This window comes from Pseudomonas sp. 43NM1 (assembly GCF_002836905.1).
GTDB classification, from domain to species: Bacteria; Pseudomonadota; Gammaproteobacteria; order Pseudomonadales; family Pseudomonadaceae; genus Aquipseudomonas; species Aquipseudomonas prosekii.
In genome coordinates, this window is the sequence record NZ_MKGS01000147.1 from 1 (window position 1) to 49,316 (window position 49,316).

The following is a 49,316-nucleotide window of genomic DNA, read 5'->3' on the forward strand; positions in this document are numbered from 1 at the left end:
GGTGACGCGGGAACACCGCTTGCGCCTGCGGCCAGATGAACGTCAGCAGCGTCAGCACGTCCATGCGGCGCATGCCCTGCCCCAGCGGCGAGGCGACGGTGACTTCGGTTTCGCCCAGGCGGGTGCGGCGGCTGCCGAGGTGGCCGGCGAGCATCCAGCCGGTGGGCCGGTCGAACAGGCGCGAGACGTTATTGACGCGGAATTTGTTTTTGCCGATGCGCGGCCAGGCGGTTTCGACACTTTTCCAGCCGTTGGGCAATTCGAATTCCAGGCGTGAGACCAACTCGACGCCGTCCTGTTGATCGAGTTTGGCTGGCGGCACCAGATCATCGCCGCGCATCAACGCCCACTTCGGCGTCATCCGCGTGTCGAAACTGCCGCTTTTGCGCCCATGACTGATGCGCACGCGATACGTCAGGCTGGCCTTGTCGGCGGACGGTTGCCAGACGCCACGCGCGGTTTTGCCCGGAGTCAGTTGCCATTGGCCGTCAGCCTTGAAATCGCTGTAATGGCTGCCGTCGCCGAGGTCGAAATCGAGGCTGCGCACCGCCGAGCCTTGCGCCAGGGTCAGGCGCACTTCGGCCTGATCGCTTTGCGGCAACAGACGCACGTGATAATCCAGATCGACCTTCTTCGCCGCCCACAGCGACGAACTCACGGCCAGTGCCGCAACGGCCAATGCCAGACGCAATCCCACAGCCATACGCACTCCTTGTGGCGAAATTTCGGTGATCAACAATGTTGGGGTGAGTGCCTGCGCACTCCAGGCATTCAGCCCGCGCGAAAGATCAGGTGATCTTCCCAATCGTCTTCCGGCACGCTGCCCTCGGCGAGCATGCGCCCGGATTGCGAGATCCGTTCGTGGTGCACCGCGTCGCGATCACCACTCACCAGGTGATGCCATTGCGGCAAGTCCTTGCCTTCGCTGACCAGCCGATAACCGCAGGTCGGCGGCAACCAGCGGAATTCTTCAGCCTTGCCCGGAGTGAGCTGGATGCAATCGGGGACGAACTCGCGGCGGTTCGGGTAATCGCTGCACTGGCAGGTTTTCAGGTCCAGCAGTTTGCAGGCGATGCGCGTGTAATAGACGCTGTTGTCTTCTTCGTCTTCAAGCTTTTGCAGGCAGCACAGGCCACAGCCGTCGCACAGCGATTCCCATTCCAGGGTATCGAGTTGCTCGAGGGTTTTGCGTTTCCAGAACGGTTCGATTGCGGCGGCCATGGTTCGAGCATCAACATCAGGTGGTGAAAAGGCCGCCAGTCTAGTGCCCCGCGCCTTGTGGGCCAAGTGCTGGCGACTGTCGGTATAACGTGCTTGTCAGTTGTGGCGCCGCGAAGTAGCTTTGCCAGTCGCCACGAGCCAAATCTGAAGGCCATTAACGCGCAACCGCGTTGCATTCCGGTGACCACCACGGCTCGGCAAAAACCTCATCGCTCAGCTAACTGCGGCCGCAGGTTTTTCACTCCGACTCTGACTCAACCGTAACAAGGAAGATTTGCATGAGTGCCACTCCACGCGTTGCCGATTACGCCATTCATCCCCAATTCACCGATCGCTGGTCGCCGCGTGCGTTTACCGGCGAGCCGATTGCCGAAGAAACCCTGCTGAGCTTTTTCGAAGCCGCGCGCTGGGCGCCATCGGCCTACAACTCGCAGCCGTGGCGCTTTCTTTATGCGCGCCGCGATACGCCGAACTGGGCGCGGTTTCTCGGTTTGCTCAACGAGTTCAATCGCGGCTGGGCGCAGCATGCGTCGGCGCTGGTGATTGTGATTTCGAAGACGACTTTTGCAGTGCCCGGTGCGACCGAAGAAACCCCGGCGCAGACTCACGAATTCGACACCGGTTCGGCGTGGGGACATCTGGCGCTGCAAGCGAGCCTCAGCGGTTGGCACACCCACGGCATGGCCGGTTTCGATCAGGAACTGACGCGCAAAGAACTGAACATCCCGCAGGGTTATGCGCTGCACGCAGCAGTGGCGGTCGGCAAACTCGGCGATAAAACGACACTGGCGCAATACCTGCAAGCGCGCGAGGCCCCGAGCCCACGCCGCCCGCTGAGCGAATTGGCGGCTGAAGGTGATTTCACCCTCTGAACGCTACCCGATCGTTCCCACGCTAAACGTAGGAACGATCATTGCGATCAATATCCGCGTTCGAAATCAACTTCGCCGCGCAGCGCTTCGCCCGCGTGATAGGCGCGCAGGTTGTCGACGAACAGCTTGACCATCATTGATGGCGAAGTCGGCGCCGAGCTGTGGCCGGTCAGGAGCAAACCCCAGGCGGTCCAGAACGGATGGCGCTGCGGCAGCGGTTCCTGACGGCAGACGTCGATCACCGCGCCCGCCAGATGCCCTTCTTTCAAGGCTTCCACCAGATCCGCATCGACCACCGCCACCCCGCGTCCGACGTTGATCAACACGCCAGTCGGCTTGAATTGCTTGAACAGCGCGGCGTCGTACAGATCATGGGTATTCGGCGTGTTCGGCAGCAGATTGACCACGTAATCGACTTCGCCGACCAGACGCGGCAAGTCCGCCAATGCAGCCACTTCAACAAACGGTGCCTGCTCGCGCGCCTCGCTGGCGATGCCGTACAGTTCGACGCCAAACGGCACGAGGAAATTGGCCACGGTTTGGCCAATGTCGCCAGTGCCGACGATCAACACCTTGCGCCCCGCCAGGCTCTGGCCCTGACGGCTGTCCCACTTGCGCTCGACCTGGCTGACCAACCGCGCCAGCACTTCGCGCTCGTGGCCGAGCATGTAAGTCAAAACGTATTCGGCCATGACCTGGCCGAAAATCCCCACCGCGCGGGTCAGGCGATAGTGGCGTGGCAGGCCGTCGGCGAGCAGCGGCGTGATGCCGGCCCAAGTCGATTGCAGCCACTGTGGCTGATGGCCCTGACGCAGCAGGTTCGCCAGCAGATCCGGCTGGCCGAGCCAGATCGGGCAATCGGCGGCCTGCCGTGCCAACTCGGCGGAATCACCGCTGGTCAGCACTTCCAGCTCAGGCGCGGCCTGACGCAACAATTGGGCATACACAGGGTGGTCGTGTTCAGCAATCAGAACGCGCATGGTTCAAACCTTTCGAAAAACAGAGCAAACGGCCGTTGAAGGAGATTCGCTCCCTGACCACGGCCATCGCCAAAATCATTCCAGTGTTTCATACAGGCTCTGAACAGAACCTGTCTGCCGATCACATCGGGTCGTTGCGACGCAGCAACTCTTCGGGCAAGTGCTCGATGTACTCGTCCTCGGCCGGCGGCATCTGCAAGTGGTAGCCCTGCTTCTCGAGGTTTTCCAGGACCACAGTGATGTCCTCGCGCGACAACTTGCGCTCAGGCGTCAGCACCAGGTCGAAGGCGTGATGCGGCTTGCCGAACGCCGCCATCAACGATTCCGGGACGCGCTCCAGTGCATCGCTTTTGAGCACATAGAGGTACATCTCGTTTTTCTTCAGGCTGCGATAAATGGAGCAAATACGTTTCAAGGCTGTTCTCCGGCGGTGGCCAGGCTGTCGAGCAGCGCCTGGCCCATCAATTCGCGGCGCCAGCCACGCAGCGAATCAGGCAATTGGTAAGGACCGTTGGGGTAGCCGCTCTTGAGCAGCGCTTCCAGGGTTTTCTTGCGCAGCATCAATTCTGGCGCGATGTTCAGGCGTTCGGCTTCAGCCTGGCCGATGGCGCGCAATTGCTTGATCAGCGTCGCGGCGTCCACCGGCAACGGCTCCGGCACGGCGGGCGGCCATTGGTCCGGCGACACAGTGGCAGAACGCTTGATCAGATCAAGCAGGAATTCGCCGTCCTGACGCACGGTACGCGGGTGCATGTCTTCGATTTTCGCCAGCGCGCCGAGGTTGTCCGGTTGCGTGCGCGCCAGTGGCCACAGCGAATGTTCACGGACGATACGGTTGCGCGGCAGGTCGCGGGCCCGCGCTTCGCGTTCGCGCCAGGCGCACAGTTCACGCAGCACCGCGAGTTGCGCGCGGGAGAGCTTCCAGGCCAGTTTGGCTTCGCGGTAGACCTCGTACGGGTCGACCTCGCGGCGCAGGTTGGCGACCAGTTCGGCGCCGTCCTCCAGCACCCATTGGTATTTGTCTTCGGACAACTTCGGTTGCAAGCGTACAAAAACTTCCGCGAGATGCAGCGCATCTTCGGCGGCGTAGCTGATTTGCGTGTCGGACAGCGGACGTTGCAGCCAGTCGGAACGGGTTTCGCCCTTCGGCAGATCGATGCCGAGCACTTCCTGCACCAGCCGCGAATAACCCATCGAGAAACCGAGGTTCAGGTAAGCGGCGGCCAACTGCGTGTCGAACAGCGGCGCCGGCAGGCTGCCGGTCAGGCGCAGCAACACTTCGAGGTCTTCGCTGCACGCGTGCACGACTTTGACCACGGCCGGGTTTTCCAGCAACGCGGCCAGCGGCTGCCAGTTATCGATGGTCAGCGGATCAATCAGGTAAGCGCGTACACCATCGCCAATCTGCAACAGGCCGGCAATCGGGTAAAAAGTGTCGACCCGCATGAATTCGGTGTCGAGGGCAACGAATGGCAGCTGCTGCCACTCGGCGCAAAACTGACCGAGGCTATCGTTGTCGCGAATCCAGTGAATATCGATGGCCACACGGCTCTCCCTTGAAGAATGGCGCGCAGTATATATCGCCCCCGGCGATTTCCGCGCATCCACTGAACAAGAGCTTTAGCGAAAAGACTCACGCGAAGGCAAGAAACGTCTGTCAAAAAGAGGTTAATTGGCCTTACGCAGGACGTAGACCCGCATACGCGCACAACCGGGGAAGAAATCCTGATGACTGAGCAGCCGGAAACCCGCCAGTTTGAACTCGGCTTCGACCAACGCCTTGCTCGCCAGCGGCGTGGACGCACTGCGCTTGATCGAAGATGAGCGACGCCCGAAACGGTTTTGCAGTCTGACCGCGACAATCACCGTGTCGCGGCTGACGCGATGAAACTCCGCCAACATCGCCAAGCGGTGCTCCGGGCTGGCGATGTGCTGAAACAATTGCATGCAAATCATGCAATCCACCGCGTTCGCCGACAGGTCGAGGGTGAACGCCGAGCTCTGGAAGGTCTTGATCCGCTCCAGCAACTGCTGCGAATGATGCACACGCGCATGATCGAGCATGTCCTGCGACGGATCGGACGCCAGAATCACCCGGTTACCGTGCTCGGCCAGCACCGGCCAGAATCGCCCGGCGCCACACGCCACATCCAGCAGCAACCCCGGCTCGCCGGCAACATTCAGCGCGTTGCGCACCAGTTGCTCGACGCGCCAGAACGCCAGACGCTCGACCCATCCACGCGATTGCGGCTGCTGGCAGACGCGGGCGTGTTGCAGATCGTAGCGCCGGGCGAACTCAAGTTCGACGGCGGATGGGGGCAGCGCGGACATGTGCAGGGGCTCTTGTTGGAATATCGACCGATCGCACATTAGCGCCAAGCCTGTGAAAAATAAGTCGAAACGATTATTTTTTTGCCAACTCGCCGTCGATCACCGCCCGCCGACATCCGGCGAACATGTCCAGGTCGGGGTTGTAGACTTTGCTGTCGACTTCCAGCAAACCCAGCATCGAATGGAACAAGTTGTCCTGGCTCAGGGGTTTTTCGCGGCTCAGTTGCAGGCAATGAGTGTCGACCGAGAACGCCTGTTGATAGCTGTCGGAGAACCACGCCAGCATTGCCACATGTTTTTGTTGTTCCGGCGCCATCATGTAAGGCGTGCCGTGCAGGAACAGGTTGTACTCGCCCAAAGACTCGCCGTGGTCGGACAGATAGAGCATCGCGGTATCAACTTTGTCCTGATTGCGCCGCAGCAAATCAATCAGCGTCGACAGCACGTGGTCGGTGTAGACCAGCGTGTTGTCGTAGCCGTTGACGATACTTTCGCGACTGCAATTGTTCAGCGCATTGCTTTCGCACACCGGGGTGAAGTGTTGATATTCCTTGGGGTAACGCTTGAAATATTCCGGGCCGTGGCTGCCCATCTGGTGCAGGACCAACACCGTGTCTTTATCCAGCGTGTCGATAAAGTGCTGCAAACCTTGCAGCAGAATTTCGTCACGACATTCGCTGTTGGCGCACAACGCCGGGTCTTTCAAGTTGCTGACATCGTCGAGTGTCACCCGATCACACGTGCCTTTGCAGCCTGACTGGTTATCGCGCCAGATCACTTCGAGGCCGGCGCGTTTGAGTACATCAAGCAAGCCTTCTTCATTTTTTGCCTGGCTGGCGTTGTAATCCTTGCGACCCATGTTGGAGAACATGCACGGAACCGACACGGCGGTTTCGGTGCCGCAGGAATGCACGTCGGTAAAGGCAATCAGGCCTGCTTCTTTGCTGAGTTGCGGGGTGGTGTCGCGGTCGTAGCCGAGGATGCCGAAGTTCTCGGCCCGGGCACTTTCGCCGACCACCAGCACTGTCAGGGATTTGCGCCCGTGGGTTTGCCAAGTCAGGTCTTTGCGGGCGTCCTCGCCGATTTTCACGAAGGGCTGCTGTGCCGACGCCACTTGCTCCCGTAAATACCCGATGGACGCACCCAGGTAGTTGCTTGGCACCACCATCAAATGCAATTCATGGTGATTGCGGAACAACGAGGACAAACCTTGATAGTTCACTAACGCCACGCCACCGATAACTGCGACCGACGCAATACTCACAAGCGCCTTACTTAACAAGTCGCGATGCCAGGCGCGGTAAACGATCGGGGTTTTCCACAACAACCAGGAAGGTAAAACCCCAAGCACAACAATAAACGCCAGTAACTTCAGCGAGAGTAAATCGCGAACTTCGGCAGGATTGGTTTCAGCCAGGTTGCGAAACATGCCGGCGTCGATCAATACGCCGTACTGGCTCATGAAATAAGCCACGCCAGCGCTGACCATAAACAGCAACGTCAACAGCGGCTTTAATATCGGCCGAAACGCCAGCAGGGTCAGCACGATATTGAACGCAGCCAACACCATGACCGCGAACGCCACGCGCATCAGGATGCCCTGTGCGTTGGAAGCCGTGATTTCAAACAAGTGTTGCCAGAGCACCCAATTAAAACCGGCTAATAAAAACGCGCTGGCAATCAGTGTCACCCACTCGGGGCGCACGGCTTTTAACTTGAACATGGGAATTGATAGTCCTGGAAAGAGTGCCGCCGATAAATGTGAAAAATTCATTTTCCGCAACAGCACAAACTTTAAGCAGGCAACCATCAATTTTTTGTGAAAAAGAAGCCAACGATTAGTTGGCTTCAGGTTTAACCAGCAAACTTTTAACGTATTTGGGAAACAGTCAGGTCTGGTTCAGGTACCAACGCCAATCTTGCTCACCGACTTCGCCCATGAACTGCCGATATTCGGCGCGTTTAACGGCCAGGTACACGCCGAGAAACGCTTGGCCAAATGCTTCTTTCGCCCAACTCGAACCTTCGAGTGCGCGCAAGGTGGTCAGCCAATCGGTCGGCAGCAGCTCGGTAGCTTGCGCGTAACCGTTGCCTTCCACCGGCGCGCCGGGGTCGAGTTGTTCGCGAATGCCACGGTGGATGCCGGCCAGAATCGCCGCAGCGGCCAGATACGGATTGGCGTCGGCGCCGCAGATGCGGTGTTCGATGTGCCGGGAAAACGCCGGCCCGCCGGGCACGCGCAGGCTCACGGTACGGTTGTCCACGCCCCACGTGGCGGCCAGCGGCGCGTAGCTGTTGGTCTGGAAGCGTCGATAGGAGTTGGCGTTCGGGCAGAACAGCAGCAGCGAGTCGAGCAAGGTGTTAAGCATGCCGCCCACCGCGTGCCGCAGCAGCGGCGTACCGTCCGGCGCTTCGCTGGCGAAAAGATTGTTGCCATCCTTGTCGGCGAGGCTGACGTGCATGTGCATGCCGGTGCCGGCCAGATCATCGAAAGGTTTGGCCATGAAACACGCCGCCATCCCGTGTTTGTGCGCCACGCCTTTGACCAAGCGTTTATAACGCACCGCTTCGTCCATCGCTTGCAGCGCGTCGGTGCGGTGTTCGAGGGTGATTTCGACCTGGCCCGGCGCGTATTCGGAAATCGCCGTGCGCGCCGGAATGCCCTGCAATTTGCAGGCGCTGTACAGGTCGGCGAGGAACGGCTCGATCTGCTCCAGTTCACGCAAACCGTACACCTGCGTGGCGCGCGGGCGCCCACCATCGACATCGCGCGCCGGTTGCGGCCGACCGTTGGCGTCGCGCTGCTGATCAAGCAAATAGAATTCCAGCTCCGCCGCCATCACCGGGTAATAGCCGTCGGCCTGCAGGCCTTCGATAACCTTTGCCAGCAAGTGCCGAGGGTCGGCAATCGTCGCTGGCATGCCTTCTGTTGGATGCATGCTGACCTGCACCGCCGCCGTCGGAATCAGCCGCCACGGCATGCGTTGCAAACTGCCGCTGACCGGGTAAGCGCGGCAATCGATATCGCCGACGTCCCACACCAGCCCGGAGTTTTCAACGTCGTCGCCATTAATCGTCAGGCCGAGAATGGTGCTCGGCAGTGGCCGGCCGCTTTCATACACCGCCAGCAGTTCATCGCGGTGCAGCAACTTGCCGCGCGGCACGCCGTTGTTGTCGACGATGAACAATTCGAACATCTCGATATCCGGATTCTGTTCCAGAAAATTCAGGGCTTCTTGCTGCGTGGCGAAGGGGGTCGTGGCACAACTCATGGGAATTCTCGTTTTCGCGCTAGGCAAACGCTCTGGCGTCGCCGATCTGATCCCGCCGCACAGCGCGGGACCTGTAGGAAAAATCAACGGGAAGCGCAGGAGTCCGGCGGGCGCGCGTGTCGGCAATGCCACAGCGCCCAGAAGGCCAATTCGGAGGGAAGTGCAGAAAGGGTCGGTGCGGTGGCGTTTAAAAAGCCACGGCCACGGTTAAACGCAGAAGCGCCGCTGGGTGCCGGATGCTGGAGTGCGACTGGCCGACCGTGCATAAAAAAACCGCAGAAAACCGAAGAGCCGCAGCGTCACACGGGTGATTGGGGGATTCAACCGGGAATTGAAGAACTTTGGGTGTGGACTGGCTAAACATTCCAGCCACGCCACCCCCTGCGCGGGGCAGGTATTTAATTTCTAAATACCACGGCGGACTTTCTGATTTGCCGCGACCGCGTCCCTCGCGCCTAATCGGCGCCTTGTTTTTGTAAGGCTCACCGATGGAAAACGTTCGTGCAACAACCCGCCCTGCCCTGTGGTTGATGATCAGCATCATCCTTGTCGCGTTGAATCTGCGCCCATCGATGGCCGCTGTCGGCCCGCTGCTCTCGGCGATTCGCGGCGATATCCCACTGAGTTTCAGCCTCGCCTCTTTGCTGACCATGCTGCCGGTGATGGCGATGGGGCTGGCGATGTTTTTCGGCATTGGCGTCAGTCAACGTTTGGGCGAGCAGCGCACCGTGGTGCTGTCGCTGCTGATTATCGGCGTGGCCACTGCTTCGCGATTGTGGCTGAATTCCGCCGCTGAACTGATCGTCAGCGCCATTGCCGCCGGAGTTGGCATCGCGCTGATCCAGGCGCTGATGCCTGCGCTGATCAAGTCGCGATTCGGCAATAACGTCGCGGTGTGCATGGGGCTTTACGTCACGTCGATCATGGGCGGCGCGGCGATCGCGGCGGCTTTTGCGCCACTGGTGATGAGCCAAACCGGCAGTTGGCGCATGGGCCTGGCGGTCTGGGCGGCGCTGGCCTTGCTTGCGCTGCTGTTCTGGATGGCCCAGCGCCAATCGATTCCGCCATTGCCCGCGCAAACACCGCGTCGCGAATCCTTTTTCGCCAATTCCCGCGCCTGGTTACTCGCTTTCTTCTTCGGTTTGGGCACCGCGTCCTACACCTGCGTGCTCGCTTGGCTGGCGCCGTACTACGTGGAAAAAGGCTGGAGTGAACAAAACGCCGGTTTATTGCTGGGTTTCCTCACCGCCATGGAAGTGATCTCCGGTCTTCTGACCCCGGCCATCGCCAACCGCAGCCGTGATCGGCGTCTGGTTTTACTGGTGTTGTTGGGGCTGATCATGGCGGGTTTCTGCGGCCTGATTCTCAGCCCGCAACATTTGAGCCTGTTGTGGCCGTGCCTGCTCGGTTTGGGGATTGGCGGGTTGTTTCCAATGAGCCTGATCGTGTCGCTTGATCACCTCGACGAGCCCCGGCGCGCGGGCGGGCTCACCGCTTTCGTTCAGGGCATCGGCTATTTGATCGCCGGCCTGTCGCCGCTGATCGCCGGGATGATCCGCGATCAACTCGGCAGTTTCGAATGGGCCTGGTGGTCACTGACCGCCATCGTCGCGCTGATGATGCTGATGGTGTTGCGATTTGACCCAAGGCATTACGCCAAACACATTCGCTGAACACATTTGCTGAACACAGTTGCTGAACATGCGCGCGCGTCGGTGCAAACCTCGCCAAACCGGCGCTCGAAAATCGCAGGTCGTGTTCTCTACATTTTCTGTCCCACACCCGACAGGGAAACTTCCTACGAGCCATTCTCCTGGCACCATCGTTCCGTTAGGATCGTTCGCACACGTTTGCGCACCGTCAGCGCAAGGAGTTACAGCGAGGCAGAACGGATGCTGAACAGTAATTTGCTTAGAAAGCTCGATATGCAGGACCTCATGGTGTTCATCGCCGTGTACGAGCAAAGCAGCGTCACCGGGGTCTCGGAGGCCCTTTTTGTCAGTCAGTCCACGGTGAGTTACTGCCTGAAAAAACTGCGCACCAGTTTCGAAGACGAGTTGTTTATCAACACCCGCAGCGGCATGCGTCCAACCTACAAAGCCAGCACCATGTACCCCCACGTGCTGAAAATCCTCGAAAGCATCAACTTGTGTCATGCCGGCGCTCACTCCTTCGACCCGACAGCGCAACCAGTCACCTTCAACATTTGCGCACCGGAATACTTCGAGCAGTTGATTCTGCCGCGTCTGCTGAAGAGTCTGGATTTCGCCGATTTGCCGGTGATGGTCAACATGCACAAATTCGAAACCGACATTCCGGCGGAGGAACTGCGCGATGGCAGCCTCGACCTGGTGATCTGTTTTGGTCCGAATTTTCACTGCAACCACAACGATCTGAAATCCCGACCGCTGCTGGAAGATGATCTGGTCTGCGTCTTCGACAAACGCGCCACGCCGCTGGAACCGCGTTTAAGCCTGCAAGCGTTTACCGAACGCCGACATGTGTTTCCGACGCCGTGGTCTTCGACTACCAATATGGTCGACGGCTGGCTGGCGCGGCAGGCGCAGAAACGCCAGATCGTGGCGCGATCGAACAGCTACAGCGCAGCGCTGAAGATGATTACTGGCACTGATTTCATTCTGACGTTGCCCCGGCGCATCCAGCGTTTGCTGGCCAACGAAGCGGTGTTCAACCATTGCGAAGCGCCGAACGGCTTGCCGGGTTTTTCCCTCGACATGCAGTGGAGCCAGAATGTCGATCAGGACAGTGCCAATGCCTGGCTGCGCGAGCAGGTGGTGAACGCCTGCGCCGAGCAGCAAGCGGCCTGAATCAGACGCCGATGGCGGTTTTCGCGTAGGACTCGCGATCAATGTCGAGGATTTCCACGCATAACTGAACCTCGACACCCGCCGGCCATTCACACAGATCCTTGACCACCGCCAACAGGCTCTCGGAAAGCTGCTTTTTGATCTGCGGCGAGCGACCACTGAGCAGCGCCAACTTCACATGCACAAACGCTCGCTCGCCCATCGCGGTGCCGACCTTGAACGTCTCGACTTTTACCGCGCGACCCTTGATATCGAATTCCGCCGCAAACTGACCGGAACCCACCAACGTATTGTTGAGCCGAATCAACGCCACGTCGGCGTTCAATCCGGGCAGGTTGGCGGTGTATTCCATGTGCAGGTGTGGCATGGCGATGCTCCTGAGGTTGGGCGGAAAAGTGGCTACATATATCACAGCGCGGTTTATCGAAGAGCCGCGCTAGGCTCCGGCGGCTTTTTCTGTGCCGGGCTGGTCGGCGAAACCGCGCTCACTCATGAACGCTTCGAGCCGTGAACGCAACCAGCGCTCGGCCGGATCGGTGTCGACATGGCTGAGCCAGACCATCGACAAGTCCAGCGTCGGGGTCTTGAACGGAAACGGTTCCTGAAACAATTGCCCGGACGCCGCCATGGCTGTGGCGGTGTAGTCCGGCAGGCTGGCGATCAGATCGGTGCCCGCCAGCAGCGCTGGCAACGAACTGTATTGCGGCACGGACAGCACGACCTGACGTGTCCGACCAATCTCCGCCAGCCATTCATCCGCATATCCACTGACATTCGCCGTGTGGGAAACCAGCACGTGTGGGCGTGAGCAATATTCGTCGAGGGTCAGCGGCGTGTCGGACGCGTCGGCGCGCAACAGGCTCGGCGTAATATGCCGCAGCAATTTGCGCTTGGCATTCGCTGGCAAACCGCGCGTCTGGCTGATGCCAACGGTGATATCGCCCGAGGCCAGCAGGTCGGGAATGCGCCAGTAATCGACGTGCTGAACCACGAACACGACTTTCGGCGCTTCTTGGCGTAGTGCCCGTAACAACGGTGGCAGCAGGCCGAATTCGACATCGTCCGACAGCCCGATGCGGAATGTCATGGTGCTGCTGGCGGGGTCGAAATCGTGGGTCAGGCTCAGCGCCACGGAGAGTGAATCCAATGCTGGCGACAAATACTGAATCAATTCTTCGGCGCGCGCCGTCGGCTCCATGCGGTGGCCGACGCGAATGAACAGCGGGTCATTGAACATCGTGCGCAAGCGGTTGAGCGCGGCACTGATGGTGGGCTGGCCGAGGAACAGCTTTTCCGCCACCCGCGTCACGTTGCGTTCGAGCATCAATGTCTCGAACACCACCATCAGGTTGATGTCGGCTTTGCGTAGTTCATTGCGATTCATTCACTGCACCCCGGTCCCCAATACTCGGGGCAGTTTAGAAAGGCCGGGGGGTGGCGTCTATCGGCATGATCAGCATTGTGCGCTGGCTCACTGCACGGTCAGCGCTTTCATCCCCAGGCCCAGAACGCGTTGATCCTCGCCGAGACCCAATTGTTTCGGGCTGATCGCGTCGGGTAGCTGGACATGAATTTGCACGATTGCGTCGCTGGCAACGGTTTCGCGGATAGCCGCGGTGATCGGGATTTCGATGCGATTGTCCTGGATCCGCGTCAGGCGCGTGGTCAATGCCGGTACGCCGTTGAGGGTGAACACGGCGGTTTGTTCAGCGTGTTTCGGGAACACAAACGCTAACGCCTCAATGACGATCGACTGCGCCTGCGGCGGAATTCGCAGCAAAATATCGGCCTGCGCGCCGTCCGACCACGTGCCCCAATCTTCCGGCGCGCCCCAACCTTGGCTGAGGTGTTGAGACGTGTGATTGAACACTTGGCGCTGCCCCACTTTGATCAGCGGAACCGACGGCATCTGGCGCCCTTCATCCTCGACCACCAAACACTCGGCGCAGCGTTTCCAGCCTGGGGCGAGCACCACCAGACCGTCGATGCGCGTCAGGAGATCGGTTTGACTGTTGATGGTTTTCACCGCATCGAGTCGGGCTTTTTCGTCGAGGATGTACAGCGAGTCCGCCTCGTACTGACCGCTGTCGAGCATGCGCCGGGTCTTCTGCTCAGCCTGTTCCAGCGCTGAGGTACTCATGCGCCCGAGGTAAGTCGCGTCGGTTTTCAGCCCATGCACTGCAGCGAAATTTGCCAGTGGCAGCCAGGAATCCGGCTGGTTCTGAGGCGGTAATCGGCGAATGTTGGCGTAATGCGCTGCGGCGCTGTTCCAGAACGGATCCTGCAAAGGCGTCGCCCATTCGCTGGCCGGCGTCATCATTCGGCTCTGACGCAAACCGGCCCAGCCATTGCGCGTATCCACGACCTGAACGCACAACGCGACCGCCATCAGACACATGGCGATACGCGGCCGATTACCGCGCACCACCAGGTAAATGATTACGAAAACGATGACGTAGAACGCCGGCCAGAACATGCGCCCGGACGCGCGGAAGATATTCGCCGATTTCACCAGTGCTTTCGGCAATGGGTAGTGCGCGTTCAGCGAGCCGAGACCGATGTCGTTGGTCAATGCAAACAACAGCAGGCCGATCAATGCCAGTAACAGAATGGGCAAACCGCGCACGGCATTGGCGAATGCGGTTTTGCCGCGCAGCAGCGCAATGCCAGCGAAGATCGCCAGCAACAGCGTCCCCGCGCCTAGGTAGTTGAAGCCTTCATAGTCGCCGGGGCCTTCAGGCAAATTCGGGACTATCGCCGACCAGCCGCTGGCATCGATCAGCGACAACAGGTTCATCCGGTACAAACCAAAGCCGCCCGCCACCGCGCCTTTGCCCACACTGAAATAGCCCGCCTGCCAACAACACAGGCTCACCAGCAAAAACAGCACGGCCCATTCGATCAGCGCGGTGCGGCGCGTCATCTGCCCTTTCCGGGTTCTGCCGACCAGATCGGCAATCCAGATCAGCGCGACCATCGCCAGCAAATATGCGTGGACTAGCGCCGTCGCCGCCAGCAATGTGCCCCACGCCCATCGGCGCTTCTGCACGCCGGGATGCAACGCCAGATACAGCGCTGCCAGAATCAGAAAATGCCCGGCCAATGACAGGTGCCCGCCCATGCGCAAAAACATCGGCGGCGAAAACAGAAACAGGCCGGTACCCAGTAATCGCAGGACAACATTGGGCGTCAGCAACCCCATCAGCTTCCAGGCGAACCACGCCTGCAACACAAAACACGCCAGCAACCAGAGACCAAAATACTGGAAGGTCTCGGGCAACCAGGCGCTAAAGGGTTTGAACAGCAAGGCCAGCAGCGGATTGGAGTCGGAAAAAATGATCGCGCTGCCGAGTTCGATCCCGTAGGACGGATTAAGTCCGAGCGGAAAGGTCCACGGCGAATGTCGGAAAAATACCCAGCCCAAGTAGTGCGTCGCCGGATCGCCGCTTTCCAGCCAGGCAATGTTCTGCGGGTCGAGGGCGCGCAGCCCGATCACCATGAAAAACGCGACAACACCCATCAACAGAGGCAGCAGTGCCTGCGCCCAATGCTTGCCCGAAGCCTTCATCGATACGTCCAGAAGTTATGCAATACAAACGTGAAGGCCGGGATGGTCAACGCCACCGCACCGATCCCCAGCAAATAATTGAGCCCGGCAATTTGCGCCGCCCACGCGACGAACATCGCCAACAGAAATCCGCCGGCCGACACCAGCATGAAGCGCAGCAACGTGCGGCCATGCAACCGGGCGGAAAAACTCCAGGTGGTATTGATCAGGTAAGACACCACGGTGGCCACGGCGAACGCGACACCATTGGCCAGCGGCGGCGTCGGCATCAAAAAATTGATGAACAGCACCGCGACCACCGCGTGCAGCGCCGTGACGAACAACCCGGTCACGGCGAAGCGTAATGCGCGTTTGATCAGCGCCGATTTCTCGGTCGACGTCACGGCTTCTGCGCCAACACGAATACGGTCAGGCCGGCCAGCCGATTTGCGCGCATGAATGGCAGCTCGATGCCGCACAAGGTCTTGAGGATCGAATTGACGGCAGGATGATGCTGCTTGAGTTGCGAGCGCGGCGGCGACGGCTGTGCGCCTTTGGGCAGCAAGCGCAGCGTCGCGGCAATCGGGAACACCGCGCCGAAATAATAAGCGCCCTGCTTCACTGTCAAACCGGCGTCACGCGCGACTGTTTCAAATTGCGCCAGGGTGTAGCGGCGCTTGTGCTCAAGAAAGTCGTCGTGGCCGCTCCAGAGAAACTGAAACGCCGGCACCGTCATCAAAAAACGGCTGCCGGACGGGACCTTATCGACGTACGCCTTGAGCAATCCGACGTCGTCATCAACGTGCTCCAGCACGTCCATCAGCAGCACCAGATCAGCGTCCACCGACTCGATGCCGCGTCGGTAATGCACCGGTTTTCCGGCGGTGTTGGCGTCCGAATCGGCGTCGTAACTGATGTCTACGCACCACGCTTCATTCGCGGCGGTGTGGGTCAGCAGGTGATGAGTAAAAAACCCCGAACCGGCGCCAACATCGAGAATTTTGCGGATCGGCAAATCACCCAGCAATCGCTTGGTCGCCGCCGCTTTTGACGCGTAATACCAGTGCTGGTCGATGCTCGAACCGAGGATGTCGGTTTCCTTGAGATCCATGGTTCAGTCCTTGGGGTTATAGACGCGACGCACCAGGTAAACCGGTCGGCGTTTTGATTCGATATAGGTGCGGCCGAGGTATTCGCCGAGCACGCCAATGCCCATTAACTGCAGGCCGCCGAGGAAGGTCACGGCCACCATCAGCGAGGCGTAACCCGGCAGATCGACGCCGGAAATCAAGGTGCGCAACACGATGAAAATGGCGAACGAGAACGACACCATCGAGACGAAAAGCCCCAGATAGGTCCAGACTTTCAGCGGGTCGGTGCTGAAACTGGTGATGCCTTCCAGGGCAAAATTCCACAGCCGCCAACCATTGAATTTGCTCTCGCCGGCCACCCGCTCCGGCCGCTCGTAATCGACGCGCGTGGTGCGAAATCCGACCCAGGCAAACAGGCCTTTCATGAAGCGCCGCGACTCGGGCAATGAGTCCAGCGCGTCAACCACGCAGCGGTCCATCAGGCGAAAATCACCGACATCCTTGGGCAGCGGTTGGTCGGCAATTTTGTTGTGCAGGCGATAGAACCAATTGGCCGAAGTTTTCTTGGCCCAGGAGTCCGTACGACGACTCACACGATGGCCCAGCACCACTTCAAAACCCAATCGCCACTGGGCAATCATCAGCAAAATGACTTCGGGCGGGTCCTGCAAATCGACATCGATCGGCACCATCACTTGCCCGGTGGCAGTCTGCAAACCGGCGGTGAGCGCCGCTTCCTTACCGAAATTGCGGCTCAAATCGATGATGCGGATACGCGGGTCAGACTGCTGGCGCTCCAGCAGCAAATCCAGGGTCGTATCGGTGCTGCCATCATTGACGAAAACCATTTCCAGGCCGATCAGCGCCTCCTCCTTGAAGACGTCAGTGATCCGCGCGATGAACAAATCGATAGTCGCCGCTTCGTTGTACACCGGAATAACGAGCGAAAGCTCGACATGCCCGGCCGTGTGCGTTCCATGCTGATGAGTCAATTGATTGCTCTTTTTTTTATAGTGATTTTTCTACAATCTTCGCTCGCCAAATTACTTGTCGGCGCCACGAACTGCCCCGTATTAAGCAGGAGCATGGGGTGTGATGCAAGGGCGAAACTGCGGCGGTTTTGGCCATCCTTGCGTCGCGCTGGCTCGTGTAGGAAATGCCCTCAAATCATTGGAAACAAATGCTCGATGGCCAAAAAAATCAGCTCCGCTAGGCTTGCTGACATGCGGCACACAGGTTGTCGCAAATGATCAATCGCAGGGAGCGAGCTGAATGTATTTCGAGATTTACAGGCAATCCAAAGGCACCTCGAACACTGGCAAGGGACAGTGGCGCTGGCGGTTACGGGCCGGCAACAACGAGACGGTTGCCAGCGGCGAGTCGTATGTGAACAAGGCAGATTGTCTGCACGTGATCAAGTTGATCATGGGTGTGCAGGAGGGAACGCCGGTCAAGGAGATCTGACGGCACAAGCCGTGCTGCTCACGTTGGGTGAGCAGCTCTCGGATCACTCAACTCGACAACGCACTGTCGACTGCGGCATGCCTGACCAGGAGCTTGATTTCATGGAGAGAAAGGACATCAGGAAACGCCTCGCCCGGCCGGCGATCAAGTTTGCCGCCGGCGGATTTCGCCCCACTCAGAGTGACGATGAAAGCTGGCTCGGAAGAGTATTCCTTTTCCGCCCCGACGAAACAGTCCCGAAAAATGCTGCGGGCATCGAGCTATACCCCTACGCCCAGTTGTACCTGCCCGACTTGCCGTTCTGCAGTTCGGCCCTTCGCGGGATTCGCGTCCTGACCGTGTTCATCTCCGAGCCCTTCCCCGAGCCGTTCGAAGCCATGGGCGATAACTGGCTGATTCGTGAATACAGCTTCGATGAGGTGCTGGTGCGCAAAGACTTCGCGTCTCCCGATTCGCCCCTGAAGCCATTTGCATTGAAGGCCGAATTGGTCGAAGAAGACTTTCCGTTGTGGGACGGTGGCGGGATACCCAGAGACATTGAGCTTGAAATACTCAAACTGGAGGACTCCGGGGAAATTGAATCCTATTACGACCTGGTGACTCATGTGTTCGAACACAAGATCGGCGGCTATCCGTCGTACTGCCAGCCCGGTGATGATCCGGGGGATGATTTTGATTTTGTGTTTCAGATCTCGTCGGATACGAAGATCAATCTGAACGTTGTGGACAGCGGGAGTTTGATGTTCTGGCGGAACAGAGTCAGCGGGGAATGGGCGATTTATTACGATTTTTATTAGGGGCAACGCGCAATGCGTGATGCAACTGAACGGGGCGAACTTTCAAAAACGCCTATTCAGGTGAGAGAACCCGGGCGTAATGCGCCACTATTCACCTGCGACTTTCAGTGGTCGCGCTTTTCTCAATCCACACAAAGGAATAATAAACAGTGACCGATCAAGCCTGTGAAATGGAGACCCCCCTTGTCGGCGACAACGAGTCTACCGCCTCGGACGTAAAGATTTCGAGCACTGTCGTGAGGGTTCAGCAATTCGATAACGATTTGACCTCCACTGACGATCTTGCGCGCGCAGATCAGGGGATCGACTGGCAAACCGTCAGCCCTCTGGACTTCATGAGCGAAGCTCAGCGCGTTGATGTACTTTCTGGAGCGGGGACAATCGACGTCACTCTTGCACTTCAAGCATTTCGAGATTCCATTGCGTCAAGCACGATTAAGCGAAAAGGTGTCATACCTGCTGGTACCTACCGCTACGCGGTGTCCCCGAACTGGGCAATTCAAAACGCATCGATCAAAGCAGAAGGAGAAGTTCGCTTCCGCTACACCGGCACCGGCGACGCAATCGTACTGAATGCTGATGCTGCCGATGCCGTCTGTTTTACGCCCGGTCTTTGCTACAACGTGACAATGGGGCCAATTATTGTTGAAGCTCCAAAGACGGCCGGCGACGCGGTATCTTCCGTATCTCTCCACCACAGCAAGCTTAATTTCATAGTCCACGGGTGCGGCAGTAATAGCGCTGGCTATCGCTCCAGATTTGGAGTTCTTAATCAGATAGATATCAAGGTCACACCCAATCAGGAAGGCTGGTACCTGAATGCAAAGCCCAAGTATGGGGTTTGGCTGGATCGACGAAATGCAGCTGAGGAAACAGCATATTGCACCTTTAACAATGCCACGCTGGAGGGCGTTGAAGTCGGCGCTCATCTCGAGCATGCATTGGGCAACATGTTTTTGGGAGGCGCACAGGAGGGATGTTCGCAAGCGGGATTGGTAGTAGGAGCCGCCTCCCGTTTGAACAAATTTTTCAATGTTGATTATGAAGTGAATACCGTGGCGGACATCGTGTGCGGAGGGTATGAAAATGAGTTTCACGGATGTGATTCAGAGCTCTATACCGTCATCGAGACAACCGGTAAGCGCAATAAATTCATAGGGGGTGTTTATCAGAGTTTCAGCGTCGCCCAGAGTGCAACTGACAACAAATTGATCGGCTTTGATTACAACCGCTTCAACACTGGCGGGGTACTTTTCGATGGCGGTAACCGCACGCGCATGGCGTCGCTGACGAACTCGGGATCGGGCCTCAGTCACGATTATCTGCCAGGCTCTCCGTACATTATCCCCACACCGGCAAGTGGAGCCGAATACGTGAACCCCACAGCTCACGACATTACTATCTCTGTGACGGGCGGATCCGGTGTGACCTACATCGGACACAATCGCGGGGGTGGCGGAAGCGATGTGGGCTTCACATCCGGTCAGGTGACCCTATCTCCAAATGACGGACTTACTATCCTGTACGCTGGCGCTCCGGTGCTGACCGCATATAAGCGCTGAGCTGCCACAGCAATGGCCACGCTAGATCACTGCGACCGTTTTGCGGTGATCCTCGTGCCGGCAATAGGCTCGGGTTTTACCGATGTGACCGATCAGTGTGGCATTGTGGATGCAAGTGTTAACAACCTGACGGACCTTCCGTGCAGGCAAACGCTGCAATGCTGCAACGGGTGATCCGGCAAGGAAGCCTCCCCTCACTACAATGCCCTCGATGGATCCCATCCCGGTGGCGAGGGGGCTTGTCCGCGTTGGGTTGCACAGAAGCCCCCAACCTCCAACGATTTCTTCATGACACACCGCGGCTGTCTTAGTGGGGCTGCTGCGCAGCCCAACGCGGACAAGCCCCCTCGCCACGGGTATGCGGTGGCGCGGATGAAGTGTTAAAAACCTGAAGGAGCATCCTTGTGCGCTACAACGGGTGATCTGGAAAGGAATCGATCCCACTCACCCCACTTCCTCAGATGAAACACACCTCTGCAGTGTTGCGGATAGAAGTGTTTGACGGCATGACGGATAGCCCGCCACTACAAAAAAAATCCCGGAAACGAAAAAGCCCCCGTAATCAATGATCACGGGGGCTTTGTCTTGTTCAATAATGGCGGAGAGATAGGGAGTCTCCGATTACGACCTTAAACCCCAACAAACCTAGCTTTTATTGACCATTAGTATCAATAGTAGTAGAAATGAGTAGTAGAATTCACCCTACTACTCCCACCTTGGTGTACGCATGCCTGACCACCTCATTCAGAAGAAAAACGAATCTACTTGGTACGTCAGACTAGATGTGCCGAAGGCAGTCCGCCGAGCACTTGGCAACCAAACCGTGTTAACCCAGTCACTCAAAACCGGCATGAGGTCAGAGGCGATGGTCCGTCGTCTTCCAATCCTCGCACAGTGGAAAGCTGACATTGCTGCCGCGAGGGCAACTAAAGGTAACAACGGGGATGAATGGCGACTAGCCCAGCATGAGGCGGGATTGGCTATGCAAGGGATTCAGACTACTTCTATTCAAAAACTGCTCGCCCCGATCAACACCGGCTCACCTACATCCGAGCAACCTCCCTACTCATTTTTTGAAAAGATATTTGAGGTCATTCGCGAACTGAAGTCTCAAGGTCAACATGGGTTCGCAGATCGTCTCACAGACCACGTTGGCAAGTACGTTCCGATGCTTGAGAACGGTACCACTGCTGGGGATGCAATCAACCTTCACAATGAGTACCTGACGATCATGAGCGACATGGAAGCGGCGTGCATCACAGAAGAATACGACCTGTCTGACAACGAGCATCAGGAAGCTCAAGCGATTTTTCGTAACCCGACAATTTACAAACCACGTTCACCAATCAGCTCGTCCATGATTGAGGCATGGGCAATGCACCTCGTTACTCAAATTCCATCAGCGAAAACCCGTGATAGCCATAAAGCTCGCGTTGAAAAGATATCCACGTTCCTGACAACTGAAGGCGCCCCACTCACCTTCGACACCATCCACAAGTTCTTGAACAAGCAGTCAGGCGCTCGTCAAACCCTCACGAACTACATGTGGTCGGGGCGAGACTTCTGGAAGTGGGCGATAAAGTACAACGCTCAGTTCCGAGAGCAATTCACCGGGCAACAGTGCCCGTTCGATGGTCATGATCTACCCAAGACCGGGAAGGCAGCCGGTGAATCTTACACTCCATTCACACGCAAAGAGGTTGAAGACCTGCACAAGAAAGCCAGAGAAGCCGGGAAGGATGCTCTAGCCAATCTGATTGTCTTTGGCGCATACACTGGTGCGAGGCTTGAAGAAATCGGTCGTATCAAGCCAGAGGACACGATTATCGACGAAGCCGGAGAGCCAGTCGGCTTCAAGATCACTGAATCCAAGACGGATGCGGGTGTGCGAGATGTTCCCTTGCACCCTTCCCTTATCCCGGTATACAAACTTCTGTGTTCGCAAGCAACAGTCAATGATGGATATCTATTCAAAGGTGGGAACAACAAGTACGGTAATCGGCTTGACTGGTTGAGCAAGCAGTTTGGGCAATTGAAGAAAGCTAAGTTCTCTGACCTGCACGTTTTCCACAGCATCAGAAAAACCACCACCACCGAGCTTCACCGTGCTGGAGTTGGTTTGGAGGTGCTACCGTATATCGTCGGACATGAGAACAAGTCATTCACGTTAAGCGTCTATAGTGGCGGGTGCTCGTTCGAGCAGAAGAGAGAAGCTATTTCACACCTATCGTATAACTTCCCATAAAAGTAAGTCAGCCAGGATTAACTTGTAAAAATATGTTGACTTCCCTTGCGTCACAGTTGCCAATTTCAAAAGTTACTAGTAAAATGTGTCTAAGGGAAGAAGAAAGTCCGCCTCTCGCCATACTCAATTTGACAACTGACTAGGTTCCCTTCAAGTTTTCCCGGTCTCAGATCTTTCTCGTCTATTCAAGAGCCACAACCCTAAAAAGCTGTGGCTTTCGTCTGCCCGAAATAAAATCTGTTGTACCAAAAAACCAAACCTTAACGATCACCAATCTAAATGGAGGTATTTCTCATGCCCAACGAAAACTATTGTGAGTCTTGCGAAAAGAAACTCACGAACAAAAGATCTCATGCCCGCACTTGCGGCTCTACTTGCCGAGGTCGAGCGTGGCGAGCAAGCATACTCAAGACAGTGAGTGTCAAACTTGTTCTAAGCTTGCCGCAGCTTACTCAACTAAAAAATGAGGCAAGTTCACTGGGCCTGCTCCTCAATGAGTTAATGATTGCCAAGTCACTTCAACCAGGCCACGGGAGTATCACCCTTTGAAAGTCTCTCTAAATAGCCGCACTGAGACCAAGTTGAACGAGATCCTGAGCATAATCAACGAGAGTTCCCACGCACACGTTATCAACTTAATGATCAGTGCCTTCTTGGAATCTTTGAAAGCACCTAATCACTCACCCGCCCATGGGGACAACAATGCCAATAAATCGAGTAAAACAATGCACCGAGTGCAAGGCTGAATTTAATACACCATATATTCACACGAAGCGGTGCCAGCCATGCCGCCCAGCAGCCAAAAGGAAAGGTCAATCCGCCCGCCACCTCAGCACTGCTCAGAAGCGTATTCAACGGGTGTCAGTGAACGATCAGTGGCTTTGGATTGCTCGTGAGTGCAGGCGGGCAGGCACGGTAGAGATCCTTCAGGGCGTTAACCTAGAAGCTTTGTTCGCTTTGCGCAAGGCTCGTAATCTCACCTACGGCTACGATCCAGAAAAGAATAAGTCAAAGTATCACCTATGCCATATATCGCCAGCAGTTGGTGATAGCACTGTGGGCTTATTGCATCATTTGAATCTTTTCATCGGTGGATCTTTCTATAATCAAGTCCACGGCAACAATAGCTATCATGATCGAGGGCTAAGTATTCCAACAAGCAAGCTTAAGAAGAAGTGGCTTGTAGATGGAAGCAACAAAGACAGCACAGTTCTTGAGAAGATGGAGAAGTATTTAGGTCAGGTCTTGCTCGATTACGCCGAAGAAAATCCAATCAATACTAGTGGGCGTATTGGACTTGCTCGGTGGATTTATAAGAACGACCCCAGTAATAAGCTGACTATCAAGAAACTTGAGGAAAAGGGGGTAACCGAGCTGAGGGAGATTAAAGCTAAAGCGCAAGACAAAGAACTATATCAACACGACTACACTGCCAGACGCTCCTTTGTGGTGATGCTTGAAGAATGTTTCCGCTTGGCTGAACAATTGCCAGACGGAAAGCATAGGTCTGACGTTGCTTTTATGATTCTAGTTCTTCAAGTTGGAGCTGCATGGCTCAGCCGTGTGCCTGGACAAGATGGTTTATCCAATATTCTGGCAAACCCCTACGGTGTAAAGTGGATTCCTCTTAGACTACGGGAAGGCATGGAAGAAACTACCCTCCGTAACTTTATAGGGTTTCAGGCATTCCAAGCCCTACAGGGCGCCACTGTAGATCGCAAGATGATTCGGGCAACCTTGAGTAAGTATCTTGAGGTGATGACGCTTACACCTGACCACAGCGCTTCCAATAGGGGTATGCAGGAGCACTTTGCAACCGAGTGTTCGCAATTCATTCCACAAGTTCCTGTTATCAAAAATGCAATAATCAGGCTTGGCTTGCCTGACAAGATTATGCTTGCGGAGGAGATTGCGAAAGCAGAAGTGGCAGCATATGAAGAATCAGTGTTCGCAAGCTTTCAATATGAACAATGTGACGATCCAGATGACTACAGCACTATCTACTATCAGGTGGAGGAGGATTATATTCCTAGCCCCAACTTGAAAGTTTATCAACGGGAAATCTTCTGCCCATTCTGAGTTGGATATAGCATAGGGGGGGGGTAATCATTAATAGCACTCCACACCAACCCTCTAAGCCACGTCCTACATAGCCTTTAGCCATTTGCACCACGCTAAATTACTCATTTGTCACGAAGCAAAACGGGCAGCTATTTCCCAAAATATTCCGAACCAACATAAGGAACAAAATAATGAGCACCACTAGCAAGACACCTATAACAATCAACGACGCGTCGAAAAAGTGCTGACTACTGCTGTAGCTGAGATTGAAAATTGTTTTGGGTCGCTAGTAGTACGGGAGTGATTATTCTATAAGAAATTAGGGCGGTAAGCAGGGGTATAGAAGAGCTGATATCTATATACACAACGCCCTCTCCATCTTCAAACCCTGATTTCTGCAGACCTATAGTGTCAACATGTTAAGCAACTACCATCCTACATCTTGGTTTTTATGAATTTATCATTCGCAAGACCTGTTTATAAGCATGGTGAACTCACATCACTGCGAGCTAATTTTTTCAGATACGGCTATGAAAACCACAACTATGGAAACAATCGCGATGATCCAGTAGCCTATGTGATATTCTTTTACATTAAGTTCGCTGTGCGCATTAGCTATTAACGATTGCTGATTTGATTCAGTTATGCCTTGAACAACATTAGCAGCAACCACACTCGCACCACAGTGCTTGCATTGGATTGCAGCTTTTTTAATGGTTTCTGCGCACATTGGACAAGCTGTGCTATTAGAACTATCCAAAGCAGAGCTAGCTTCGCGACGCCCTGCAATAATCATTAGTAGACCAATGATCAGCATTACACCACCTATCAAGGTGAAGTTCTGCCGCTCTGCCATTAGTCCAAGATTGTTAACGCGCCCAACACCGGAGGGCACCGATACATCCATCACCATCGCACCGAACACGGCGAGCACGCCCAGTACAAGCACCCAAATCCCAAATACTCGCATAAGTATCTCCTCCTCCCATAAAGGCAGAAGGCTACCATCTTCGCTCCAGCCTAGCCAATCGAGTAAAAGCGGCTATCAGAAAGGTCTACTTGTTCGATAGTTTCATAGACCTATGGTAGCCACTATCAAATAACTATTGTAGATAGACAAATGATCGTATTATCATAGGTCTATCGAGTCACAAGACAAAGGATAGCAAGCCATGAACGCCCATCTCTACCTGAGAGCATCGACAAAGGATCAGGATGCAAACCGTGCAAAAGTCGCACTGGAAGCATTTGCTGCTGGCAAGGGATTGACCATCACTGGCGTATATAGCGAGAACATCTCAGGAACCAAGCTCAATCGTCCTGAGTTGATGCGCCTTCTCGACACTGCCAAAGGTGGTGACGTGTTGCTGGTTGAGTCTGTAGACCGTCTGAGCCGCTTGTCACAAGTTGACTGGGAAGCGCTCAAGGTAACGATCAAGGCTAAAGGTTTGCGCCTGGTGATCGCTGACCTTCCCACCAGCTGGCAGATGGCAGCAGATGGTATCGCTGGTGAGGTGCTGAAGGTTATCAACGACATGCTGATTGAACTGATGGCAACCATGGCACGTCTGGATCAAGACAAACGTGTTGAGCGTATCAACGAAGGTTTGAAGAACAAGCGGATTGCTGAACCTGACTGGAAGCCAGCCGGTAAAAGTAAGAATGCAGCACTGCATGAACAGGTGAAGTCGCTGATGGCAAAGCATCCAACAATGTCTGCTGACCAGATTGCAAAGCTGGCTGACTGTGGTGTTGCCACTGTCTACCGGATCAAACGTGAAATGAAGTGATAGGTTTTCCTGCACGATCAGACGCGCTAACCCTCACCCGGTAGGTATGCCCTACCACATTGCTACAACGCCTAATTCAGCAGCACAGCCGCAGTAAACAGCCAAATCAATCGACCTTTGACCCTCTGCTAGGGATTTGGGAGAACATTAGTGGGGGTATCTCGATTTTCAGGCTTGAACGTTGAGCGCGTGTGATATCCCGCTGACGGATTTCCCTAGATCAAAATACTGACTCGGTTTGAAATCGAGATTCCCAAAACGGGTTTTGGGGATTTTGGTGGGAATTGGATGGGGGTTGAGTAGTAGAAATAAGTAGTAGAATCGAAAAACACTCGTACACAAAAAAGCCCCGTAAATCAAAGACTTACGAGGCTTTTATTTGTATGGCGGAGAGATAGGGATTCGAACCCTAGGTACCGGTGAAGGTACAACGGATTTCGAATCCGTCCCATTCGGCCACTCTGGCATCTCTCCAACGGCGCGCATCATAACAACACTTTCGCCGGATGCGAAGCCCCTAAGCGAAATTTTTCCGTGCTATCAGATGCTTGCGTCGATTAAAGCGGTACGCCCAGACGATTGGCGACTTCTTCGTAGGCTTCGATGACGTCACCGAGGCCCTGGCGGAAGCGGTCCTTGTCCATTTTCTTGCCGGTAGCCTTGTCCCACAGACGGCAGCCGTCCGGGCTGAATTCGTCGCCCAGGACGATGGAGCCGTCGGAGAACACGCCGAATTCGAGTTTGAAGTCGACCAGCAGCAGGCCGGCGTCGTCGAACAGCTTGCTCAGGACTTCGTTGACCTTGAGCGACAGTTCTTTCATGCGAACCAGTTGCTCGGCGGTGCCCCAACCGAATGCCACGACGTGGGATTCGTTGATGAACGGGTCGCCCTTGGCGTCGTCCTTCAAGAACAGTTCGAAGGTGTAAGGGTTGAGCTTCATGCCTTCTTCGACGCCCAGACGCTTGACCAGGCTGCCGGCGGCGTAGTTACGCACGACGCACTCGACCGGGATCATGTCGAGTTTTTTAACCAGGCATTCGTTGTCGCCCAGCAGTTTGTCGAATTGGGTCGGTACGCCGGCCGCTTCGAGTTTCTGCATGATGAAGGCGTTGAACTTGTTGTTCACCATACCTTTGCGGTCGAGCTGTTCGATGCGCTTGCCGTCGAACGCCGAGGTGTCGTTGCGAAACAGCAGGATCAAGCGGTCAGCGTCGTCGGTCTTGAAAACCGATTTGGCTTTGCCGCGGTAGAGTTCTTCACGTTTTTCCATGATGGGCTCCGCTTGCTAAGTAGGTGGGCTAGGCGATGTGTCGCCAGTCGAGCCCTGAATCTTGATCGGCCAATTGCAGCCAGTCCGGGTCGCACCCGAGGGTGTCGACAAAACATTGCCGGGCCAGCTGCGGCAGGTTGTTCTTGCTGCTCAGATGGGCCAGGACCAGATGTTGCAGGCCTTGCCAGCCCAACTCGGCCACCAGGAATGCCGCCTGATGGTTGTTCAAATGCCCAAATTCGCCGCCCACCCGCTGCTTCAGAAAGTAGGGGTAATGACCGCGAGCCAGCATGTCACGGCAATGGTTGGACTCGATCATCAATGCGTCGAGGTCCCGATAGCCGTCCAGCACTTTGTTGCAGTACGAACCCAGGTCAGTCAGCAGGCCGAAGCGCCGCTCACCGTCGTTGAACACGTATTGCGTTGGTTCCTGGGCATCGTGGGCCACGGCAATGACTTCGATGTTCAGGTCGCCGACTTGCAGTTGCTCGCCGCCGGCCAGGAAGCCTGCGGGTTCAATCGGTTTGCGCATCCCGCGCAGGGTGCCGCGACTGAGGTAGACCGGCAGATTGTAACGCCGAGACAGTAAACCCACGCCATGCACGTGGTCGGCATGTTCGTGGGTTACGAGTATCGCGCTCAACTGCGCCGGGTTCACACCCAGGCGCAGCAAGCGTTTTTCGGTTTCCCGCAGGGAGAAACCACAATCCACCAGCACATACGTGTCAGCGCTGGCTATCAGCGTGCCGTTCCCTTGGCTACCGCTGCCGAGAACGGCAAAACGCATGTGATCAGCCCAAGTTGTCCTGAATCACGCTCAACACTTTGCGCGCCACATCGGCAGGCGCAACGGTGTTGATGTTTTTCTCGACGGTGACCTGGACGTTTTCGCCAACCTTGCTCAGGCGAACCTGATAACGCTCGGCACGGGCTTCAACTTCTTCCTTGGTCGGCTCGCTGCCGAACAGGCCGCTGAGGAAACCAGGCTTGTCGTCTTTCTTCTCGGCTTTTTCCGAAAGGTTGATGTAGTACAGGCCCAAGCTGCGGTTGATGTCTTCAACGCGCCATTCGCCCTGTTCCAGCGCACGACCGACGCTCGACCAGGCGCGATCCAGGTCTGGACCGACGTTCAGGATCGGGTTGCCGCTGCCGTCTTCGCTGAGGCTGACGCGATTTGGCGTTTCGAAATCACGCGAGGCCAGCATCGACACCGAACCGCCCTTCTCGGAGGTACGGCTCATGCTTGCGAGCATGTCGTCGACCAGCGCGGCGTCGAGGGCGGTGTTGACCGAGCGGTTGGTGAAATCGACGTCGGCAGTGCTGCCAGCCGGGCGCTGGGCGCTGACTACGTAGATTTCACTGGTGTTGCGCTGCACGCCTGGCTCGATGCGGACCCGCACGCGGGTTTCGCTGTCGGCACTGACGCCGGCCGAGCTCAGGCGCTTGGCCATCGCTGCGGACAGTTCGTCGGAGTGCTGCCAGGTGGTGGTGAATTCGCCGGTTTGCGGGCGCTGTTCGTCCAGACGGAAACCGTTGTCCTGGAAGAATTGCACGGCCACTGGCCACGCTTCAGCCGGTGGGTGTTGGCCCATGACCCAGCTCGAATCGCCGCTTTTTTGCAGGGTGTAATCGCTGGCGTCGGCAACCGCGGACAGCGGTTGTGGACGCGGCACGATGTATTCGCCCGTCGCGGTGTCGTCAGCCACGTTGCGCGGGATCGGCAACAGCGGATCCAGACGTTTTGCGGTGCTGACATCCGGTGGCAATTGCATCGGTGCAGTCTGTTGCGCTTCCAGGTAATCGCTACCACGGTCACGGAAGTAACCTTCCGGGCCCCAGACCCATCCGCAGCCACTGGTGCTGGAGATAATCAAGGCAAGTGCGGAAAGTCCGGCCATTCGCTTCATGCGTTGTACTTCCTCAATTAAACCAGGACGCCGGACTGGCGCAGGGCCTGCCGCAGCGGTTCGTGACAGGCAGCGCTGAGCCAGGTGAGCGGCAGACGGATACCGTCCGGCATCAAGCCCATTTCATGCAAAGCCCATTTCACGGGTATAGGGTTGGATTCGATAAACAGGGTTTTGTTGAGCGGCATCAACTTCTCGTGGATCGCCCGAGCGGTTGCGGCATCGCCCTTGAGCGCGGCGTTGCACAGGTCGGCCATTTCACGCGGAGCGACGTTGGCGGTAACCGAGATGTTGCCTTTGCCGCCCAGCAGGATCAGCTCGACAGCCGTGGCGTCGTCGCCCGACAGCACGAGGAAGTCTTCGCTGACGCCGGCGATGATCGCTTTCGCGCGCTCGAGGTCACCCGTGGCTTCTTTCACGCCGATGATGTTTTTCACGGTCGACAGACGGATAACGGTGTCGGCCAGCATGTCGCACGCGGTGCGGCCAGGCACGTTATAGAGGATCTGCGGAATATCGACGGCTTCGGCGATGGTCTTGAAGTGCTGGTACAAGCCTTCCTGGGTCGGCTTGTTGTAATAAGGTGTGACCAGCAGGCAGGCGTCGGCGCCGGCGCTCTTGGCATTGGTGGTCAGCTCGATGGCTTCGCGCGTCGAGTTCGCACCGGTACCGGCGATGACCGGGATGCGCCCTGCAACCTGCTTGACCACGTAGCGGATCACTTCGATGTGCTCGTTCACGTCTAGCGTGGCCGATTCACCTGTCGTGCCGACCGCCACAATGGCGTGGGTGCCGTTTTGCAGGTGAAAGTCCACCAGTTTGCTCAGGCTGTCCCAGTCGAGACGACCTTGTGCATCCATGGGTGTGACCAGTGCCACCATACTGCCCGCAATCATGCAACCGCTCCTGCCGGAAAAAGAGAGCCGTAATGGTACTGGCGCCAAGATGCTTGTACAAGCGAAGTACTGCGCTGCTGCCATTCCCCTTGGCGCTGCTTTTCGCTACCCTTCAGACTTTGATCGGTACTGATAAGCTCGTACGCCGGGTTCCAGCCTCCATTTTCGGCATCACAAGCCCCGATCCAGCGTTGCCACCCCTCGCTCCTGCCGCTCTGGAGCACGTTGCAACCTTCGGCCCGGGTTTTCTGAATTCGTCTGCGCAGGGTCGCCCCCGGTAACAAAAGCCTGTCGAAGTATCGACCGCTCATCGCTTTAGGAATGCTGCATGTCCACCCCCACAGTTCGCGAACAATTCCTTGTCATCAGTGCCCTCGGCGCCAACCCCATGGAGCTGACTAACGTCCTGTGCCGCGCCAGCCATGAAAACCGCTGCGCCGTGGTCACTTCTCGCCTGACGCGTCATGGCGAGTGCAGTGCCCTGATCCTCGAGATCTCCGGCAGCTGGGACGCTCTGGCCCGCCTCGAAGGCAGCCTGCCGACCCTCGCCAAAAAGCATGCGTTCACGGTCAACGTGGTGCGCAGCGCGGCGCTGGAGAATCGTCCACAGGCCCTGCCTTACGTCGCTTATGTCAGCTCGGCTTACCGCTCGGACATCATCAACGAGTTGTGCCAGTTCTTCATGGACCACAACGTCGAGCTGGAAAACCTGACGTGCGACACGTATCAGGCACCGCAAACCGGCGGCACCATGCTCAACGCGACGTTTACCGTGACGTTGCCGGCCGGCGTGCAAATCAGCTGGCTGCGCGATCAGTTCCTGGATTTCGCCGACGCACTGAACCTGGACGCCCTGATCGAACCGTGGCGCCCACAAAACCCAATGTAAGGAAGCTTTAATGGCCGTTGCTATCGACCAACCGGTTACCGACTTCGAAGCACCCGCCACCAGCGGGCAGACCGTCAGCCTCGCGAGCCTTAAAGGCAAGCAAGTGGTGATTTACTTCTATCCGAAGGACAGCACGCCGGGCTGCACGACTCAGGGCCAGGGCTTTCGCGATCAGTTGCAGGCGTTCAAAGCCGCCAACACCGAAGTCTTCGGCGTGTCGCGCGACAGCCTGAAATCCCACGAGAATTTCAAAGCCAAGCAGGCATTCACCTTCGAGCTGATCAGCGACAAGGAAGAAGCGCTCTGCCAGTTGTTCGACGTGATCAAGTTGAAAAAGCTGTATGGCAAGGAATACATGGGCGTTGATCGCAGCACTTTCCTGATCGACAAGAACGGTGTGCTGCGTCAGGAATGGCGCGGCGTGAAAGTGCCGGGGCATGTTGATGCGGTGTTGGCGGCGGCCGAGTCGCTGAACAAGGCCTGATTTTATTGGCGCCTGTTGCGGCGCCTTCGCGGGCAAGCCTCGCTCCTACAGACTTGCGCCGTTCGCCAGATCGGGAACGGCGCAAGTCTGTAGGAGCGAGGCTTGCCCGCGAAGAGGCCCTCAAGACAAACGCTTAAAGCAGCGGCGCCACCACCGCTTCCTTGCGCGGCCACGCATCCAGCACAGCCTTGAACAACGTCGCCAGCGGGATCGCGAAGAACACGCCCCAGAAACCCCACAGCCCGCCAAACAGCAACACAGCGCAGATGATTGCGACCGGGTGCAGATTGACCGCCTCGGAGAACAGCAGCGGCACCAGCACGTTCCCGTCCAGCGTCTGGATAATCCCGTAGACCGCCATCAGGTAGATGAACTGATCACTCCAGCCCCACTGGAACAACGCGATCAGCAGCACCGGCACGGTCACCACCACCGCGCCGACATAAGGCACGACCACCGAAACGCCAACCAGCAACGCCAGCAGCGCCGCGTAGTTGAGCCCCAGCACCACAAATCCGATGTAGGTCACGCCACCGCAGATGAAAATCTCGATGACTTTGCCGCGAATGTAATTGGCGATTTGCCGGTTCATCTCATGCGCGACACGGGTGATCAACGCCCGTTCGCGCGGTAAGTAGCCGAGAACCCAGCGCCCGATCATTTCCCGATCCTTGAGGAAAAAGAACACCAGAATCGGCACCAGCACCAGATAGATCATGATGTTGACCAGCAGCGGCAGGCTCGACAGCGAGAACGTCAGCGCCCACTGGCCAAACTTGCCGATCTCGCCACGGGCCACTTCTATCGCCTGCAAGACTTGCTCGTCGGAGACCAAATGCGGATAGCGCTCGGGCAACAATAAAAGCAGCGATTGCCACTTGGCGAGCATGCCGGGCAATTCGTTGAACAGCGTGATCAGTTGATGCCAGAGCAGCGGCACGACCACGATGATGAACACCAACAGCAACCCCATGAACAACGCGAAGACCAGCCCAACCGCGACGCCGCCGGGCACGCGCCAGCGTTCGAGAACCACCACCAGCCCCTGCATCAGGTACGCCAGCACCATCCCCGCCAGCACCGGCGCGAGCATGCCGCCCAAGGTAAGCACGGCGGTGAACCCCAGAATCAGCAACACCGCCAGCACTACGGCTTCTTCGTCGGAGAAGTAGCGCTGAATCCAGTCGCGTAACACTTTGAACATCAATAATCCTTAATCACAAACTCTGCGGTTTCAGGCTTTTTTCAGCCAGTAGCGGTAAACACCCGCCTCGTCTTCTTCGCGCAGCAGCGCATGCCCGGCCAGTTTCGCGAACGTACGAAAATCGCGCTGCGAGCCGGCGTCCGTGGCGATCACCTTGAGCACCGCGCCGCTGGGCATGCGATTGAGCTCCAGTTTGGCTTTGAGCAATGGCAACGGACAATTCAGGCCACTGGCGTCCAGTTCAACGTCATGGTCTACCGCTTCGATCATTGCATCACTCCGGGTCTGTTGGCTGAGCGGCCTAGAATATCTGGTCCGAAGCCCGGTGTCCGGCTACAGTAAGGTCTTTGTCGACTAAGGCTTTGTGCATGACTTTTCTGCGCCCTACCCTGCTGACGCTCGCCTGCCTGCTCGCCTCACCAGGCTTCGCCGACGACCTGCCGTCACTCGGTGACGCCAGTTCTGCCATCGTCTCGCCCCAGCAGGAATACCAATTGGGCCGCGCGTGGCTGGCGATGTTGCGCAGCCAGGTATCGCAACTCAACGACCCGCAGCTAAAGGATTACGTTGAATCCAGCGTCTACAAACTGGTGGAAACCAGCCAGGTTTCTGACCGGCGCCTGGAATTCATCCTGATCAACAGCCCGCAGCTCAACGCTTTCGCTGCGCCGGGCGGGATTATCGGGGTCAACGGCGGGCTGTTCCTCAATGCTCAGACTGAAGGCGAATACGCCTCGGTACTCGCCCACGAATTGGCGCACTTGTCGCAACGCCACTTCGCCCGTGGCGTTGAAGCCTCGCAACGCATGCAAGTGCCGATGATGGCTGCGCTGCTCGCCGGGATCGTGATTGCCGCTGCCGGCGCCGGTGATGCCGGGATTGCCGCCATTGCCGGCACCCAGGCTGCGGCGATTCAGGAACAACGGCGCTTCTCGCGGCAGAACGAACAGGAAGCCGACCGTATCGGCATTCTCAATCTGGTGAAAGCCGGTTACGACCCGCGCTCGATGCCGAACATGTTTGAACGCCTGATGCGGCAATACCGCTTCGACGCCAAGCCGCCGGAATTCCTCCTGACTCACCCGGTGACCGAATCGCGGATCGCCGACACGCGCAACCGCGCCGAGCAGGCCAAGGTCGGCGGCGTCGAGGACAGCATGCGTTATCAGCTGATTCGCGCGCGCGTGCAGTTGGTTTACGAAGAGACCCCGGGGCTGGGAGCGAAACGCTTCCGTGCTCAGCTCGATGAAAATCCGAAAAATGACGTTGCGCGCTACGGCTTGGCCATCGCTCAGATCAAGGGCGGCCAGTTGAACGAGGCCCGCGAGAATCTCCAGCAATTGCTGGCCAAGTCGCCGAACGAGATTATCTACAACCTGGCGCAGGTCGATCTCGACATCACCAATAATCGCCTTGCGGATGCGCAGTCGCGAGTTGATCGGTTGCTCACGCAATTCCCCGGTAACTATCCGCTGAATCAGGTGCGCGTCGACCTGCTGCTCAAGCAGAACCGCAACGTCGACGCGGAGAAAGCGCTAGAGAATTTGCTCAAGTCGCGTCCGGACGATCCGGATGTCTGGTACATGGTCGCGGAAACTCGCGGGCTTTCGGGCAACATCATTGGCCTGCATCAGGCTCGCGCCGAATACTTTGCGCTGGTCGGCGATTATCGTCAGGCCATCCAGCAACTCGACTTCGCCAAGCGCAAGGCCGGCGGCAACTTCCCGCTGTCGTCGCGCATCGACGCACGGCAGCGCGAGTTGATGGATCAGGAACGGATGATCAAGGACATGATGGGTTAACCCTCATCAGGCGCAGAAAACCCGGGCACAAAAAAACCGCCTCTTTCGAGGCGGTTTTTATTCAGCCAGCTATTCAGCCAACCTTTCAACTCTTTCAAACAACCGGCTTACTCAGCCAGTTTGAAGGTGATGAAGCTCGCGCGATTTTGACGCAGGACCCGCATCGACACCGAGCGGTTCTTCGGCAGAGCCTTGGCGATCTCGGCAAATTCCTTGCTGTCGCTGATCGCCTGGTTGTTCAGATGCGTGATCACATCATTAGGCTGCAAGCCGATCAGCGATGCTGGTCCGTCCTGAACTTCCTTGATCACCACACCACCCTTGAGGTCGTAGGTTTTCTTCTGTTCGGCGGTCAGGTCGGCAACGGCAACACCGAGGCGATTGCTGTTGGTTTCAGCGCCGGAGCTGAGCTTGGAATCCAGCTCTTTGCCTTCGTCCGGGATGGTCCCGACGGTCAGCTCGACATTCTTGCGTTTGCCTTCGCGGATCACTTCAAGGTTGGCTTTTGCGCCAGCCTTCAACGCGCCGACCAAGTGCGGCAAGTCTGCGGACATGATGATCGGTTGCCCGTTCATGCTCAGGATCACGTCGCCCACTTGCAGGCCACCTTTGGCAGCCGGGCCGTCGTCCTGAATCTGTGCAACCAGCGCGCCGGCCGGTTTTTCCAGACCGAACGATTCAGCCAGGTCCTTGTTCACTTCCTGAATGACCACGCCCAACCAGCCACGGCTGACTTTCCCACCGGTTTTCAGTTGATTGGAAACGTCCATCGCGACATCGATCGGGATCGCGAACGACACGCCCATGAAGCCACCGGAGCGGGTGTAGATCTGCGAGTTGATGCCGACCACTTCGCCGTTCAAGTTGAACAGTGGACCGCCGGAGTTGCCCGGGTTGATCGGCACGTCGGTCTGGATGAACGGCACGTAGTTTTCGTTCGGCAGACTGCGACCGATAGCGCTGACGATGCCTTGGGTCACGGTGTGGTCAAAGCCGAACGGCGAACCGATGGCGACAACCCACTGGCCGGCCTTCAAGTCCTGGGACTTGCCGAGCTTGAGCACTGGGAGGTCTTTGCCTTCGATTTTCAGCAGCGCCACGTCGGAGCGCGGGTCGGTGCCGATCAGCTTGGCTTTCAACTCACTGCGGTCAGCCAGACGAACGAGAATCTCGTCGGCATCGGCGATCACGTGGTTGTTGGTGAGGATGTAACCGTCAGGCGAAATAATGAATCCGGAACCCAGCGACTGCGCTTCACGCTGACGATCGCCCCGCGGCGAGCGCGGTTGCGGCATGCCGCGTTCGAAGAATTCGCGCAACGCGGGTGGCAGGCCTTCAAGGTCCGGCATCTGGCCGGAGGCTTTGCGATCAGGCAATTTTTGCGTGGTGCTGATGTTCACCACTGCCGGCGAAGCCTGTTCGACCAGTTGCGTAAAGTCGGGCAAGTCAGCCGCCTGGGCAGGGACAGCCTGACCGAGCACAAGCACGGTGGCAAAAATGGAAAGGTAAGTTTTCAAGCGTGGTATCGACATACGGCTCCCGTTACGACGAGCATGGTTAAGCGATATGGAGCAAGGAACACCGGGAACGATACGCCGGTATTTTTGTTCCGGGAACAACAAACAAGGCCAGGGCCGAGAGGCACTGACCTATAGAAAATTTTGGGGGATTTTGCAACTTGAAATACTCACCAAACATTTCGACATCTCGATGATGTGAGGGTCATTGCTGACCTCTCGCACTATCAAACGGTCGATCGATGAGCATCAAGGTTCAGCTCACTGCTTGGCTGTTGAAGCGCTATTGCGCATGGACAGCGCAATACGTTCGGCGGTGCCGATGGGGATCTCGCCAACCACGGTGACCATGATCTCGCCCTGCGGTGTCGTCAGACGCCGGGACACTGCCACGGTTGGGCCGAGCTGAGTTCGGGTATCGGTCACAGTCGCGCCGTTCAATGGCTCAAGGAATACCGAGAAACGTGCCAGGCCATCGTCGTACATCAGACTGCTGACTTGGGTTTTGGTCTCGGGATCTTTGCGCGTGGAGCTGCTGCTGAGTTCGAAACCCGCTGGCAGCCAATCGGAACGCCAGACTTCCGCGGTTTTCTGCGCCGAAGCCTTGTCCGTACTGATTGCGATGGCCTTGCAGTCAGGACCTGGTTTCAAGTCGTTGTCAGAAGGAACATCAGCCGTATCCAGCTGGGTGAACTGGAAACGCTCAAGCAACTGTCCCTTGTCGTTCAACAGCAACGACTTCAGGGGCAAGCCCGTTTCTTTATCCAGGTGTAATTCGAAACCGTAACGATGCTGGTCGCGCGGTTTCAGTGAAACAATCACCGCCGCACGCCCAGCCACACGCGACTTGCCGATCACGGCAAGTTCGTACCAATTCTTTAACTTTTGTGGATCGAGTGCACGAGCGCCCGCGCTGGCAGATCCCCCCAGCCCCGCGATCAGGGTGCCGCTGACGCATTGAGTATGTCCATCAATGCGCACGACTTCCTGTGCCGAGCCGTCGAGCTGAAGCAAACGCTCGCGGACCTTGCCATCCTGGACGCGATGCCAGATGTTGTGGGTAGAGAAACTACCGTTACGCTCGTAAACAAAAGTGCCGTTAAAGCTTTGCTGTTGCTCGGCCTGACCCAGGCGTGTCAACCAGTCCTGGGCTTCGTCGGCGTGGGCTGGAACAACGAACCAGCCACCGAGCAGAAGCGAAAGTAGAGGTATGGCGCGCATGATCCTCCTTAACGGTTTTCCAGACTTGCTGCGCGAGCGTACGGCAGAGCGCTCTCAGTACCTTTCAGTGCAGCTTCTTGTGCATGCTGACGCAAGTAGCTTGGCAGACGCTGATCGTGCCAGCCTGGCTGACCTTGCAACACACCATTAGCCATCGGGCCAGTGGTTTCCGAACTTTCGCTATAACCGGCCAAAACAGCTGGGCCTTTGACCTGTGGAACGGCCAGAGAAGGCTGATTGGACTGCTGAGCCAGTTCGACACCAGCAATTTCGTCCTGGTTGTACAGACGAACACCTGCCAGTACAGCAACAGTTACCGAAGCGGCAACGGCCAGACGACCCAGGCTGCGCCATGGACCGCGAGTTGCTTTTGCCGGGACGGTTTCGTCTTCCAGCGCAGCAGAGACTGCCGCAGCAATGTCCAGACGTGGAAGCAGCAAATCCTTGTGCATGACTGCCCGAGCGATCTGGTAACGAGCCCAGGTTTCACGGGTTTCAACGTCGTCAAAGGCATTCAATACCCGACGCAATTCCAGTTCGTCCGCTTCGTTATCCATCACTGCGGACAGCGATTCCTGCAGGGCTTCACGACTCATGGCGTTCCTCTCTTGGCTGTCGCCGCTGTCTCAGTTTTCCTGCAACAATGGCTGCAGGGCTTTATCGATGGCTTCCCGAGCGCGGAAAATCCGAGAGCGCACGGTACCCACCGGACATTGCATGACTGCCGCAATGTCCTCGTAACTCAGACCATCGAATTCACGTAAAGTTAAAGCCGTACGCAAATCTTCTGGAAGTTGCTGGATGGTTCGATGGACGGTGCCTTCGATCTCATCCCGCAGCAATGCGCGTTCCGGCGACTCGAGATCCTTGAGGCCATGATCGCCGTCGTAGAACTCTGCGTCTTCGGAACTGACATCGCTATCCGGCGGCCGGCGGCCGCGTGAAACCAGATAGTTTTTCGCCGTGTTAATGGCGATGCGGTAAAGCCACGTATAAAACGCGCTGTCTCCGCGAAAGTTGCCAAGTGCACGGTAAGCCTTGATAAAGGCTTCTTGTGCGACATCCTGGGCTTCATGGGTGTCGTGCACAAAACGCACGATCAACCCGAGAATTTTGTGCTGGTATTTCAGCACTAGCAGATCGAAAGCTCGCTTGTCTCCGCGTTGGACGCGCTCAACCAGCTGCTGATCCTCTTCCTGGGTTAGCATGAACACTCCTCGATAAGCTCGAAGGAGGCTTGCATAACTAAACGACCAGACTTGCAAACATAGACTCGGGCTTTTCGCAAAAGTTCTCCCCCTTCAAGCAAGTTTCCTGCGGGCTCTGATTTGGCACGCACGAAAAGCGCAGCTCGGAATAACCCGGCTGCGCGAATAATCTTGTCATCGGATTCGCCGGCGAGGACCAAATTGCAAGTCCCGCTTCGAAGCCGACACTGTCCCTTGATTCAGGCAACCAGCTATTGATCTTGGGCCTTTGGCAAAAGTTCCAAATATTTATAGCTGCGTTAACCCGGCATTGTGCAACCGTGCAGCGAAAACGACTGTTAAATCCACGATACAGTCACCCTGTCGCCGAACCGGCGAAAAAACCATCCGACGAAGCGTCCGGTCTTCGGCTCCACAGTAGTCTCACAATGCCATGTAGGCCCGGCTATTGTGCCGCGCGCCCCCTCTATATACTAGTGGGCTGTGTGGCTGCCTGACATGCCGGTCAAAGTGTCTTGCGCCAACCCCGACCCGGGTCGCTTTTAGCGGAATCATGAAATGAGCCAACAGTTCCAACATGATGTTCTGGTGATTGGCAGCGGCGCTGCCGGTTTAAGCCTTGCGCTGACCTTGCCCGGTCACTTGCGCATCGCCGTACTGAGCAAAGGCGACCTCGCCAACGGCTCGACTTTCTGGGCTCAGGGCGGTGTTGCTGCGGTCCTGGATGACACCGACACCGTGCAATCGCACGTCGAAGACACGCTGAATGCCGGCGGCGGCTTGTGCCATGAAGACGCCGTGCGTTTCACCGTCGAGCACAGCAAAGAGGCAATCCAGTGGCTGATCGACCAAGGCGTGCCATTCACCCGCGATGAACAATCGGGCACTGAAGACGGCGGATTTGAATTTCACCTGACGCGCGAGGGCGGCCACAGCCATCGGCGCATCATCCACGCCGCCGATGCCACCGGCGCAGCCATCTTCAGAACCTTGCTCGATCAAGCAAAACAACGCCCGAACATCGAGCTGCTGGAACAACGCGTCGCCGTCGACTTGATCACCGAAAAACGTCTGGGCCTGGAAGGCGATCGCTGCCTCGGCGCCTACGTGCTCAATCGAGCCAGCGGCGAAGTCGACACTTACGGCGCACGTTTCGTGATCCTCGCTTCCGGCGGCGCCGCCAAGGTCTACCTCTACACCAGTAACCCCGACGGCGCGTGCGGCGACGGCATTGCCATGGCGTGGCGTTCGGGCTGCCGGGTGGCGAACCTGGAATTCAATCAGTTTCACCCCACTTGCCTGTATCACCCGCAAGCCAAGAGCTTCCTGATCACCGAGGCCCTGCGTGGCGAAGGCGCGCATTTGAAGCTGCCGAATGGCGAACGCTTCATGCAGCGCTTTGACCCGCGCGCCGAACTGGCCCCGCGCGACATCGTCGCCCGCGCCATCGACCATGAAATGAAGCGCTTGGGCATCGATTGCGTTTATCTGGACATCAGCCACAAACCCGAAGCGTTCATCAAGACTCACTTCCCGACTGTTTATGAGCGCTGCCTCGAATTTTCCATCGATATCACCAAACAACCGATTCCGGTGGTGCCGGCGGCGCATTACACCTGTGGTGGCGTGATGGTCGATCAACAGGGCCGCACCGACGTGCCGGGCCTGTACGCGATTGGCGAAACCAGTTTCACCGGCCTGCACGGCGCCAACCGCATGGCCAGCAACTCGCTGCTGGAGTGTTTCGTGTACGCGCGTTCGGCGGCGGCGGACATTCTCCGACAGTTGCCGCAGGTGTCGATCCCGATCGCCCTGCCCGTCTGGGATGCGAGCCAGGTCACCGATTCCGATGAAGACGTGATCATCGCGCACAACTGGGATGAGCTGCGGCGGTTCATGTGGGACTACGTCGGCATCGTGCGCACCAACAAGCGCCTGCAGCGGGCGCAGCACCGGGTGCGGTTGTTGCTGGATGAGATCGACGAGTTCTACAGCAACTATAAAGTCAGCCGCGATCTGATCGAGCTGCGCAACTTGGCGCAAGTCGCCGAGTTGATGATCCAGTCGGCGATGGAGCGCAAGGAAAGTCGCGGCTTGCACTACACGCTGGATTACCCGGACATGTTGCCCGAGGCATTGGACACTATTCTGGTGCCGCCCACCTACGTCGACTGAACGTCAGTCGGACCCGCAGGCGTCGGTGCACATCCGCCGTCTGCGAGTCGCGCGGCACGCAAATCGTCCTGACCCGCCGCTCGCCGCGCAAACGAAAGCGCAGCACCACGATCAGCGGTAACGCCAGGCTGTCCGGCCGCAGTTGCACCGGTTGCCAGCCTTGCGCCTGATTCCATAACTGCCAGCCGTCGGCATCGCGGCGCAAGCCACGGAATGCCTGCGGATGGGTCAACAGAATCTGTCGCGGCAACTGGCGAAACCCGTGCGCCAGGCACAGCAACACGCCGAGCAGACTCGCCCACGCAGGTATGGAAAGAAGAAATAATGCGCCCAGCGCAAACAGCTGGGCCAAACCGTACGCCGCCAGCAGTTGCCCGGAGGCATGCCAGCGGCATTCGAAGGTATTACTTGGGCTGGACACGGTCCAGGATCATGCGAACCATGCGCTGAAGCTCCGGATCTTCCGATTCGGCGCGTTCCATGAACCAGCCGAACATGTCCTGATCTTCGCATTCGAGCAGCTTGCGGTAGCAATCGCGGTCGACATCATTGAGGTGCGGGTAAACCTCTTTCACGAACGGCACCAGCAACACGTCAAGCTCAAGCATGCCGCGGCGGCTGTGCCAGTAGAGGCGATTCAGTTCAACATCTTCGACCATGGAGCGCTCCTCAAATAGGCGGCAAGTATACAGGCCAAAGCCTGAGCGAACAGTCGGCTTTGGTCGGGCCTGCCGAGCTTTTGTAAACTACCCATTTCCAGGGCGCACCCTTATGATGTCCCCCAGACTCTTTACCCTGCGATGACTCATGGCCGATTCTGCTTTTTTCTGCACCCTGTCACACGAAGGCGTTCTCGCGGTACGCGGCGCGGATGCCGGCAAATTCCTGCAAGGCCAACTGACTTGCAACATTAATTACCTCAGCGACAACCTATCCAGCCTCGGTGCCCGTTGCACCCAGAAAGGCCGGATGCAATCGAGTTTCCGCATTCTGCTGGAAAGCGACGGCGTGCTGCTGGCCATGGCCACCGAGCTGCTGGAGCCGCAACTGGCGGACCTGAAAAAATACGCAGTGTTCTCCAAGTCCAAGCTGACTGACGAAAGCGCCGCTTGGGTGCGTTTCGGCCTCGACCACGGCGATGCTGCGTTGAGCAGCCTGGGTCTTGAGTTGCCGGCCGACACCGACAGCGTTGTGCGCAACGACGGCCTGATCGCCATTCGTGTGTCGCCGCAGCGCGCCGAGTTGTGGGTCGCCGCCGATCAAGCGGCAAGCATCAAAGGCAGGCTTTCCGCGTTGCTGACCGAAGGCGAGCTGAATCAGTGGCTGCTCGGGCAGATTCGCGCAGGCATCGGCCAAGTGATGCCGAGCACTCGCGAGGTGTTCATCCCGCAAATGCTCAACCTGCAAGCCGTCGGCGGCGTGAGTTTCAAGAAAGGCTGCTACACCGGCCAGGAAATCGTCGCGCGCATGCAATACCTCGGCAAACTCAAGCGTCGTCTGTACCGCTTGCAGCTGGAGGGCAGCGAATTGCCCGAGCCCGGCACGCAACTGTTTGCGCCGACCCACAACAGCTCAATCGGTGAAGTGGTGATCGCTGCTCGCGGCGAAGAAAACATTGAACTCCTGGCGGTGCTGCAAGCCGAAGCAGCAGAGTCGGGTGATATCCATCTGGCAGCGCTGGAAGGCCCTGCCCTGCACCTGCTTGACCTGCCCTACACACTGGACCGCGACAAAGAAATCCAGCGCTGACAGCAGCACTTTCTTGCAAGACCCTAGAGAACATCAATGAGCGAGCTGGCGGATAAGGTCCAACGGGATTTGGTTGCGGCCATCGACAACGATGACCTGGTGCTGCCGACATTACCGGAAGTGGCCATGCAGATTCGCAAGGCTGCTGAAGATCCGGAGATCAGTGTCAGCACCCTGAGCAAAGTCATCGGTCGCGATACCGCGCTGTCGGCGCGTTTGATCAAAGTGGTCAACAGCCCGCTGCTGCGGGCGACTCAGGAAGTTACCGACCTGCACACCGCCATCACCCGGCTCGGCGTGAATTACAGCAGCAACCTGGCCATCGGTCTGGTGATGGAGCAGATCTTCAACGCCAATTCCGAGGTGGTGGAGCAGAAAATGCGCGATGTCTGGCTCAAGAGCCTGGAAATCGCCGGGGTCAGCTATGCGCTGTGCCGCCGCTACACCCAACTCAAACCGGATCAGGCGGCGCTCGGCGGGCTGGTGCATCAGATCGGCGTTTTGCCGATTCTGACGTATGCCGAAGAACACAATGAGCTGCTGTCGGACCCGATCAGCCTCAACCACGTCATCGATCGCATTCATCCGCTGGTCGGCGACAAGCTGCTGAGTGTCTGGGAATTTCCGGAAATGCTCGCGAAGTTGCCGGGGCAATATCTGGATTTCACCCGTGAATCCAAGCGCGTCGATTATGTCGATCTGGTGCAGGTGGCCTGTTTGTACTGCTACAAAGGCACCAACCATCCGTTGGCGGCAATTGATGCGTTCAGCGTGCCGGCGTTCAAGAAACTGAAGATCAATCCCGACAACGAAGCGATGTGCCAAGAGCTTGAAGAGTCGCGGTTGATGTTTTTGTAAAGAGCTTCGCGGGCAAGCCTCGCTCCTACAGGAATCACGCCGTCCCTGTAGGAGCGAGGCTTGCTGTGGCGAGGGGGCTTGCCCCCGTCCGGCTGCGCAGCAGTCGCAAATCCGCTGAATACGGTCGAGCCTAGCTATTGAGTGCCGGGTTTTGGGGCTGCTTCGCATCCCAACGGGGGCAAGCCCCCTCGCCACAGGTTTGATGTTTACTCCCCGGGAATAAAACTCACCCGAACCTTCAACCCCGCCACCTCGCCGTCGTGCAGGCTGATCTGCGCCAGGTGCGCGCGGCAGATTTCGCCGACAATCGCCAGCCCCAGACCTGATCCTGCGATCTGCTGATTGCGCCGATAAAAGCGCTCGAACACCCGATCACGTTCCTCCAGCGGAATCCCCGGCCCGTCATCCTCGACCTCCAGCACCGCTGGCGCCGTCACTCGCAGAATCACATTGCCGCCCGGCTGCGTGTGCGCCAAGGCGTTGTCCACCAGATTGCTCAGCAGTTCATTCAACAACGTCGGTTCGCCGCGCAGCCACACCGGCTCGTCCGCCTCCAAGGCCAGCGCGACGCCACGCGCGTGCGCCAGCGGCGCCATGGCCATGCCCAGTTCCCGCGCCAGTTGGCTCAAGTCGAGCAACTGCGCGCCGCCCTCGGCAATCGCCCGCGCGCCATTTTCGACGCGCGCCAGCGACAGCAATTGATTGGCCAAATGAGTCAGGCTTTCCGTGCCTTGCGCAGCCGTTTCCAGGGTGCTGCGCCAGGTTTGCGCGTCAGTGGCGCGCAAGCCCAATTCCAGGCGTGCCTTGAGCGCCGCCAGCGGGGTGCGCAGTTCATGCGCGGCATCGGCGATGAACTGCGCCTGGCGCTCGAATTGCCCGCGCAGGCGCTCGGTAAAGTGATTGAGCGCGCGCACCAGTGGCCACAGTTCGTGCTGCACTTCGACCAGCGGCAACGGGCGCAAGTCGTCCGACTGACGCTCTTCCACCGCCGTGCGCAAGCGCTCCAGCGGTCGCAACGCCGCGCTCACCGCAAACCACACCAGCAGTAACGCGCCGACCGCCAACATACCGAGTCGCAGCAAGGTATCTGCCGCCAGACTGCGCGCCATGCTGACCCGCGCTTCGTCGGTTTCGGCGACACGAATTTCCGCCATGCCGTTCATGTTTGGCTCGCTCACCGGTTTGAGCAGACTGACCACGCGCACGTTCTGCCCCTGATATTTGGCGTTGTAGAAGCGCGCCAGCGCCGGATAGTCATCGGTACGCGGCGTGCCGGGCGGCGGTGGCGGCAGGTTTTCGTAACCGGAGATGAGGTTTTGGTGGATGTCATTCACCAGGTAAAAAATCCGCCCGGCGCTGTCGTAAGCAAAGGTGTCGAGGGCAACGTAGGGCACGTCGGCACTGAGCGTCCCGTCGCGCTGTGAAACCCCGGCGGCGATGGTCCGCGCCGACGCCAGCAAGGTTCGGTCGTACGCGGTGTCGGCGGCTTCGCGACCGTTCCAGTAAGCGCTCAAACCACTGGCCAACATCAACACCACCAGCAGCGACGCGAGGTTCCACAACAACCGCCAGCGCAGGCTGCTGGGCTTATGCATCGCGGCTTTCCAGCAAATAACCGAGGCCACGGAAGGTCACGATTGCGACCGGCTGGCCATCAAGTTTCTTGCGCAAGCGGTGGACGTAGATTTCGATCGCATCGGGGCTCGCCTCTTCGTCCAGCCCGAATACCTGCGAGGCCAGTTGCTCCTTGCTCATGACCCGACCCGGACGGGCGATCAGCGCTTCAAGCACGGCCTGCTCGCGCGAGGTCAGGGTCAGCAATTCTTCGCCGAGGGTGAAACGCCGGGTGTCGAGGTCATACGCCAGCACGCCGCAGGTCTGTTGACGCTCGCCGCCCAACACGCTGCGGCGCAACAGGGCTTTGACCCGGGCTTCGAGCTCAGTCAGTTCGAACGGCTTGGCCAGGTAATCGTCGGCGCCGAGGTTCAAGCCGTGCACGCGGTCCTTGACGTCGCTGCGCGCGGTCAGCATCAACACCGGCAGAGTCTTCCCGCGAGCGCGCAACCGCGCCAATACCTCGAAACCATCCATGCGCGGCAGGCCGACGTCGAGAATCGCCACCGCGTATTCCTCGCTGCTCAAGGCGAGGTCGGCCGCCACGCCGTCGTGCAACACATCAACGGTCAAACCGGTGCTCTTGAGCGCCTGAGCGACACTTTCGGCGAGCTGCAGATGGTCTTCGACGAGCAGGACACGCATGGCTTTTTTTCCTCGTTCAGGGATGGTCGACGCCATTCTTTGGCGCGGAGTTTACCGCCGCTTGCGCCGCTGTGAAGCCCGAAAACATTGAAAGCTCGCTGAAAGGTTAGTGAAAGGTTCGACCGTTACAGTCGGCGACGGACGGTTTCAATTGCAAGCCATCCTTCGTGGTTGGAAATGTAGCTCTCGCAAAAATAGCTCCCCGCAAATGTAGCTCCCGAAAAACGCCTTGATGCGTTTTCGCCAATAAGAACAATAACGAGGTACTGCACCATGCTGTCCACACAGCCCCGGATTCGCCCATCCCAAGCCTTTACCCCTTCTCTTTCGTTTACGCTTGCCAGCGCTTCTGCCGGCTGCGTGACGCGAAACCGCCGCACCTGAAACATCCCCAAAAACAACAACTCCTCTGGAGACAAAAAATGAATCGATCACTGCGCCGTTTCGCCCTCGCCGCCAGTTGCATGCTCTTCGCCGGCCAATTGATGGCCGAGCCAAAACGCCCGGAATGCATCGCCCCGGCCTCCCCCGGCGGTGGTTTCGACCTGACCTGCAAACTGGTGCAAAGCGCGCTGGTGAACGAAAAACTCCTGAGCAAACCGATGCGCGTGACCTACATGCCCGGCGGTGTCGGCGCGGTGGCGTACAACGCGGTGGTCGCGCAGCGCCCGGCCGATGCCGGCACGCTGGTTGCGTGGTCCAGCGGTTCGCTGCTGAACCTGGCACAAGGCAAGTTCGGCCGTTTCGATGAAAACGCCGTGCGCTGGTTGGCGGCAGTCGGCACCAGCTACGGCGCCATCGCAGTGAAAAGCGATTCGCCTTACAAGACGCTGGACGATCTTGTTCAGGCGCTGAAGAAAGATCCGAGCAAAGTGGTCATCGGTTCCGGCGGCACCGTCGGCAGCCAGGACTGGATGCAAACCGCGCTGATCGCCAAGGCTGCCGGGATCAACCCGCGCGACCTGCGTTACGTCGCCCTTCAAGGTGGCGGCGAAATCGCCACCGCGCTGCTCGGCGGCCACATCCAAGTCGGCAGCACCGACATCTCCGACTCCATGCCGCACATCCAGAGCGGCGACATGCGCTTGCTCGCGGTGTTCTCCGACAAGCGTCTGGACGAGCCGGAAATGAAAGACATCCCGACCGCCAAAGAGCAAGGCTACGACATCGTCTGGCCGGTGGTGCGCGGCTTCTACCTCGGGCCGAAGGTCAGCGACGAAGACTACGCGTGGTGGAAAGATGCCTTCGACAAGCTGCTGGCGTCCGAAGATTTCGCCAAGTTGCGCGATCAGCGTGAACTGTTCCCGTTCGCCATGACCGGCCAGGAACTGGACACCTACGTGAAGAAGCAAGTCGCGGACTACAAAGTGCTGGCCAAAGAGTTCGGCCTGATCCAGTGATCGCCTCTGTCTAGCGGCGGCGGCCCCGGTTCTCGGGGTCGCGGCCCAGGAGTTTTGCATGCTCTTACAACGCATTTTTGCTGCGGTGCTGCTGGCGGCTTGCGCCGGTCTGGCGCTGATGGCGTGGCCGTATCAAGCGGCTTTTTCCTACGAACCTGTAGGACCCCGGGCGTTTCCACTGCTGATGCTGGGCCTGATGGGCCTCGGTCTGCTCTACATGCTGTTTCGCCCAACCCCAATCGTGCACAGCGATGACGACCCGCAACTCGACCGCCAGACCCTGAACAAAATCGGCATCTGCATCGTGCTGCTGCTGATCTTCGCCGGGTTGTTCGAACCCTTGGGTTTCATCCTCAGCAGCGTCTTGATCGGCATCCCGATGGCGCGTCTGTACGGCGGGCGCTGGCTGCCCAGCGTTGTCGTCACCACGCTGATGAGCGTTGGCCTCTACTTGCTGTTCGACAAGTTGATGGACGTGCCGCTGCCCCTCGGGCTGCTCGACGTTCTGGAGAACTGATATGGATACGTTTGGCTATTTGGGCCAGGGTTTCGGCGTCGCGCTGAGCCCGTACAACCTGGTGACCGCGCTGTGTGGCACGCTGATCGGCACCGTCGTCGGCCTGTTGCCGGGGCTGGGACCGATCAACGGCGTGGCGTTGCTGATCCCGATTGCGTTCGCGCTGGGTCTGCCGCCGGAATCGGCGTTGATCCTGTTGGCGGCGGTGTACCTGGGCTGCGAATACGGTGGGCGGATCAGCTCGATTCTGCTCAACATTCCCGGCGAAGCATCGACCGTCATGACCACCCTCGACGGTTACCCGATGGCCCGCAAAGGCTTGGCCGGCGTGGCGTTGTCGCTGTCGGCGTGGAGCTCGTTCATCGGCGCGTTTATTGCGACCTGCGGCATGGTGCTGTTCGCCCCGCTGCTGGCGAAATGGGCGATTGCCTTCGGCCCGGCGGAATACTTCGTGTTGATGGTGTTCGCGATTGTCTGCCTCGGCGGCATGGCCGGGGATCGACCGCTGAAGACCTTTATTGCGGCGCTGATCGGGCTGTTTCTGTCGACCGTCGGCATCGATGCCAACAGCGGCGTTTACCGTTTTACCGGCGACAACATCCATTTGACCGACGGCATTCAGTTCGTCGTGCTGGTGTTGGGGCTGTTCTCGATCAGCGAAATTCTGTTGCTGCTGGAAAAAACCCACCGCGGCCAGGAAGCGGTCAAAGCCACCGGGCGCATGATGTTCAACTTCAAGGAAGCGTCTTCGGTGTTCGTGGTGAACATCCGTTGCGGCTTGCTCGGGTTCATCATGGGCGTGTTGCCGGGTGCCGGCGCGACCCTCGCCAGCGCCGTCGCGTACATGACCGAGAAGCGCATCGCCGGGGCCAAAGGCACGTTCGGCCAAGGTGACATGCGCGGCCTCGCCGCACCGGAAACCGCAATCGGCGCTTCGGCCTGCGGTGCATTGGTGCCGATGCTGACCCTCGGCGTTCCGGGTTCGGGCACCACAGCAGTGATGATCGGCGCGCTGTCGCTGTACAACATCACGCCCGGCCCGCTGCTGTTTCAGCAACAACCGGACATCGTCTGGGGCCTGATTGCGTCGCTGTTCATCGCCAACATCATGCTGGTGATCCTCAACATTCCGATGATCCGTATCTTCACCCGCATCCTCGCCGTGCCGAACTGGGCGCTGGTGCCGGTGATCGCGATCATTACCGGGATCGGCGTGTATGCGGTGCATGCGACCACTTTCGACCTGTTCCTGATGGTCGGCATCGGCATCTTCGGTTACATCCTGCGCAAACTGGACTTCCCGTTGTCGCCGGTTTTGCTCGGTTTCATCCTCGGCGGGCTGATGGAGCAGAACCTGCGTCGTGCGCTGTCGATTTCCAACGGTGCGCTGGAAATCCTCTGGTCGAGCCCGATCACCTTCGGGGTTTGGGTGCTGACCGCGCTGATGCTGCTGATGCCACTCGTGCGGATCTGGCGCAAACGTTCGGTCGCGCGGCGCGCCCTCGCCGATGTCTGATCGACCCTTCAAAACCTGGTGGGGAACACCGCTGGTCGGTCTGCTCGGCGGTTACCTCGCCAGCCAGATCGGCTGGCCGTTGCCGTGGATGGTCGGCTCGTTGCTGGCGATTATCCTCGTGCGCTGCCTGACGCCGTGGCAATTGGCGGAAATCCCTGGCGGACGCAAGTGCGGCCAGTGGATCGTCGGCATCGGCATCGGCCTGCACTTCACCCCGGTGGTGATGGAGCAGGTGTTGAGCCACTTCGGTCTGATTTTCTTCGGCGCGTTGGTCACCAGCCTGTCCAGCGTGGTCGGGGTCTGGTTGATGCGGCGTACCGGCGAGGACCGCGCCACGGCGTTCTTTTCCAGCATGCCCGGCGGCTCCGGCGAGATGGTCAAC

The 49,316-nt window shown here is 57.8% G+C and carries 47 protein-coding genes, 1 tRNA gene and 1 pseudogene; 19 read left to right on the forward strand and 30 right to left on the reverse strand.

The features are described 5' to 3' along the window. Together BI292_RS16125 and BI292_RS16130 are read right to left on the reverse strand one after the other, a co-directional pair. Positions 1-703 (reverse strand): annotated as a pseudogene (locus tag BI292_RS16125) (hypothetical protein); the annotation flags it as partial. Between the two features lie 68 nt (positions 704-771). After that, entirely contained in the window at positions 772-1,221 is a 450-nt protein-coding gene (locus tag BI292_RS16130; RefSeq protein ID WP_092271732.1) for a YcgN family cysteine cluster protein, read from the reverse strand. Positions 1,222-1,499: 278 nt separating this feature from the next. Between BI292_RS16130 and BI292_RS16135 the strand changes: the two genes are divergently transcribed. Further along, complete coding sequence (locus tag BI292_RS16135; RefSeq protein WP_101208444.1) at positions 1,500-2,093, forward strand: nitroreductase family protein; 594 nt, start codon at positions 1,500-1,502, stop codon at positions 2,091-2,093. Between the two features lie 47 nt (positions 2,094-2,140). Here BI292_RS16135 and BI292_RS16140 read toward each other — a convergent pair whose 3' ends face one another. The 6 genes from BI292_RS16140 to BI292_RS16165 form a co-directional block, all read right to left on the reverse strand. Further along, positions 2,141-3,073 carry a D-2-hydroxyacid dehydrogenase gene (locus BI292_RS16140; RefSeq protein WP_101208445.1) on the reverse strand — a complete coding sequence of 311 codons (933 nt, stop codon included), beginning with the start codon at positions 3,071-3,073 and terminating at the stop codon, positions 2,141-2,143. A 121-nt stretch (positions 3,074-3,194) separates the two neighbouring features. Beyond that, on the reverse strand, positions 3,195-3,488 hold the full coding sequence (locus tag BI292_RS16145; protein ID WP_007898694.1) for a YcgL domain-containing protein: 294 nt from the start codon (positions 3,486-3,488) through the stop codon (positions 3,195-3,197). Continuing rightward, a complete protein-coding gene (gene rnd / locus BI292_RS16150; RefSeq protein ID WP_092271742.1) occupies positions 3,485-4,618 on the reverse strand; it encodes a ribonuclease D in 1,134 nt (377 codons plus the stop codon). The genes BI292_RS16145 and rnd overlap by 4 nt, the downstream gene beginning before the upstream one ends. Positions 4,619-4,741: 123 nt before the next feature. Beyond that, a complete protein-coding gene (locus BI292_RS16155) occupies positions 4,742-5,404 on the reverse strand; it encodes a class I SAM-dependent methyltransferase (RefSeq protein WP_101208446.1) in 663 nt (220 codons plus the stop codon). 73 nt (positions 5,405-5,477) lie between these two features. Beyond that, a complete protein-coding gene (locus BI292_RS16160) occupies positions 5,478-7,127 on the reverse strand; it encodes a phosphoethanolamine transferase (RefSeq protein WP_101208447.1) in 1,650 nt (549 codons plus the stop codon). Positions 7,128-7,293: 166 nt separating this feature from the next. Next, a complete protein-coding gene (locus BI292_RS16165; protein ID WP_101208448.1) occupies positions 7,294-8,676 on the reverse strand; it encodes a glutamine synthetase family protein in 1,383 nt (460 codons plus the stop codon). Between the two features lie 488 nt (positions 8,677-9,164). Between BI292_RS16165 and BI292_RS16175 the strand changes: the two genes are divergently transcribed. Both BI292_RS16175 and BI292_RS16180 read left to right on the forward strand, forming a co-directional pair. After that, entirely contained in the window at positions 9,165-10,349 is a 1,185-nt protein-coding gene (locus tag BI292_RS16175; protein ID WP_101208449.1) for a cyanate transporter, read from the forward strand. Between the two features lie 219 nt (positions 10,350-10,568). Further along, a complete protein-coding gene (locus tag BI292_RS16180; protein ID WP_092271762.1) occupies positions 10,569-11,504 on the forward strand; it encodes a LysR family transcriptional regulator in 936 nt (311 codons plus the stop codon). Between the two features lies 1 nt (position 11,505). Here BI292_RS16180 and BI292_RS16185 read toward each other — a convergent pair whose 3' ends face one another. The 6 genes from BI292_RS16185 to BI292_RS16210 form a co-directional block, all read right to left on the reverse strand. Further along, entirely contained in the window at positions 11,506-11,871 is a 366-nt protein-coding gene (locus tag BI292_RS16185; protein WP_092271765.1) for a 5-carboxymethyl-2-hydroxymuconate Delta-isomerase, read from the reverse strand. A 69-nt stretch (positions 11,872-11,940) separates the two neighbouring features. Beyond that, entirely contained in the window at positions 11,941-12,888 is a 948-nt protein-coding gene (locus BI292_RS16190; protein WP_101208450.1) for a LysR substrate-binding domain-containing protein, read from the reverse strand. An 87-nt stretch (positions 12,889-12,975) separates the two neighbouring features. Then, a complete protein-coding gene (locus BI292_RS16195; RefSeq protein ID WP_101208451.1) occupies positions 12,976-15,072 on the reverse strand; it encodes a DUF6311 domain-containing protein in 2,097 nt (698 codons plus the stop codon). After that, positions 15,069-15,455: a GtrA family protein gene (locus BI292_RS16200; RefSeq protein WP_101208452.1), complete on the reverse strand. Its 387-nt coding sequence runs from the start codon at positions 15,453-15,455 to the stop codon at positions 15,069-15,071. The genes BI292_RS16195 and BI292_RS16200 overlap by 4 nt, the downstream gene beginning before the upstream one ends. Beyond that, positions 15,452-16,162, reverse strand: a complete 711-nt coding sequence (locus BI292_RS16205; protein ID WP_101208453.1) for a bifunctional 2-polyprenyl-6-hydroxyphenol methylase/3-demethylubiquinol 3-O-methyltransferase UbiG — start codon at positions 16,160-16,162, stop codon at positions 15,452-15,454. Before BI292_RS16205 ends, BI292_RS16200 begins: the two co-directional genes overlap by 4 nt. 3 nt (positions 16,163-16,165) lie before the next feature. After that, the gene (locus tag BI292_RS16210) at positions 16,166-17,134 is read right to left on the reverse strand and encodes a glycosyltransferase family 2 protein (protein ID WP_101208454.1); all 969 of its coding nucleotides are present in this window, start codon (positions 17,132-17,134) and stop codon (positions 16,166-16,168) included. Positions 17,135-17,414: 280 nt separating this feature from the next. Here BI292_RS16210 and BI292_RS16215 point away from each other — a divergent pair, with 280 nt between their 5' ends. The 5 genes from BI292_RS16215 to BI292_RS16235 all read left to right on the forward strand — a co-directional run bounded on the left by BI292_RS16215 (position 17,415) and on the right by BI292_RS16235 (position 24,289). Next, complete coding sequence (locus BI292_RS16215; RefSeq protein WP_092271785.1) at positions 17,415-17,606, forward strand: DUF1508 domain-containing protein; 192 nt, start codon at positions 17,415-17,417, stop codon at positions 17,604-17,606. A 101-nt stretch (positions 17,607-17,707) separates the two neighbouring features. After that, positions 17,708-18,403 carry a DUF1963 domain-containing protein gene (locus BI292_RS16220; protein ID WP_101208473.1) on the forward strand — a complete coding sequence of 232 codons (696 nt, stop codon included), beginning with the start codon at positions 17,708-17,710 and terminating at the stop codon, positions 18,401-18,403. A gap of 149 nt (positions 18,404-18,552) precedes the next feature. Beyond that, positions 18,553-19,965: a hypothetical protein gene (locus BI292_RS16225; RefSeq protein ID WP_157831267.1), complete on the forward strand. Its 1,413-nt coding sequence runs from the start codon at positions 18,553-18,555 to the stop codon at positions 19,963-19,965. Positions 19,966-20,692: 727 nt separating this feature from the next. Beyond that, a complete protein-coding gene (locus BI292_RS16230; protein ID WP_101208456.1) occupies positions 20,693-22,210 on the forward strand; it encodes a tyrosine-type recombinase/integrase in 1,518 nt (505 codons plus the stop codon). Positions 22,211-23,074: 864 nt separating this feature from the next. Next, positions 23,075-24,289 (forward strand): hypothetical protein, encoded by a 1,215-nt coding sequence (locus BI292_RS16235; protein WP_157831268.1) that lies wholly within the window; start codon positions 23,075-23,077, stop codon positions 24,287-24,289. A gap of 481 nt (positions 24,290-24,770) precedes the next feature. On the opposite strand, the gene BI292_RS16240 is transcribed toward BI292_RS16235, so the two are convergent. Next, the gene (locus BI292_RS16240; RefSeq protein WP_101208458.1) at positions 24,771-25,241 is read right to left on the reverse strand and encodes a hypothetical protein; all 471 of its coding nucleotides are present in this window, start codon (positions 25,239-25,241) and stop codon (positions 24,771-24,773) included. A gap of 202 nt (positions 25,242-25,443) precedes the next feature. On the opposite strand from BI292_RS16240, the gene BI292_RS16245 reads away from it, so the two are divergent. Then, a complete protein-coding gene (locus BI292_RS16245; protein ID WP_101208459.1) occupies positions 25,444-26,061 on the forward strand; it encodes a recombinase family protein in 618 nt (205 codons plus the stop codon). A 384-nt stretch (positions 26,062-26,445) separates the two neighbouring features. Here BI292_RS16245 and BI292_RS16250 read toward each other — a convergent pair. The 5 genes from BI292_RS16250 to dapA form a co-directional block, all read right to left on the reverse strand. Then, positions 26,446-26,535: transfer RNA gene (locus BI292_RS16250), tRNA-Ser, on the reverse strand. Between the two features lie 83 nt (positions 26,536-26,618). Continuing rightward, complete coding sequence (purC, locus tag BI292_RS16255) at positions 26,619-27,332, reverse strand: phosphoribosylaminoimidazolesuccinocarboxamide synthase (RefSeq protein ID WP_008034929.1); 714 nt, start codon at positions 27,330-27,332, stop codon at positions 26,619-26,621. 28 nt (positions 27,333-27,360) lie between these two features. Then, positions 27,361-28,119: an MBL fold metallo-hydrolase gene (locus BI292_RS16260; protein ID WP_092271823.1), complete on the reverse strand. Its 759-nt coding sequence runs from the start codon at positions 28,117-28,119 to the stop codon at positions 27,361-27,363. A 4-nt stretch (positions 28,120-28,123) separates the two neighbouring features. Then, positions 28,124-29,239, reverse strand: a complete 1,116-nt coding sequence (gene bamC / locus BI292_RS16265) for an outer membrane protein assembly factor BamC (RefSeq protein ID WP_092271826.1) — start codon at positions 29,237-29,239, stop codon at positions 28,124-28,126. 17 nt (positions 29,240-29,256) lie between these two features. Then, positions 29,257-30,135 carry a 4-hydroxy-tetrahydrodipicolinate synthase gene (dapA, locus tag BI292_RS16270; RefSeq protein WP_092271829.1) on the reverse strand — a complete coding sequence of 293 codons (879 nt, stop codon included), beginning with the start codon at positions 30,133-30,135 and terminating at the stop codon, positions 29,257-29,259. A gap of 328 nt (positions 30,136-30,463) precedes the next feature. Between dapA and BI292_RS16280 the strand changes: the two genes are divergently transcribed. After that, positions 30,464-31,024, forward strand: coding sequence for a glycine cleavage system protein R (locus BI292_RS16280; protein ID WP_017336973.1), 561 nt, complete (start codon positions 30,464-30,466; stop codon positions 31,022-31,024). Between the two features lie 10 nt (positions 31,025-31,034). Further along, positions 31,035-31,508, forward strand: a complete 474-nt coding sequence (locus BI292_RS16285; RefSeq protein WP_101208460.1) for a peroxiredoxin — start codon at positions 31,035-31,037, stop codon at positions 31,506-31,508. A gap of 133 nt (positions 31,509-31,641) precedes the next feature. Here BI292_RS16285 and BI292_RS16290 read toward each other — a convergent pair whose 3' ends face one another. Further along, positions 31,642-32,712: an AI-2E family transporter gene (locus BI292_RS16290; protein WP_092271839.1), complete on the reverse strand. Its 1,071-nt coding sequence runs from the start codon at positions 32,710-32,712 to the stop codon at positions 31,642-31,644. A 30-nt stretch (positions 32,713-32,742) separates the two neighbouring features. Further along, complete coding sequence (locus BI292_RS16295; protein WP_101208461.1) at positions 32,743-32,982, reverse strand: sulfurtransferase TusA family protein; 240 nt, start codon at positions 32,980-32,982, stop codon at positions 32,743-32,745. Between the two features lie 98 nt (positions 32,983-33,080). Here BI292_RS16295 and BI292_RS16300 point away from each other — a divergent pair, with 98 nt between their 5' ends. Then, positions 33,081-34,514 carry a M48 family metalloprotease gene (locus BI292_RS16300; RefSeq protein WP_092271847.1) on the forward strand — a complete coding sequence of 478 codons (1,434 nt, stop codon included), beginning with the start codon at positions 33,081-33,083 and terminating at the stop codon, positions 34,512-34,514. Positions 34,515-34,621: 107 nt separating this feature from the next. On the opposite strand, the gene BI292_RS16305 is transcribed toward BI292_RS16300, so the two are convergent. The 4 genes from BI292_RS16305 to rpoE all read right to left on the reverse strand — a co-directional run bounded on the left by BI292_RS16305 (position 34,622) and on the right by rpoE (position 38,460). After that, positions 34,622-36,046 carry a DegQ family serine endoprotease gene (locus BI292_RS16305; RefSeq protein ID WP_101208462.1) on the reverse strand — a complete coding sequence of 475 codons (1,425 nt, stop codon included), beginning with the start codon at positions 36,044-36,046 and terminating at the stop codon, positions 34,622-34,624. 246 nt (positions 36,047-36,292) lie between these two features. Continuing rightward, positions 36,293-37,252 carry a MucB/RseB C-terminal domain-containing protein gene (locus BI292_RS16310; RefSeq protein ID WP_101208463.1) on the reverse strand — a complete coding sequence of 320 codons (960 nt, stop codon included), beginning with the start codon at positions 37,250-37,252 and terminating at the stop codon, positions 36,293-36,295. Between the two features lie 8 nt (positions 37,253-37,260). Beyond that, entirely contained in the window at positions 37,261-37,848 is a 588-nt protein-coding gene (locus BI292_RS16315; protein WP_101208464.1) for a sigma-E factor negative regulatory protein, read from the reverse strand. 30 nt (positions 37,849-37,878) lie between these two features. Continuing rightward, complete coding sequence (gene rpoE, locus BI292_RS16320) at positions 37,879-38,460, reverse strand: RNA polymerase sigma factor RpoE (RefSeq protein WP_007944079.1); 582 nt, start codon at positions 38,458-38,460, stop codon at positions 37,879-37,881. Between the two features lie 558 nt (positions 38,461-39,018). Between rpoE and nadB the strand changes: the two genes are divergently transcribed. Next, the gene (gene nadB / locus BI292_RS16325) at positions 39,019-40,635 is read left to right on the forward strand and encodes an L-aspartate oxidase (RefSeq protein ID WP_092271860.1); all 1,617 of its coding nucleotides are present in this window, start codon (positions 39,019-39,021) and stop codon (positions 40,633-40,635) included. Here the strand turns inward: nadB and BI292_RS16330 are convergent. Together BI292_RS16330 and BI292_RS16335 are read right to left on the reverse strand one after the other, a co-directional pair. Beyond that, positions 40,604-41,056, reverse strand: coding sequence for a protein YgfX (locus BI292_RS16330; RefSeq protein ID WP_101208465.1), 453 nt, complete (start codon positions 41,054-41,056; stop codon positions 40,604-40,606). The two genes, nadB and BI292_RS16330, sit on opposite strands and share 32 nt — an antisense overlap. After that, complete coding sequence (locus BI292_RS16335) at positions 41,040-41,294, reverse strand: succinate dehydrogenase assembly factor 2 (protein WP_007944081.1); 255 nt, start codon at positions 41,292-41,294, stop codon at positions 41,040-41,042. The genes BI292_RS16330 and BI292_RS16335 overlap by 17 nt, the downstream gene beginning before the upstream one ends. Before the next feature lie 148 nt (positions 41,295-41,442). Here BI292_RS16335 and BI292_RS16340 point away from each other — a divergent pair, with 148 nt between their 5' ends. After that, positions 41,443-42,384, forward strand: coding sequence for a folate-binding protein YgfZ (locus BI292_RS16340; protein ID WP_101208466.1), 942 nt, complete (start codon positions 41,443-41,445; stop codon positions 42,382-42,384). Positions 42,385-42,420: 36 nt separating this feature from the next. Further along, a complete protein-coding gene (locus BI292_RS16345; RefSeq protein WP_101208467.1) occupies positions 42,421-43,242 on the forward strand; it encodes an HDOD domain-containing protein in 822 nt (273 codons plus the stop codon). Positions 43,243-43,448: 206 nt separating this feature from the next. Here BI292_RS16345 and BI292_RS16355 read toward each other — a convergent pair whose 3' ends face one another. Then, on the reverse strand, positions 43,449-44,837 hold the full coding sequence (locus BI292_RS16355) for a sensor histidine kinase (RefSeq protein ID WP_101208468.1): 1,389 nt from the start codon (positions 44,835-44,837) through the stop codon (positions 43,449-43,451). Then, a complete protein-coding gene (locus BI292_RS16360; protein WP_092271875.1) occupies positions 44,830-45,501 on the reverse strand; it encodes a response regulator in 672 nt (223 codons plus the stop codon). The genes BI292_RS16355 and BI292_RS16360 overlap by 8 nt, the downstream gene beginning before the upstream one ends. Positions 45,502-45,923: 422 nt before the next feature. On the opposite strand from BI292_RS16360, the gene BI292_RS16370 reads away from it, so the two are divergent. From BI292_RS16370 to BI292_RS16385, 4 genes are all read left to right on the forward strand, one after another. After that, a complete protein-coding gene (locus BI292_RS16370; RefSeq protein WP_101208470.1) occupies positions 45,924-46,901 on the forward strand; it encodes a tripartite tricarboxylate transporter substrate binding protein in 978 nt (325 codons plus the stop codon). 58 nt (positions 46,902-46,959) lie between these two features. Further along, entirely contained in the window at positions 46,960-47,418 is a 459-nt protein-coding gene (locus tag BI292_RS16375; protein ID WP_101208471.1) for a tripartite tricarboxylate transporter TctB family protein, read from the forward strand. A gap of 1 nt (position 47,419) precedes the next feature. Next, positions 47,420-48,934, forward strand: coding sequence for a tripartite tricarboxylate transporter permease (locus tag BI292_RS16380; protein WP_101208472.1), 1,515 nt, complete (start codon positions 47,420-47,422; stop codon positions 48,932-48,934). Continuing rightward, a partial coding sequence (locus BI292_RS16385; RefSeq protein ID WP_178076588.1) for an AbrB family transcriptional regulator occupies positions 48,927-49,316 on the forward strand: 390 nt, incomplete at its 3' end. The genes BI292_RS16380 and BI292_RS16385, both read left to right, overlap by 8 nt.

Bases quoted from the DNA above. Each gene is read 5' to 3' on its own strand.
- BI292_RS16335 (WP_007944081.1), bottom strand. From the start codon at position 41,294: ATGGTCGAAGATGTTGAACTGAATCGCCTCTACTGGCACAGCCGCCGC.
- BI292_RS16240 (WP_101208458.1), bottom strand. From the start codon at position 25,241: ATGCGAGTATTTGGGATTTGGGTGCTTGTACTGGGCGTGCTCGCCGTG.
- BI292_RS16220 (WP_101208473.1), top strand. From the start codon at position 17,708: ATGGAGAGAAAGGACATCAGGAAACGCCTCGCCCGGCCGGCGATCAAG.
- BI292_RS16180 (WP_092271762.1), top strand. From the start codon at position 10,569: ATGCTGAACAGTAATTTGCTTAGAAAGCTCGATATGCAGGACCTCATG.
- BI292_RS16285 (WP_101208460.1), top strand. From the start codon at position 31,035: ATGGCCGTTGCTATCGACCAACCGGTTACCGACTTCGAAGCACCCGCC.
- rpoE (WP_007944079.1), bottom strand. From the start codon at position 38,460: ATGCTAACCCAGGAAGAGGATCAGCAGCTGGTTGAGCGCGTCCAACGC.
- BI292_RS16155 (WP_101208446.1), bottom strand. From the start codon at position 5,404: ATGTCCGCGCTGCCCCCATCCGCCGTCGAACTTGAGTTCGCCCGGCGC.
- BI292_RS16345 (WP_101208467.1), top strand. From the start codon at position 42,421: ATGAGCGAGCTGGCGGATAAGGTCCAACGGGATTTGGTTGCGGCCATC.
- BI292_RS16370 (WP_101208470.1), top strand. From the start codon at position 45,924: ATGAATCGATCACTGCGCCGTTTCGCCCTCGCCGCCAGTTGCATGCTC.
- purC (WP_008034929.1), bottom strand. From the start codon at position 27,332: ATGGAAAAACGTGAAGAACTCTACCGCGGCAAAGCCAAATCGGTTTTC.
- BI292_RS16340 (WP_101208466.1), top strand. From the start codon at position 41,443: ATGGCCGATTCTGCTTTTTTCTGCACCCTGTCACACGAAGGCGTTCTC.
- BI292_RS16245 (WP_101208459.1), top strand. From the start codon at position 25,444: ATGAACGCCCATCTCTACCTGAGAGCATCGACAAAGGATCAGGATGCA.
- BI292_RS16165 (WP_101208448.1), bottom strand. From the start codon at position 8,676: ATGAGTTGTGCCACGACCCCCTTCGCCACGCAGCAAGAAGCCCTGAAT.
- BI292_RS16305 (WP_101208462.1), bottom strand. From the start codon at position 36,046: ATGTCGATACCACGCTTGAAAACTTACCTTTCCATTTTTGCCACCGTG.
- BI292_RS16190 (WP_101208450.1), bottom strand. From the start codon at position 12,888: ATGAATCGCAATGAACTACGCAAAGCCGACATCAACCTGATGGTGGTG.
- BI292_RS16195 (WP_101208451.1), bottom strand. From the start codon at position 15,072: ATGAAGGCTTCGGGCAAGCATTGGGCGCAGGCACTGCTGCCTCTGTTG.
- BI292_RS16375 (WP_101208471.1), top strand. From the start codon at position 46,960: ATGCTCTTACAACGCATTTTTGCTGCGGTGCTGCTGGCGGCTTGCGCC.
- BI292_RS16280 (WP_017336973.1), top strand. From the start codon at position 30,464: ATGTCCACCCCCACAGTTCGCGAACAATTCCTTGTCATCAGTGCCCTC.
- BI292_RS16175 (WP_101208449.1), top strand. From the start codon at position 9,165: ATGGAAAACGTTCGTGCAACAACCCGCCCTGCCCTGTGGTTGATGATC.
- BI292_RS16205 (WP_101208453.1), bottom strand. From the start codon at position 16,162: ATGGATCTCAAGGAAACCGACATCCTCGGTTCGAGCATCGACCAGCAC.
- BI292_RS16295 (WP_101208461.1), bottom strand. From the start codon at position 32,982: ATGATCGAAGCGGTAGACCATGACGTTGAACTGGACGCCAGTGGCCTG.
- BI292_RS16260 (WP_092271823.1), bottom strand. From the start codon at position 28,119: ATGCGTTTTGCCGTTCTCGGCAGCGGTAGCCAAGGGAACGGCACGCTG.
- BI292_RS16130 (WP_092271732.1), bottom strand. From the start codon at position 1,221: ATGGCCGCCGCAATCGAACCGTTCTGGAAACGCAAAACCCTCGAGCAA.
- BI292_RS16310 (WP_101208463.1), bottom strand. From the start codon at position 37,252: ATGCGCGCCATACCTCTACTTTCGCTTCTGCTCGGTGGCTGGTTCGTT.
- BI292_RS16140 (WP_101208445.1), bottom strand. From the start codon at position 3,073: ATGCGCGTTCTGATTGCTGAACACGACCACCCTGTGTATGCCCAATTG.
- BI292_RS16380 (WP_101208472.1), top strand. From the start codon at position 47,420: ATGGATACGTTTGGCTATTTGGGCCAGGGTTTCGGCGTCGCGCTGAGC.
- BI292_RS16315 (WP_101208464.1), bottom strand. From the start codon at position 37,848: ATGAGTCGTGAAGCCCTGCAGGAATCGCTGTCCGCAGTGATGGATAAC.
- bamC (WP_092271826.1), bottom strand. From the start codon at position 29,239: ATGAAGCGAATGGCCGGACTTTCCGCACTTGCCTTGATTATCTCCAGC.
- BI292_RS16355 (WP_101208468.1), bottom strand. From the start codon at position 44,837: ATGCATAAGCCCAGCAGCCTGCGCTGGCGGTTGTTGTGGAACCTCGCG.
- BI292_RS16160 (WP_101208447.1), bottom strand. From the start codon at position 7,127: ATGTTCAAGTTAAAAGCCGTGCGCCCCGAGTGGGTGACACTGATTGCC.
- BI292_RS16360 (WP_092271875.1), bottom strand. From the start codon at position 45,501: ATGCGTGTCCTGCTCGTCGAAGACCATCTGCAGCTCGCCGAAAGTGTC.
- dapA (WP_092271829.1), bottom strand. From the start codon at position 30,135: ATGATTGCGGGCAGTATGGTGGCACTGGTCACACCCATGGATGCACAA.
- BI292_RS16185 (WP_092271765.1), bottom strand. From the start codon at position 11,871: ATGCCACACCTGCACATGGAATACACCGCCAACCTGCCCGGATTGAAC.
- BI292_RS16230 (WP_101208456.1), top strand. From the start codon at position 20,693: ATGCCTGACCACCTCATTCAGAAGAAAAACGAATCTACTTGGTACGTC.
- BI292_RS16215 (WP_092271785.1), top strand. From the start codon at position 17,415: ATGTATTTCGAGATTTACAGGCAATCCAAAGGCACCTCGAACACTGGC.
- BI292_RS16135 (WP_101208444.1), top strand. From the start codon at position 1,500: ATGAGTGCCACTCCACGCGTTGCCGATTACGCCATTCATCCCCAATTC.
- BI292_RS16290 (WP_092271839.1), bottom strand. From the start codon at position 32,712: ATGTTCAAAGTGTTACGCGACTGGATTCAGCGCTACTTCTCCGACGAA.
- BI292_RS16300 (WP_092271847.1), top strand. From the start codon at position 33,081: ATGACTTTTCTGCGCCCTACCCTGCTGACGCTCGCCTGCCTGCTCGCC.
- nadB (WP_092271860.1), top strand. From the start codon at position 39,019: ATGAGCCAACAGTTCCAACATGATGTTCTGGTGATTGGCAGCGGCGCT.